Here is a 49,575-nt window from a genome sequence, read left to right as displayed (position 1 = left end):
CTGTCGATACAAAACATTTCCATTTGATTTCGTTCCGCTCTGTTTTCGCTCACCATTCTACTCAGCTCCCTTCTCCTATATTATACCACATAAATGCGAAAAAGACCAGCTTTCGCTGGACTTTTTCGACAGGCTGAAAGGACCGCCTGTTACAGGCGATCCTTTAATTATATTATTCTTCATTGTTTGCAAAAAATATTGGAAATAGCGCAGCTTAATTCGTGGTAGATCTGGTCAAGCTCGAATGTCTCCAAATACTCATTGATATCATCTCTGAGATCAGTAGGCTGTTCATCTGTGTCGATGATAACGCTGTCTACTGAGTAATTGAAGTTGTTGTCCATGGTGAAGATAAGAACACCGCAATCGTTACACTTCTTTTCTAATATGTGTGTAACGAAATCGCTGCTTACTGGAAGGTATAAGCAATCGTAATCTTCGTCATAGACATAAGCGTTTGCACCTGTGGAAATCTCATCAAAAATTGCTCCTAACATTGAAAATAACTTCATGTAAAAGCCCCCCTAAAAATTAATTTATGTATATATAATACTATGAAAACGGTCTTTTGTAAATAGGAATTTGGGGAATGTTACAATTCATTAATTTTATTCGTGACACCTTATTAAAATTACACATAGTATCTTGGTGAAATTGACTATCGAAAAAGCGATGTTCAACACGGATTTGTGGACTTTTGAAATAAATCAGGGGAAGAAATTTTGTTAAAAAAACAGTTTTACGGTGCTAATGGTCCGACCTTTTTCAGTATGATTTTGCTTGATGAAGGAGTGATATATTCCATTATCAGAAGGCCATCTTTGCCTTCGGCGGTGTGGATATTTCCCACAATACTGCACAGATAAAGGATAAGACTGTCCTTATAGTCTCTGATTATCTCGGCGAGACCGTTCATGTCGCCTTCGTCGCGGAAACGGCGGTAGCTGCCTGCACCGTTGTCCATTGGTCATCTCCTTTCCGAAGAGGCATTTGCTCTTCATATATTACACGGAAAAAAGCACAGAAACCTCACACATATCATGATATATATTTGGTGTAAAAAAAGCAATATAGTCAACATGACTATTGAAAAAGCAAATAATAAATGATATAATGTATTGAGCGATATGTATTTATAAAAGAGGGGTAAATATGAGAAAAAGAAAAACAAAAAAAATCATTTTGATCGCAGTGTTGGTATTTCTGCTGATATCTTTCATAGTAGGGTATATGATAACTTCATGGCATATGAACAGGAGCTTCGGACGAGCTGATTATCCCGAGGCTGGCGAATCGGCAACATGGTTTTACGATCACTATGAAAAGGACTATCCGCGAGAAGCTGTTGATTTCAAGTCAGGTGAGAATACTCTCAAAGGCTTTATATATGGTATGGACAACGACAGGGGAGTGATCGTATTTGCTCATGGCATCGGCATGGGACACGAGAGATATCTTAGCTTGATAACGCGGCTTGTAGATCGTGGCTGACGAGTATTTTCGTATGATGCAACAGGCTGCGGATATAGTGAAGGCAGCGGCTCGGTCGGACTTGCGCAGTCGGTGATCGACCTTGACAACGCCCTTGACGTTGCCGAGAGTGACCCGCGCATGAAGGATATGGACAAATATGTTCTCGGTCACAGCTGGGGCGGCTATGCAGCAGCAGCGGTACTTAATTTCGATCATGACATAAAGGCTTGCGTCACCATGTCCGGCTATAATTCGCCGTACGAGAAGCTTACAGAGTTCTGCGACGAGCAGTACGGCATTTTAGGAAAGCCGATTTATCCTATCATATGGTTATACAACAAGGCGACATTCGGCAAGGATTCGTCATGGAAGGCAGTTGACGGCATAAACAAGTCAGGAATACCTGTTGAGATCATGCACGGTACAGCTGATGATGTTATACAATACAATGGAGCAGCTATAATAGCTCACAAGGACGAGATAACGAACCCGAATGTGAAGTACGTAACATTTTCTGACGACGGCAGGAACGGACACAGTTCATACTTTACAACTGCCGAATATGCAAAGTATGAGGCTGAAGAAAGAATAGACGAAAGGTACGAAGAGCTTGAGGAGAAGTACGACGGAGAGATCCCGCATGATGTGCTTGTGGAGTTTTGTTCGGGGATAGATCAGGAACTCTACAATACTTGCGATGAGGACTTTGTGGAGATGATAGACAGTTTCTTTAAAGAGAATACTAACTGAACGACGGACTGCGGAACACTGCTTAAATGTTCCGCAGTTTTTTGTTATTTAAGTGAAATTATAGTGAAAAGACGGGAGCGCACTTGACAAGCAGGCAAAACGTGGTATAATATTATGTGTAAAAATGAAATTGATTCTCAATTTTAGCGAATGAAAGGAGCATTTACATGGCAGGCAAAAGAACACGGCTTACAGCAGCTTTGACGGCTTTGATCGTTATGCTTGTCATATTCTGTTCCTCTGTATTTATTATAGAGCATATTGACCACGAGTGTACAGGAAGCGACTGTGCGGTATGTATGGAGCTTACACAGTTCCGTTCCAATCTTCACATACTGGGCACAGCCGTAACGCCTTTCTCGGTTGCAGCTGCACTCATCATCATGGTGGCGGAGCTCACATTGTTGGTCAGAACAGCCTTGTGCAGCAGTACGCTTATTACTCTGAAGGTAGAGCTTCTCAATTGAATATACGGCAAAAAACGGCTGTGCCGGAGCACAGCTGCACGACCGCAGAACACGGGGGTATAATACCCTTTATTGTTCTGCCCTGAAAAGCATATATTCAAATTGGAGGTTCATTTTTTATGTTCAGAAAGAAAAGCTTGACAGCATTAAGTCTTATTACAGCAGCTCTTACTCTTACAAGCTGCGGAGCAAATTCATCGGCAAGTACAAAGGAGAATTCATCAAAAAGCGGCAGCAGTAAGCGATTAAGCATCGTATGCACGATTTTTCCTGAGTATGACTGGGTAAAGGAGATAATGGGCGATCATGCCGCTGATGCAGATATAACCTATCTTCTCGACAGCGGAACAGATCTGCATAACTATCAGCCAACAGCCGAGGATATAATGAAGATATCCACCTGTGACCTGTTTATCCATGTAGGAGGCGAGTCAGACAAATGGGTGGAAGATGCTCTCAGCGGATCGGTAAACAAGGATATGAAGATCATTGATCTCATGGAGACTCTCGGCGACAAGAAAAAGGTCGAGGAGCTTAAAGAGGGAATGCAGGAAGAAGAACACGATCATGAGCATGAGCACAGCCATGAACACAACGGCGACTTTGAGGATTCAGACGTAAAGGACAGAACACTTTCCGAGTTTGACGGCAGCTGGCAGTCAACATATCCTCTTTTGCTGGACGGCTCTCTTGATGAGGTATGGGAGTATAAGGCAGAGAATGACGACACTATGACAGAGGAGGATTACAAGAAGAAGTACATCACTGCATATGATACAGATGTTGTTACAATAAATATCAAGGCTCCGACCATAGAGTATGTTACAGCCGACAAGACGATAAAGGCTGATTATGACTACAGCGGCTACTATATCAGGACAAAGGACGACGGTTCGAGACAGGTTCGCTATAAGTTCGAGAAGACAACAGGAGATGACGAAGCCGCAAAGTATATCGTATTTTCCGACCATAATATCGAGCCTTCCGAGCCTGAGCGTTTCCACCTTTACAGCGGAAACGAGGGCTTTGATACGCTTGTTGAGGAGGGAACACACTTCCCGACATATTATCCGTCCGCTTTAAGTGCAGAGGATATTGTTGACGAGATGACAGGCGGACATGAGGAAAAGCATGACAAGGATCATGAAGGTCATGATGAGGACGAAGAAGAGGAAGAGTATGACGAGCACGTATGGCTCTCACTCAGAAATGCAAAGCTCATCTGCACAGAGATAGCAAATACACTTGCAGAGGTTGATGCTGCAAATGCAGAAGATTACAAGACCAACCTTAATAATTATACTTCAGAGCTTGACGCACTTGACAAGGAGTTCAGTGATATTTCTGATACAGCAAAGAACAAGACACTGATATTCGGTGATCGTTTCCCGTTCCGTTATCTTGTTGACGATTACGGTATCGACTACTACGCAGCATTTATCGGCTGCTCGGCAGAAAGCGAAGCAAGCTTTGAGACAATAAGCTTCCTTGCAGGAAAGCTTGATGAGCTCGGCTGTGACACTATCTTCACCATAGAGAATTCGGATAAATCCATTGCGGAGTCTATTATCAGGAACTCAAAGAATAAGGACTGCGAGATAGCCGAACTTAATTCAGTCCAGTCCGTATCAGCAAACGAGATAAGCAGCGGAGTTACATATCTTTCATTGATGAAACAGAACTATGAAGTCCTGAAAAAATACTTTGCATAAAGCAAAAAACGTCATTAACGGAGGAATAAACATGAGAGCATTAAAAATTGCGGCATTGATATCAGCAGCGGCAATAAGTCTTTGTTCATGCGGTTCAGAAGCTGCGGCAAAGAGCGGACAGGAGGTGACTTCTGCCGCATCTGAGGCTGTCGCTCCATCTTCCAAAGAGAAAACGACAATAGGCAGTATAACTCCGAAGGAGGAAGCTTTTGAAACGAACAGCGGATATGACGTTGATCTTACCGAGCTCAACTCGTCGATGGTATATGCTCAGGTCTACGATATGGTGAACCGACCTGATGATTACAAGGGAAAGACAGTCAGAGCTAAGGGCAATTTCTCATATTTCAAGGACGCAGCGACAGGCAAAGAGTATTTTGCAGTTCTTATCAGTGATGCAACAGCCTGCTGCAAGCAGGGGATAGAATTCGTACTTGACGGTGATTACACCTATCCTGACGATTATCCTGCACTGGACACCGAGATAACGGTATCGGGAAACTTTAATTTCTACAAAGACGGTGATTATACATACTGTCAACTTCTCAATGCCAAGATCGAAGATCAGAAGCTCTCATGGTAAGCTATAAACAATTTAAATACCCTGATTTAAAAATACAATACAAGCTCCGAAGACGACCGTTCTTCGGAGCTTTTCCGTTTGCGGAGAAATATGGTCATATTGACAAAAAGGCTATATAATGGTATAATCAGCCTATGGGAAAACATACTGATGGGTATGAAAGCTGATCGAAATGAGGAACTTGAATGAAAACTGCTGTAATGACTGACACCAATAGTGGTATAACACTGGAGGAGGGCAGGAGAAATGGTATATACGTGCTGCCGATGCCTGTGATTATTGACGGAAAGGATCACCTTGAGGAGCTGACGCTGAGCAATGATGAACTGTACAAGGCTTTGAACGAGAACAAGGATATCGTATCATCACAGCCTTCTCCGGGAGCATTGACAGAGATGTGGGACAGCGTACTTTCCGACGGGTATGACGAGCTGGTATATATACCGATGTCCAGTGGGCTCAGCGGCTCGTGCAGCACAGCGAAGGCTTTGTCTGCCGAGTATGACGGAAAGGTAGTGGTTGTGGACAATCATCGCATATCGGTAACGCTTCTGGACGCGGTATATGACGCAAAGTATTACGCAGACAAAGGCATGACAGCTGCTGAGATAGATGCAGAGCTTGAAGCCGATGCATACAGAAACGATATATATATCACGCTGAACTGCATGAAACGGATAAAAAAGACAGGCAGAGTCACCGCAGCAGGAGCTGCGATAGCAACGGTACTAAATCTCAAGCCCATACTGAAGATACAGGGCGGAAAGCTTGATGCATATTCAAAGGCGAGAGGAATGGCAGCGGCGGAGGAGAAGATTCTGGAAGCCGTACATAAGGATCTTGAAGAGAAGTATGCCGATGTACCTGTTGAGCATATAAGCATCGGAGCATCAGGCACACATGAGACCGAAGAAGAAGCGCAGAAATGGGTCGAGAGGATAAAGTCCGAATTCAAGGGCTATCATGTTATATACAGACCCTTGTCGTGCAGTATAGCATCTCATGTGGGAACAGGAACGCAAGGAGCTGCAATAGGTGTCACAGCCCGTTCGCTTAGCGGAGAATGATATGTTGAGCAGAAAGGCGCTATTAGCGGAGATGCTCAGGCATGATGTACCGAACAGGATTAAAACTGGTGCTGTCGGAATTTTTCATGCAGAAGGCGAAAAAAACGTGATCTATACATTCAGTCGATTTAGCGGCAGGATAATAGCAAGATACGGCAAACTGAAACTGCCTGTATATATTTATTCTGACAGGGAGATTATGAAGTAAACAAGCCCTCACCGTAAGGTGAGGGCTATTATGTATTGAAGCGGAATTATTTAAGGTAGCCTAAGGTTATACCTGTTCTGGAGAATACTTCATTGGAAAGGAGAGCGATATCGCAGCTGTCGATAACGCCGTTCTGGTCGATGTCGGCAGCAAGGAACTTGTAATGAGCAGCGATACTGCCGTCGTCGAAGCTGTTGTTTGCCAGATCGCGCAAAGCGCTTACATCGGAGCTGTTGACATACGAGTCGCCGTTTACGTCGCCGACCATGAGCGGACGCTCAACCCATTCAAAGTTGTATGTTCTTCCGTTGGCAAGCTCAAAGCGTGAACCTTTGATCTTTCCTGTGTTGTTCCATGTTATAGTATTATTGCCGTCATTGTTGCAGTCAGCATAAGTGAAGGTATCTCCGTCAATGCCTGTAATGAAGATGCTGTGCGGGAATTTGCCGAGGAATGAAAGGCGGAGATGATCGCCTATGCGAGGGATATAATTATTGCTGTTTTTGAGCTGTAAATACTTGGTAGTGCCGAAGTACTCATACTGGAGCTTCTTTGCGAATCCTGCACAGTCGTAGTAGGGTTCTTCCTTTTCGTATCTGAATGAGGAGTCATAGCCTTCAAAGAATGTAGTATTAAGTGTAACATAATTTCCGTATGTACGCGAATCAAGAAATCTATCGCAGTTTTTGAGGTCTTTTATACATTCTTTTGTTGTACCGTCAGAATCCATTACAGATGTTAAATAGGTACACCAATGTGAACCGTCAGTGAATTTTACTGATTCTGCCTTTTTAAAATTCTTCATAGCTTTGTTTGAGCCGAGATATTTCTGTGAGGCGTATACAGTAAGGTCTCTTTTGACAGATTCGATATCATTTTGTGTGATAGCCGAATCGTTATCTGCATCAGCTGATCTGAAACTGCGATCGTTTCCGAGAGCAGAATAGTTACCGCTGAGGTAGCTTTCGATCACAGCGATATCCTTTGTATCAACGATACCGTCGTTGTTGGCATCGCCCTTGATATAAACGTGAGCCGCATCGAAAGCATTATTGATGATATCAAGGTACTGTTCTCTCTTATACTCCTCAACAGCTGAGACAGCAGCAGTAACAGCTCTGCGGCAGTCCGAGAAGGAGGCGAAACGAGTTTCCTTAGTAATGTCCTTCATTTTCTCCATTGAATCGAACCATATTTTTGTCAGGTCATCTCTTGAGATACCATTTTCAGACATGAGGTATGCGGCGTGGGAGATTATCATGGCACCGTCTGCATTTGAAGGGGTATAGTTCGGATCCTTCAGGGCGCTGAGAAATTCGTCATAATCCGTGAAGAAAGTATTTTCCTTGATGTTATAGTTTGAGTCGGGATTAAGAGTTGCATCAGGGTCAGCGATATCTCTTAAAGAGTAGGGTCTGTCCTGTCTTACAAAAATGTCGGTCGCAATTTTCCAGTCAGGAGTCTTGTCGCATAATTCTCCCATTATATCGCTGTAAGCTTCCATAAGGCAAGTAGTTTCGAGATTATCTGTGGCACACCATTCAAGCTTTGAACCTGTTACCATGTGTGTGAACTCATGTGCCAGAGCATCAATATCAGATGCCATATTTTTCATCAGATAACCATCGCCCTCGCCGACGTTGATATAGAACGGCATTGCTCTCAGGTCTGTTTTAAAGCGTGGTTTTGCATAGTATACACTGGGGATCCTTCCCTTGTAGCCCTGACCGTCATAATTGTACCAGCCGAGGTCTTCATAGAAACTGAGTACCTCCTGTAAACGCTCTTCCACGAGGCTTGAGTAATCATCAGCGGGAGTTGATGATTGATTATCAGCAGGTTCAAATCTATCGCTGAATGGACGCAGTTTTTTTCCTGTTTGATATCCCGTATCAACATCATCGGAAGCATTTGCCGCAGGTATCTGAATGGCTGAAAAAGCGCATGATAGTGCTAAAATTGAGGGTATAAGCTTATTGTGTTTTTTCATTTTTAAAACTCCTTTTTATGAATAAAGATGTGATGAATTGTTTGAAGTGACAGCTGCATTGAAGCGTTCATATTAAGAATACTCGGCGTAGGAGTAAGTAATCGGACGAATATTTACCATAAAAATATGATTTAGTGCAGTATTGTGCGATTTTTATTGGAGAAAGACAAGCTGCGACGAGAAGAAAACAGAACATGGAGAATGAAAAAGGCAGCCATTCGGCTGCCTTGGGTATGTTTGCGATGATATCAGACCTTTTCAAAGAACGTATCGGGACGTTTCGGGTCGAACTGCTCATTTGCCCACATAACGGTCACAAGTTTCTCGGTATCGGAGAGATTAATGATATTATGGGTATAACCTGGGAGCATATGAACAGCCTGGATCCTGTCGCCTGAGACCTCGAATTCCAAGATCTCATCTGAACCGATCCTGCGTTCCTGAATAAGAGCGTGACCGCTTACGACGATAAAGAATTCCCACTTGCTGTTATGCCAGTGCTGACCCTTTGTGATGCCAGGTTCGGAGATATTCACGCTGAACTGACCATGGTCGGCGGTTTTCAGGAGCTCTGTAAAGCTTCCGCGGTCATCGCAGTTCATTTTCAGGTCGAAAGCGACCTTTTCTTTTGGAAGATATGAGAGGTACATGGAGTAAAGCTTTTTTGCGAAGCTTCCGTCGGGGATAGACGGCATTACCAGAGATTTCGGCTGATCGCGGAAAGTATGCAGTAGCTCGACTATTTCACCGAGGGAAGCCTTATATGTCACAGGAGCATAGCAATAGCGTCCGTTTTCACAGGGCAGCGGAGTAAGTCCGTCGAAGCCGTTTTCACCGGCGGCAGGGTAGTCTGCACGGTGGGGGTGACCTTCTGCAGCGTCATACATCTCCTCGATAAGATCGTCGATGAACAGCATTTCCAGCACAACGCTCGGATCATTTACGGTTATCGGCAGATCATTGGCGATGTTATTGCAGAACGTTCCGACTGCTGAGTTATAGTTTGGGCGTATCCATTTTCCGACCAGATTCGGGAAGCGATAAACGTAGACCTTTGCACCGGTTTCCTCGGCATATCGGAAAAAAAGCTCCTCGCCGTCACGTTTTGAGAGCCCGTATTCCGAGGTCCCGAAGCGTCCTGCGAGAGTTGCCTGAATAGACGAGCTCAGCATTACGGGGCAGGTATTTCCGTGTTTTTTCAGTGTATCGAGAAGTATTTCTGCGAAGCCGAAATTCACTTCGCGGAACTCTTTTGTATCTTTTGGTCTGTTCACACCTGCGAGGTTGAAAACGAGATCGCAGTTTCTGCAAAATCCGTCCAGTTCCTCTAAGGTATTATTTTTGTCATATTCGTATATATTGTCAATGCTTATCGCAGGTCTTGTTTTGTTTTTGCCGTCGCGGATATTTTTTAGGTTTTCCACGAGATTTCTGCCTGCAAAGCCTGCTGAACCGGTAACTAAAATATTCATAATAACGTCCTTTACTTGGAAAGAATTATTTTGCGCGAGTATTACTCGGCGGTATTTCGGGAGATCGTCCGCATTTTTTTCATTTTCGACGACCAGCTTCCCACAGTCCTGAATGAGATATAGGAGCAGATAATAGTCAGAACAGCAACTGCCATACCATAACCCCAGCTGCCCGTCCAGCCCTTGGTGATGAAGATGTTCACGATTATCATATGCCACAAGAAAATACCATATGATATATCATTTCGGAGAGCGAGTTTCGGGAATCTGTAGGCAAATCCGATAAGTCCTGTTACCAAAAGCAGAGACCAGAGTACGTTATATCCTGCGTAGATATCGACTCGTGTAACGAATGGGATAATGGCTGCAACAAGGAAAACATAGAAGTATTTAGAGATGAACGGCAGCGCCTTATCCTTGAATTCAGCGAGGAAACAGCCGAAGAAAAACAGCCAGCAATACCTGATTATCGTTTGTCCGTACAGCTTTAGGAGTATCTCCGAGCCAAGCTTTTCTGCCGCGAAATGTCCGATGATGCTTGCGAGGATCAGACAGGCGTTGACTGCTGCCAAGATATACCATTTTCTCTTGTTCATGAACTTTCTGATGAGCCATGCGATGATGTAGAACTGTATCATCACGCATATAGTCCAGAGAGCTCCGTTTGGAGTTCCGCAGCCGTAGCCTCTCAGGGAATTCGGTGTCCAGAATTGAAAGAAAGTTGCCTGAGTAAATGTGAATACGGCAAGATGTTTTGCATTGAAGCTTCGGTAAAAAATAACTATTGATATGATCTCAAAGGCTACAGCGAGCCATAATTCGGGGTATATTCTCCAGAAGCGTTTTTTCAGATATTCCTTGTATGAAGCCGAAGTCTTCACCGAAAATGATATCAGGAAGCCGCTTATGACAAAAAATATGGGGACTCCGTTGAAATAGGAGATAAGATAGCGCGGTATCTTCGGCAGTTGCAGATGAAGCTGCAAATGACCGAGCATTACCTGCAATGCGGCTATGAGCTTTACCAGAGAAAGGCAGTTGTCACGGTATGATCGGTCGGTGTTTTGGGCTGTGGTACGGGTCATATATCCTTCCTCCAGACCATTTTATCAATAACACCCGTATAACTCTGTATGATCTTCACCACCTTGTCGGAAACATTGATATCCGTGTAATCGGGCACGGGGACAGCTCCGCCGTTTTTCTCGCTGCGCACCATTTCTACGGCGGTATCAACAGCCTGTAAAAGCCCCTTTGTATCTATGCCCGAAAGTATAAAGCAGGCTTTGTCGAGAGCTTCGGGACGCTCTGTGGAAGTTCTTATGCAGACCGCAGGTATGGGCTTTCCGACAGATGTGAAGAAGCTGCTCTCCTCGGGGAGAGTACCGCTGTCGGAAACTACGGCAAATGCATTCATCTGAAGGCAGTTGTAATCGTGGAAGCCGAGCGGTTCGTGCTGTATGACTCTCGGATCAAGCTTGAAGCCCGATGCTTCGAGCCGCTTTTTTGAACGGGGGTGGCAGCTGTAAAGTATGGGCATATCGTACTTTTCAGCCATTTTGTTTATCGCCGTGAACAGGCTGGTGAAGTTCTTTTCAGTGTCGATATTTTCTTCGCGGTGAGCTGAGAGCAGGATATATCTGCCCTTTTCCAGACCTAAGCGGCTGTGGATATCCGAGGCTTTGATCGCTTCAAGATTCTCCGTGAGTACCTCTGCCATAGGTGATCCCGTGACGTATGTCCTCTCTTTTGGAAGTCCGCAGTCCGCAAGATAACGCCTTGCGTGTTCTGAGTAGGCAAGGTTCACGTCGCTTATGATATCGACTATGCGGCGGTTAGTCTCCTCTGGGAGACACTCGTCCTTGCAGCGGTTTCCTGCTTCCATGTGGAAAATTGGTATATGCAGGCGCTTTGCACCGATAACGGAAAGGCAGGAATTGGTATCGCCCAGAACAAGGACGGCATCAGGTTTGAGTTCCGCCATAGCCTTGTAGCTTGAAGAGATGATATTTCCCATAGTTTCTCCGAGATCACTGCCGACTGCATCGAGGTACAGTTCCGGATCATCAAGACCCAGATCCCTGAAAAAAACGCCGTTCAGATTGTAGTCGTAGTTCTGACCTGTGTGGACAAGGAGGGTATCGAAATACTTCCTGCATTTTTTTATTACAGCGGCAAGACGGATTATCTCGGGTCTTGTGCCGACAATTATCATCAGTTTTATTTTGCCGTTTTCTTTCCATGAAGCCATTTTCACACATCTCCCAACTGTTCTTTAACATAGTCTGTTGTAAGTATCTTTTTCACGACACCGTCCACATCGAGGAGAGTAGTATTATGGGAAGTATAGCTGTCCTCGGCTTCTGTCATGACCTGTCCCTGAACGAAGAATTTATCATAGTTCAGGTCGCGGTTGTCGGCGGATACGCGGAAATACTGTCCCATATCCTCGGAACGCAGCCGCTCCTCGCGTGTCATAAGGGTCTCGTACAGCTTCTCGCCGTGTCGTGTACCGATGATGTTCGTGCCCGTATCGCCGAATAATCGCTGTACTCCTTTGGCAAGATCACCGATGGTGCTGGCATCTGCTTTCTGTATGAAAAGATCTCCGGGTGAAGCGTGGTTGAAAGCAAAGCGTACAAGCTCGACAGCTTCATCGAGGTTCATGAGGAATCGCGTCATTGCAGGATTGGTTATGGTTATAGGCTGTCCTGATTTGATCTGGTCGATAAACAGGGGAATGACAGAGCCGCGGCTGCACATTACATTTCCGTAGCGTGTGCAGCATATGACAGTGCCGCCTCTTTCGGCAGCAACTCGTGCATTGGCGTATATTACGTGTTCCATCATTGCCTTGGAGATGCCCATTGCATTTATAGGATATGCTGCTTTGTCTGTGCTGAGGCATACTACCTTTTTAACTCCTGCGTCTATGGCAGCGTGAAGGACGTTGTCTGTTCCCTCGATGTTGGTCTTTACTGCCTGCATGGGGAAAAATTCGCAGGATGGTACCTGTTTCAGGGCGGCAGCATGGAATATATAGTCCACTCCGGGCATTGCATCGGCTACAGACCGAGGATCGCGGACATCGCCTATGTAAAACTTGACTTTGCCTGCATATTCGGGATATTTAGCCTGTATATCATGCCTCATGTCGTCCTGTTTTTTTTCATCGCGTGAGAATATCCTTATCTGACCGATATCTGTGGTCAGAAAATGTTTTAGTACGGTAGAACCGAATGAACCCGTTCCACCTGTTATCATTATAGTTGCGCCGTTAAATTCACTCATACTTCCGCAGCTCCTATTTTTATCGTTATTTTGATTATATCAATTAAGCTGATAAAAGTCAAGGTCATGACTTTATAGTGCGGAGCAGCGTCTGTATACCCATGGGAAGGTTTTACCGCGGTCAGGCAACTGTCGCATATCTGTGGAATGCTGCCTTTGTCGTATCAACTCCTTTCACTAACGGTGCATAATAGGGGAATATTCAAGGTAAATGCTTTGTATTTCAGAAAAATATTTTTCAGCTTTGTATAACTGCACAAAAGTGACATAGCTGTTTTGTGCAATACTGAGATATTTTTTGGACTGATGTCGATGTTGCTGCCGATCATTGTTTTGACTCGGAAATAATGCTATAATAATGTTATAATATGCGGAAAAGGAGATATGAAAATGCCGGGAAATGAAAAATTATACTATGAAGACATAGATGAATTTATAAAAAATTACGTTGAAGAAGATAAGTCGGGCAGGGCAATAATGCTCACAAGCGGCTGGGGTACGGGAAAAAGTTACTACATAAAGCACGAACTGAAGGATTATCTCGAAAGTCATGGATATAAATGTGTTATTGTTTCACTTTACGGTCTGACTGATATTTCTGAGATCAGCAAGGCTATTTATGTCGAGCTGCGGTCACTTATAAAGCCTTCCGGTTCGGAAGCAGTGAATTCCTTTATGGTCTTCGGAAAGACTTTCGTAAACGGTCTTATAAGCAAGGTCGGTATTGATTTTAATAAGGCTGATAAAGAGCTTCTGAAGGTGTACAGATCGGTAAAGCTCGACAAGAAATTCGTTATATTTGAAGATGTTGAGCGAACAAAGATCGACCTTGTTGAGCTTTTGGGCTATGTCAACGGACTGTGCGAGGGCGATAACTATAAAGTCATGCTTGTGGCAAATGAGAATGTCATCGGTAAAAGGTATGAATACGCTCATGAAAAAAGAAAAATAATCGGAATACTTGACGAGAAGTATGCTCAGTATCAAAAGGCTAAAGAAAAAACCATCGGTGATACTATAAGATTCAATTGTAACCTTGAATACACAGTAAAACAGATTTTGGCTGATTTTGGCATTCCTTCCGATGAAAAATACATAAAAGAAATTGTTAATGTTATGACGGATATGAAAAGCTACAATATGCGCTCGTTCCAATATGCCTGTCAGAAATACAGCGATATTAAAAAGAAGTTAAAGCCTGTATATGACCTTGATGCTCAAATAGATAAGACGCTTTTCCACAGTATCATTGCGTATATACAGCTCATAGACAGCGGCGAGAAAGCCGTTTTTAAGAAAGATTCGCCAATGTCTAATGCACTGGGAGAAAATGACAAGTATCATATTTTCAGATTTGCGTATGACTACATAAACAGACAGAGATTCGATGAAAATGAGGCGAAAAGACAACTCGAAAATTACAGCGAATATTGCAGAAGCAGTGCGTGGAACAAGGGTACAGATGAAGACCTGAAAGTTATCAAGGATTTTACGGTGGCAGAGGAGAAACATCTAAGAGATGCAATAAAAAATATTCCTGCTAAGATCGAAAATGGTGAAATAACTTATTGGGACTACTGCGATCTTATTGCTTCGCTTTTGAATATTGAGGTGGAATATGAAGGAAAGATAGATTCAAATTATAGTGCTATTTTTGATCTTATGATAGAAAAACTGAAAGAAACAGATAAAAAAGATGAGATTAAAGCACAGGGGCTTTATAAGTCTGTCACAGTTTATTCGCCATTGCAAGAAATCTATGATGATAAAATATTTGAAATGGAAGAAGCTCTTGATTATCACGGCGTATTAGATGCTAAAAGTGACCCTGCCATGCTTGAAAAGCTTGGTGGAATGAAAATTGTTGAGTTAAAGAAAAGAATCGGAGAAGAGGGCTTTTCAAATGTTTTTGATGTTGATGATTTCTGTTTCATGTTGGAAAATAGCTCGGCAAAACAGCTTTCCATAATATTTAATATCTTGGACGGGTCATATTCATACTATGATCAAGACAGAATACTTGAAGATAATGAAGAACTTATAACAATAAGAGATAAAGCCAGAACCTTGAAAGACAGTAAAGAGCATGATATCATAAAGAAAAAGTGGTTTGAGCATATCGCTAATAATTTAGAACAAGTGCTAAGTATTGAGGATTCATGGAATAAAATTATGAGAGAAAAGAAAGACTCGCAGGATAAGGTTGAGACTGAGATAAAAATGTTGGCAAAAGAAGAAAAGCCTGTTAATAATGAGGTAGATGCTGAAATAAAAAAACTGGCGGAAAGCGAAACACCTGTATGTTAATAATTACGATTTTTATTGAATTTTTACAGAGGAAATGATATAATATAACTATAGTGTTGGCGAATTTTTAATTATATCCGACAAATGTATTAAACAATTATATTGACGAAAGGGTGGGAATTATGAAAAAAACGATAAACAGATTTTTTGCGGCGCTGATCGCTTGCCTTGTGGCTTCGATGATGTTCGTACCAATGGGCGTTGTTGCGGAGGATATGCAGAATGATACGGAAATGAGTGAGAGTGACAGAGAATATCAGGAATATCTGGAAAATTACAGCGGCTTGAGAGTAATATGCAGCGGAAAATGCGGTGATAATATAACATGGTATAGAGATTTTGACGATTTTTTGAGAGTAAGTGGTACAGGAGAACTGAAACGCGATGAGTATGGAAAGTTACCATGGGATTACGGAGCAAGAGAAGTATATATTGAAGATGGTATTACAAGTATAGAGGGTGATTTTAGCAATAATGAATATCTATATCTTGTCACCATACCTGAAACAGTTACCAGAATTAATAATCTTACATTTGAAAATTCTGAAAATATATATAGAGTGGCGATTCTTAATCCTGAATGTGAGATAGATACATCGCATTTGGTTTTGCCTGATAATCCTATTTGGGAATATAGGGGCGCGGATTCAGAATATTTAGTTGACTTTCCCAGACCTTTTATTTATGGTAAAGAAAATTCAGCAGCAAGTGAATTAGCAGATGAATATGATCGTTACTTTATTGATATATATGGAGAAAGAAGTCTGGATGTAATTAAATGGTCAATAGATGGTAATACACTTACAATAAAAGGAAATACTTTAATGAACCATCAATTTTTTGATTGGTTTTTTGCTAAAGGATATATTGAAAAAATTATATTGAAAGATGGTGTACGTCAAATTGGGCCGAATGCATTTATGTATTTTGAAAAGCTTAAAGAAATTGATGTTCCAAGTAGTATTGAAAGTATAGGCTACTTTTCTATGACTGGATGTACGAACCTTGAAAAAATAAATATATCGAAAAAATTTTCTGATTTGATTATATCAAATGATGCTTTTTTAGGTACAAAATGGCTGAGAAATATCGAGGGACCGTTAAGAATTGTTGATAACGTACTTATTGACGGCCATAGCTGCACAGGAGATGTGGTGATCCCTGATAATGTTGAAAAGATTGTTCCTTGTGCAATGAATAGATGTAAAAAAATCAAATCCGTATATATCGGAGATAATGTAAAGGAAATAGGCGGATATGCATTTCACGAATGTCCATTACTTGAAAAAGTAATCATCATGAATAAAGACTGTAAAATGCCTGGAGGTGATCAACCGATTTCTAATGCAACTATATATGGATTTACAGGTTCTACAGCTGATATATTTGCTAAGGAAAACGATTACAAATTCGTAGCGTTAGATGAGCCGCCGACTACAACGGCTGTTACATCTGTAACAACTAATACAACAATGACAGAATCAACGTCAGCTTTTACAAGCGTGACCACTTCAACAGAAACGGTCACAAGCAAGTCAACGACCGAATCAACGTCAGCTTCGACACGTAAGACCACTTCACAGACAACTGCTTCGACGAGCAAGACAACATCGGCTACTACAAAGCCGCGCGTAAGAACTACGCTGCCCTATACTGAAACCTATCAGTATTCATATACTGTTACAATGCCTATTATGTACGAACTTGAAAAGATAAATTCTTATCCGACTAAGACTGTTTACTATGAAGGTGAAGATCTCGATCTTTCAGGTATTTCATATACTGTATCAAGTTTTTACTATTGGTTCGATGACAGAAACGGCGGAGGCAAACATACATTTGGTGGATATACTGAAAAAGATCCTGAAGTCGATCCGAACCGTGCGATTATCAAGGATGAAAACAACAATAAATACAGCGGAGCTGATTTCAGCAAACTGCAAGCTGGTAAATATAAAGTTGGTTATGGCTTTGCGTTTCCTGAATCACCGGGGACGAATAGGTCAGGTTTTGAGTTGTCTTATGATGTGGTCATTAAACCTTTCCAAAGTTCTACGACCTCAAATACCACGGTAACAACTAATACAACAACTACCGAATCAACGTCAGCTTCTACAAGCAAGACCACTTCGCAGACAACTGTGTCAAGCAGTTCCGTAACAATTACGGAAACTACCAAGCAGGGAACTTTGCCTTCGACGGGCTATTCGTCGGTATATATGGTGATAGCGGGCTTTGCTGTTGTATTGATGATAACAGGCGGCGCACTTGCTGTTTCAAAACGTAAAGAAGAATAAGATCAAAGTTGGTTGCATAGTATCTTTTACAGACTTATACTGAAAGGGGGAGCGCTGCCGGACAGCGGCGCTCTCATTACAACGTGAATAATATATGAATAATAAACTAAAACGCAATATTGGTATAATAATGATAGCCTGCGGAGTATCGGTCCTCTCACTGATGGCATATCGCAAGATCAGCAGAGAGATCTACCTCCGCAGACTGCTGAAGGACAACATTGTATTTGAAGTGCCGCGGCTCGATATCAGAGTCCCCGTGCTGGAGGGAACTGACAGCAAATCGCTTCAGGTCTCGGCAGGTCACTTCGAGGGCACAGGCGCTCTCGGACACGGGAATTACTGCATTGCAGGTCATAACAGTACGATTTATGCAGAAATATTCAATGACCTTGATAATATCAGAACGGGAGATGAAATGTATCTCGTGGATATTGACGACAAAAGAACCAAATATGAGTATATCGTTGACGAATACAAGGTCGTAGAGCCGAATGAGGTCGAAGTGCTGAAGGACTTCGGCGATGACAGGCTCACTGTTATTTCTTGTACCGATGACGGAAAACAGAGACAGGTAGTCGTGGGTAAACTGAAAAAATAATATATAAATAAACCATGGTTTTAAGTTGGTATTTGTTGATGGTGGCTAATATTGGGCTTGCATTATTGACACAAAGTATAATATTGTGATATAATGTGACAGATAAAAACACATTGTTCAACTTCATGACATCGGTCGTTTTTTATAGAAATGTGCAGTATTGCCATTTACAAATATTTGATAATTGCGCTTTTATGTCAGAAGATCATTCTGTATCCCAGGCATAGTGTAAATGCAGGTACAGTGTGCCTGCATTTGTTTTTATGTTGGGCATTGTCAGGAGCAGATCACTTTTGATGTGAGTATAATCGGGGAAAGTGCGTTCTCGGAATGGATAAGCGGCATATTCCGTGAACATTATCGCGTGTGATAGAAAGAAGGATGTTATATGAAAATAGCATTGCCTGCAAATATAATGGGATCTTTGGGGGAGTTTCAGTCCGATTCGCTGGTAAACGGCAACCTTGTCAGAGATATCAAAGAGCTGAACTGCAATGACGGCGAGGTCTCAAAAATAGATTTTAAAACATCTCCGAGATTTGCGGGGATAAAGCCTTTGGAGAAAAAGGTATGGCTCGCTTCACCTACCATGCACAAGGAAGAAAGAGAGTGGGTGGACGAGGCAATACGCACAAACTGGGTATCCACTGTTGGTGCGAATATAAACGAAGTGGAAAAACAGGTGGCTGAATACGTGGGCTGCAATTACAGCGTGGGTCTTTCATGCGGTACTACTGCTCTTCACCTCGCAGTCAGACTTGCAGGCGAAAAAATATACGGCGTTCCGAAGGTGGGACACGGCAGCCTTGAAGGCAGGCGCGTTTTCGCTGCCGATATGACCTTCTTTGCTACTGTCAACCCTATTACATATGAGGGCGGTGAACCTGTTTTCATTGATACCGAAAGAGAAACATGGAATATGGATCCTGCTGCTCTGGAAAAAGCTTTTGAGCTGTATCCTGATGTTAAGCTCATCGTTATCGCTCACCTTTACGGCACTCCCAGCAAAATTGACGAGATAAGAAGTATTGCCGACGCTCACGGCGCTCTGATAGTGGAGGACGCTGCGGAGTCTCTGGGAGCTTCCTATAAAGGAAAACAAACAGGAACTTTCGGCGATTTTTCTATAATTTCATTCAACGGAAACAAGATAATCACAGGCAGTGCAGGAGGTATGTTCCTGTGCTCGGATAAGTCCGATGCGGATAAGATACGCAAATGGTCTACTCAGAGCCGTGAAGCTGCTCCGTGGTATCAGCATGAGGAGCTTGGCTATAACTATCGCATGAGCAATATCATCGCAGGTGTTATACGCGGTCAGCTGCCCCACCTTGAAGAACATATCGCTCAGAAAAAAGCTGTATTTGAACGCTACAGGGACGGACTTGCAGATCTGCCGATAAAAATGAATCCCTTCGATGCCGAGAACAGCGTTCCGAATTACTGGCTGAGCTGCATGATAATCGACGAAGATGCTATGACTCCGCAGGTGCGCGGCGATATGGACTTTATGTATCGCAGCGAGCATGGCAAGAGCTGTCCGCAGGAGATACTCGAAGCACTGTCAGCTTTCAACGCCGAGGGCAGACCTGTCTGGAAACCTATGCATATGCAGCCGATCTACGAAAATCATGGCTTTGTGAAGGCTTCCGATGACGGTATTGATGTGGGTGCAGATATCTTCAGACGCGGCGTTTGCCTGCCGTCTGATAACAAGATGACAGCGGAAGAACAGAACGTTCTCATCGAGATCATTCACAGATGTTTTAAGTAAAGGGATCATTTATGAAAAAACATAAGCCTTACGGTCTTTACGAGAGATTTTTCAAGCGCCCGCAAGACCTTTGCTGTGCTTTGCTGGCGCTTATCATTCTTTCGCCTGTTATGCTGGTAACGGCTGTGCTTGTGCGGATAAAGCTGGGCTCGCCCGTGCTCTTTATCCAGAAAAGACCCGGCAAAGACGGAAAAATATTCAAGATGTACAAGTTCAGGACTATGCTGCCGCCGAAAAACGGAGTGATAGACCCCGCAAAGGACGGGGAAAGAATGACCTCATTCGGAAAAAAACTGCGGGCATTGAGCCTCGATGAGCTGCCTGAGCTTTTTAATATTATCAAAGGCGATATGTCCGTTGTAGGGCCGCGCCCCCTGCTTGTTCAGTACCTTGACAGATATAACGAGCATCAGGCGCGAAGACATGAAGTGCGCCCCGGCTTTACGGGACTGGCTCAGATACACGGCAGAAATTCTATTTCATGGGAAGAAAAGTTCGATTGGGACGTAAAGTATGTGGATCATATCACTTTCACAGGCGATTGCAGGATAGTCATGGATACTGTAAGAAAAGTCCTGAAACGTGAGGGCATAAATGCTGTCGGTGAGGCTACAATGAGCGAATTTATGGGAACAGAGGAAAGATAATGCGGATTTTATTTACAGGTGTGGGAAGAAGGATCGAGCTTTTGCAGGCTTTTCGCAGCGCTGCATTGGTGCTTGGGAAGGAACTGTTCATATACGGCGCAGACATGGCGGGAACAGCTCCTGCGCTGGCGTACTGCGACTTTACAAGAAAAGTTGCTGCAATGAAGGATCCTGCGTACATAGACGACCTGCTCGGGATATGCAGGGCGGACAGCATTGACCTCGTTATCCCTACCATAGATACCGATCTTATCGTCCTGAGCGAGAATAAGGAGCGCTTTGAAAGCATCGGCACAAAGGTGCTTATCAGCTCCCCTGAGATGATACGCATATGCCGCGATAAGAATTATACCTCAAAGTTCTTTGAAGACTGCGGGCTTCATTCGCCTGCACCTGTCAATAACCTGCGTGATTACAACGCAGGATATCCTGCGTTTATCAAGCCCAAGGACGGAAGCAGCTCCATAAATGCTTTCAGGGTCGGCAATGAGACTGAGCTTGAAGCATATGCGGAAAAGATCGGGGACTACATAGTCCAGCCTTTTATAAGCGGCCGTGAATATTCGGTCGATATCTTCTGCGATATGAACGGAGAGCCTGTATCCATTGTCCCAAGGGAAAGACTCCAGATCAGGGCAGGAGAAGTCCTGAAAACACAGATATTTATGGACCCTAAGATGATCGCGGACGCTGAACACATTTGCAAAGCTTTCAAGCCGCGCGGTCCGCTGACTGTGCAGATTATACGCGATGAAAGCGGTACAGACTGGTATATCGAGATAAATCCGCGGTTCGGCGGAGGTTCTCCGCTCTCAATGAAGGCGGGGGCGGGAAGCGCAGAAGCAATACTCAGGCTGCTCGACGGTGAAAAGGCAGGTCGTATCGACAAAATAAACGATGGCGCAGTGTACAGCCGCTTTGACCAGTCTGTGTGCATAAGCGGTAATATTAACGGCATTAAGGGCGTTATATTCGATCTCGACGATACCCTGTATCCCGAAAAAGAATACGTCAGATCAGGATATAAGGCGGTCTCTGAGTATCTTGGCGGCGGCTTTGAGGAGAAGCTGCGGCAGTATTTCCTGTGCGGAAAGCTTGCTGTTGACGAGGTGCTGAAGGAGACAGGACGCGAAGCTCAGAAGGCAGAGGTGCTTGAAGTATACCGCTCCCATGAACCTGATATACAGCTGTACAGCGGTGTGAAGGAGCTGCTTATATATCTGAGGAGCAGAGGCATCAGGACAGGCATAATCACAGACGGTCGTCCCGAGGGTCAGCGAAATAAGCTGAAAGCGCTCGGACTTGAAGATCTTGTCGATGATGTCATTATCACAGACGAGCTCGGCGGTGTGCAGTTCCGCAAACCCTGCGATATCGCCTTCAGGATCATGCAGACACGGTGGAGACTTTCTGCGTCGGATATAGTCTACGTCGGCGATAACTCCGTCAAGGACTTTCAGGCTCCGCAGCAGCTGGGCATGAAGCATATTTGGTTCAGAAATGCGGACGGATTGTATAACAGCAGAGAATGTCCGTCTGTGAACGATAAGACTGCGGCAGACAGTATGCAGGAGCTTATCGAGCTGATAAAGGAGTGTCTGTAATGGACTTTGAAAATAAGTACGGTATGCTTGAAACGCAGAAGTACTTTCTGCCGATAATGGATCATATTGACGGGATATGCAGAAAGCACGGTATTAGGTATACTCTCAGTGACGGCACTCTTTTAGGCGCTGTCAGACATAAAGGATTTATACCCTGGGACGACGATATAGATATCGCACTCGATCGCAAAAACTATAAAAAGCTGCTCGCTGTACTGAAAAGTGAACTCGGCAGTGAGTATACTATCGTAAGAGATATTTGGCTGGTCAGGGTGACCCGAAAGGATAACAGCAGGAAAAATTCTATCCCTCCCGAAAGATGCCTCGATCTGTTCGTTTTCGACAATGCTCCCGATAATGCTGCTGCAAACAGGATCAAAGACACCCTTATCAAGATATTGCAGGGAATGCTGAAAAAAGATGTAAGATATAAAGGCTTTTCCTCGATAGCTAAGGCGGAGCTGTTTATTACTCATATGATCGGTCTGCCTTTCAGTCAGAAAACTAAGCAGAAATGGTTCGATAAGGTCTCTCAGTGGGGGAACGGCAGACAGTGTGCGAAAAAAGCCCGCTATGGCTGTATGTTCAAAAATATAAGCAGGGTGAGATTCCCTTCGGATATCACGTCTGAATATACAGAGCTTGAATTTGAGGGCAGAAAATATATGGCAATAAAGCAATGGGATACTTTTTTATCGGTAGTTTACGGGAATTATATGGAGCTGCCTGCGGAGGAGGAAAGAGTTCCGCAGCATATAAAGGATTAGTTCTGCCTGAGTTTCCCGTTTGGAAAAGGACGATGTGAAAGGCGTATGAATATACTTTTTTTGACTTACGGAAATATTTCTGATATAAATGAACATTCAATATACTGCGACCTTTTACGCGAGTTTATCAGAAACGGACATAAGGTGCATACTGTCAGTGCAGGCGATCACAAGAATGTAAAAAGCGAAAAGTATATGCAGGTCTTCGTTGATATGAATATCGCTCGGTGCAGCAGCAACCTTTTTAAAAAAGGCTTGTCTGCACTTAGTACGGAGAGTAGGTTCGCAAATGCAGTGAAAAAGTATTATCACGATGTTGAATTTGATCTTGTGCTATATACTACGCCGCCTATTACACTGTTCAGTGCGGTCAGATACGTTAAAAAGCGCGATAATGCCTTTTCTTACCTTATGCTGAAAGACATATTCCCTCAGAATGCTGTCGATATCGGCATGATGAGCACTACAGGTGCAAAGGGATTTATTTACAGGCTTTTCAAGGATAAAGAGAAGAAGCTGTATGAAGTTTCGGATATTATCGGCTGTATGTCTCGGGCAAATGCCGAATATATCATTGAACATGAGCCTAAGGTCAGTCCGCAGAAGGTCGAGATCTGCCCTAACAGTATCGAGATAGCCGATAAGAGTATCGGCTATGATAAAAGATGTGCTGTAAGAAATAAATACGGTATCCCTTCCGACAAGACTGTTTTTGTGTACGGCGGAAATCTCGGAAAACCTCAGGGGATACCCTTTATTATAGAATGTCTTGAAAAATGCAGTGATATCAGTGATGCTTTTTTCCTCATCGTCGGCGGCGGAACAGAGTACCATCTGCTCGATGAGTATGCCGAAAAAAGCAGACAGGCAAATTTCAGGCTTATGAAAAGTCTGCCGAAAGAGGACTATGACACTATGGTGGCGGCTTGCGACGTGGGACTCATATTCCTTGACCACAGATTCACTATACCTAATTTCCCGTCGCGCCTTCTGAGCTATATGCAGGCAAAACTGCCTGTTTTAGCAGCGACCGACCCGAACACGGATATCGGAATCGTGATCTTCGATGGGGGATTCGGACGCTGGTGCGAAAGCAATGATGCGGACAGATTCGCGGATATAGTCAGGGAATTCCTGCAATGTGATATATCCTCTTTAAATACAATGAAAGAAAATGGCTTCAAATATCTGGAAGATCATTACAGCTCTGAACAGGTGTATAAGACCATTGTATCGCATATGCAGTGATGCATTCTTTCGGAAAGGACGGTCAAATGAAAAAAGTTGTGCTTCTTGCTCCTACGCCTCCGCCTGTCGGAGGCATTGCTGCATGGACAATGAGAATGCTGGCGGCAAAGCTGCCCGATGACTGGCAGGTCGAAGTCGTTGACGAAAAGATCATTGGCAAAAGAGAATTCTTCGGCAGCAAGACCAGACTCAACGTTCCGTCGGAGATCAAGCGCTGTCTCGGTATATGGGGCGGACTGAGAAAAAAGCTCAGAGACCGCGACGCTAAAGTGGTACACGCCTGTATACCTGCAAATACCATGCCTGTTCTGAGAGAGCTCGTAAGTGCAGTGATAACAAAAATGAAAAGACGAAAATTTGTCATTCATTTCAGATGTACTGTGCCTAATCAGGTCAAAACCGGATCAAACAGGTTCGCAGTCAAAATGCTGTGCAAAAAAGCTGACTGCGTAATGGTGCTTAACAGACAAAGCGAAGAGTTTATAAAAACTCTTGTGGATACCCCTGTCAGAGTGATACCAAACTTCGTTGACGCAAAAGAGATAGCGGCTGAGCACAATATCTCCGATGAGATACGCCGTATCCTCTATGTGGGAGGTGTGGTCGAGACAAAGGGCTGCCTTGATATCATTGAAACTGCAAAGTGCTTCCCCGATATCGAGTTCGTCATGGTCGGAAATCCTGATGATGTATGCGCGAAGGCTGCTGAAGGGGTTCAAAATGTAAGACTGACAGGCGTGAAGTCACATGACGAGATAGCAGATGAAATGGCGGCGGCTGATGTTTTTTTCTTCCTGACATATTTCAGCGCAGAGGGATTTTCAAATGCTCTGGCTGAAGCTATGGCGGCAGGACTTCCGTGTGTGGCGACCGATTGGGCTGCTAATAAGGACATGATCGAGGACAAGGGCGGTGTCGTTGTTCCGATAAAAGATGCCGATGCAGTGAAAAAAGCTGTTGAATACCTCAAAGATCCGATGATAAGAAGAAAATGCAGCAGCTTCAATATTACCAAGGTGCGCGAAGTGTACAGAGACAAAGTTGTGCAGATGCAGTACGTGGATTGCTATGAGGAGCTGACGGACAGGAGGAGAAATAAGTGAAGACTGTATTCCTGTGTACACCTACCTTGCTGAATGCGGGAGCTCAAAGATTCGTGACCGAGCTTGCCTGCAATCTGGACAGGTCAAAATTCCGCCCTGTAGTTGTCATCAACAATTACCTCGACAAGGAGGCAGCTTTCTATAAAAAGCTCGTCCGCGAGGGGATAACGGTCATAGATGTCAGCGGCAGGACTGAGGTGTTCAAAGCCGTAAAAGCTATCAAAAAGGAAAAGCCTGCTGTGATACATACAAATGTGGGCTCGGGACTGCATATGCTGCTGCCGATAATGCTGTCGGGTACAAAGGCAAAGCACCTGTTTACCACGCACAGTATGGCGTACAGGCTGTTTCACGGCATGAAACGAAGGATAATGGAGTATGCTTTCAGCCGTAAAAAGGTCATCCCGGTTGCTATCTGCGATACCGTAAGGGATTCTGTTGCCGAGGAGTATAAGCTAAGCAAAAATGATATCGAAATGGTATATAACGGTGTCGATACAAAACTGTTCGTGCCGAATAATGCCGAGAAAAACAGCGGCACATTCACTTTTATCACCACGGGAAGAGTCGAAGCAGTGAAAAACCATGCGCTGCTTATCGAAGCCTTTGAACTGTTCAGCAAAAAGTTCCCCGAGCCGTGCCTGAGAATACTCGGCGGCGGTGAGCTAATGTGTGAAATGAAGACTAAAGCCGCTGACGCAGGCTTGGCGGAAAAGGTGATATTTGAAGGCGATCAGAGCAATGTTGCCGAGTTTCTGGAGAAGTCTGACGTTTATTGCTGCACATCTAAGGTGGAAGGACTTCCCATCGCTGTCCTCGAAGCTATGGCTTGCGGACTTCCTGTGGTAACTACTGCTGCCGGCGGTGTGGCCGATATCGTCAGAAACGGCAGGAACGGCTTCGTAACCGAATCTGACCCGCAGGCGATAGCCGATAAAATGGAAAAGCTGTACAAAGACGAGATGCTCAGACGTGCAATGTCTTCCGAGTCAAGAAAAATGGCTGTGGAACTGGACATCAGAAAGTGCGCAGAGGGCTATGAAAAGCTGTATGAAAAGTATTCAAAATAAATATCAGAGTATAAACACGCTTCATGTTTATGATGCGTGTCAGTTAGTCAAAAAATATCTTTATATAAAGGAACGCCTTCACTTACAAGGCGTTCCCTCTTAAAAAACAGTCCACTGGACTGTTTTTTAATTCACTCTTTGCGAAGCGCCTTCGTAATATTTCGCTGTTCTCTGAAAACTGTGAACAGTGACCAGAGGCGCTGCCTCTGGACTCTGCCAAAGGAACTCAGTCCCTTTGGAATCCCGTTATTAGTTAAACCCGACTTTTTAACAAGCAGACACGCTTCATGTTTATGATGCGTGTTTTTTTGTATGTGTGGTATTGCGGTATTTGGTTATTGATATCAGTCTCAGAATGTGGTATAATTTTATGTGAAAATATATGGAACGGTGAGTGTTATGGATAGAACTTCAAAGGTAGAACTGACTAATATGTGCCTTATCTACGATGATAAAAGAGTGCTCGTGCAGGAAAAGAAGGGACTGAAAGAAAAGTACAGGGGAGGTCTTGTGTTCCCCGGGGGACATATCGAGCCTGATGAATCCATTCTGGATTCAGTTGTCCGTGAGATGAAGGAAGAAACAGGTCTTACCATATTCAATCCTAAGCCGTGCGGCTTCAAGGACTGGATACTTGAGGACGGTACAAGATATATCGTTCTGCTTTATAAGACGGATAAGTTTGAAGGCGAACTGAAAAGCTCCGATGAGGGAAGAGTTTTCTGGCTGGACAGAAGCGATATCGACAGTGCGGAGCTTATCTGGAACATGAGGGAGCTGATGCAGATCTTCGAGACGGAAAGCTTCAGCGAGTTCTTTTTCAAAATAGAAAACGGAAAATATGACGGAAAGCTTCTCGGTTAATGCGGGAAAGCTGCACTGATATAAAGGAGTTGCCGATATGAAAGCATTGATACTTAATTCGGGGCTGGGAAGCCGTATGGGCGCGATGACAAGTGTGCACCCGAAATGTATGACGGAGATCGCAGTGGGGAAAACAATACTCAGCCGTCAGCTGAAAATGATCTCTGATGCAGGTATTACAGAGACAGTAATGACTACAGGAGCTTTTGATGATGTTCTCATGAGCTATTGCAGAAGCCTCGATCTTCCGCTTAATATCACCTTTGTGAAGAACCCTGTTTATGACAGGACAAACTATATTTATTCTATCTACTGCGCAAGAGAGCGACTGAAAGATGAGGATATCGTTCTTATGCACGGTGATCTTGTGTTTGAGGAGTCTGTATTCGATGATGTTATAGCTTCTTATGTGAGCTGCATGACTGTCAGTTCAGTGCTGCCTTTGCCTGAAAAGGACTTCAAGGCGGTCATCTCCGACGGGAGAGTGCAGAAGGTCGGCATTGAGTTCTTCGATGACGCTGTTGCAGCTCAGCCGCTGTACAAGCTCTTGAAAGAGGACTGGAACAAGTGGCTCGGCGGTATCGTTTCGTTCTGCGAATCAGGCGAAGAAGCAAAGAGAAAATGCTATGCGGAAAATGCTCTCAATGAGATCGCGGATAAGAATATTTTTGCACTCGATTTTGAAAACAGACTTTGCGCGGAAATCGACACGCCCGAAGATCTTGCAGATGTTTCGGCAAAGCTTGCGAAAAAGAATAATATTGTAAATTGAAATAGAGATCAAAGAACCCGTTAGCCGTTAACTAATGTGTTGACTTCAGCGAATAATTATAATGAGTGCCGTAAGCGAAAGCAGATCAACGATTTCGTACAGAGGGGCGCGTGAAACAAGCAGCAACGTGGCAGGGGGCAGCGTCACGCGGCGGCTAAGGGCTTTATTATACACTAACGGAGGATATTTGATATGCAGGAAATTATGAAAGCAAGCGAAAACTATTCGGAGCTTGATGAGTACTTTTCAAAGTCGGGGGCTGAGCGCATCATGCTCGTATGCGGTGCATCTATTGAAAAACTGCGCATAAATGAGTATTTTGAAACTCTTGAAAAACGTTCGGGGATAAAAGTAGTGAGATTCTCGGATTTTCAGCCAAATCCACGTTACGAGTCCGTAGTTGAGGGCGTCAGAGCCTTTCGTGAGCATAAATGCGAGCTTATTGCTGCTGTGGGCGGCGGAAGTGCCCTCGATACTGCAAAGTGCATAAAGCTGTACAGCAATATGGACGACAGCTCCGAGTATATAAAACAGACGATCATACCTAATGATGTGCCGTTTATTGCGGTACCTACCACGGCAGGCACGGGAAGTGAGGCGAACCACTTCGCAGTGATATACCTCAATGGCGAAAAGCAGTCCGTGGCTGATGACAGCTGCATACCTTCAGCAGTGCTTTTCGATGCAAGTGCTCTCAGGTCACTTCCTGTCTATCAGAAAAAAGCAACTATGATGGACGCACTCTGCCATGCGGTAGAGGCGTACTGGTCGGTTAATTCCACTGACGAGAGCATGGAGTACTCGCGTTCGGCTATAAAAATGATAATCGCTAATAAAGACAGATATCTCGTCAACGACGATGACGGAAACACAAATATGCTCAAGGCTGCTAATATCGCGGGTAAGGCAATAAATATAACCCGTACCACGGCGGGTCATGCCATGTGCTATAAGCTTACTACATTGTACGGGATATCCCACGGCCATGCTGCGGCTCTGTGCAATATGGTGCTGATACCGCATATGCTTGCAAATATCAGCAAATGCAGCGATATGCGCGGAACGGAACATCTCGGTGAAGTCCTCTCAGGCATTGCTGAGGCTTTGGGCTGCGGCATGGAAAGCCTCCCGCAGTTCTTTTCAGGGCTTGTCAGTGAGCTGGGACTCGCTGCACCGAAGATGAAGTCCGATAGCGATATTGACATACTAAAAAAATCTGTTGATCCTGTGCGCCTGAGAAATCACCCCGTCTCACTGAGTGCGGAGGATATAGAAAAGCTTTACAGGCAAATATTGATGCAGGAGCAGTAAAGCTGATGAGGTCATAAGTACTGCGGATATAATGTCTTTCTAAGGTAGCCGAAAGGCTGCCTTTTGAAATCTTAAGAAAATCATAAGAAATTCATCAGCCTGATAATAAGATTTGTTATTTATAATATTGACAGAAGAACGGCAGAGAGGTAAACTTGATGAGTATGGTCACCATTTGCCGATGAAAGGATTTTATCATGATAAATATTGAAAACTCTTCTATACTCGTGGTCGATGATGACCACGATATCGTTAACGCTATTGCTGCCCTGCTCTCGCGGGAGGGCTATAAGATATATAAGGCGTATAACGGTCTTGAAGCTATTGATTCACTGATGCAGAACGATATACAGCTCATACTCATTGATGTTATGATGCCGAAGCTGGACGGTCTGTCCGCTATGATGAAGATAAGGACTACAAGGAATATCCCCATCATCGTGCTGTCGGCTAAATCCGAAGACAGCGATAAGATACTGGGCCTTTCAATGGGCGCAGATGACTACATAACCAAGCCGTATAATCCTATGGAACTCGTGGCTCGTGTGCAGTCTAATCTTCGGCGATATCTGACCCTCGGTGCTGCGGAAGGCCTCAAAAATGACAATGTGCTGCGTCTGGGAGGCCTTTCTCTGGACAGGGACGGAAAACAGGTGTCTGTGGACGGTTTGCCCGTAAAGCTTACCGCTACTGAGTACAGGATCACCGAACTGCTCATGGAAAATGCAGGCCGTATATTCTCTGCCGAGGAGATATACTCCAGAGTGTGGAACGATGAGTCCTATTCCGTTGAAAATACCGTTATGGTACACATTCGTCACATCAGAGAAAAAATAGAGATAAACCCCAGCGATCCGCGATACCTGAAAGTGGTCTGGGGAATAGGATACAAAATGGAGAAACAATAGGAGTGATCTTTTATGATCTTGAAAAAAAGAATATCAAGAGTCATAGCATTTATAATTTCCTGCGTTATCACAGGTGTATGTTTGTTTCAGTTCTTTCATATTGTCAATGATAATGTTCGTGAGATAGGTGATCGCAACGAGCGCACCGATGTTCTGGACTCGGATAAGTATACAGACGATATGAACTATCTTTTCGATCAGCTTTGGGCTCTGAGCAACATATACCTTCGCAATACCGATAAAACCGGTAAATACACTTGTTCAAAGGATTATGAAAAGTCGCTGCGTGATACGCTAAGTGATCTTGAACTTATTACAGATGACGGCAAGGTAGATATCAAGAACCCGACAGGATTTGAATACTATGCAAGCTGTGGCGACAGAGTTCTCACAAACACTAAAATGACCACTGATGAGCTGAAAACAGATTATTCTATGCAGTATGTCAAGGGCTGGAACAGCGTAATACCAAAGGGGATGCATTGGCTTCATGGTTCGGAAAAGTACTGGTATACCACAAATTACGGTATGACTTATTACGGATTGGGCGGAAATCTTCCACTAAGAGCTGTTGCCATTTTTGATTTTGATACTACAGGTCTTGACAGCTACAGAGATTATAACGGAGCTGAAATATTCTATAAGACAGACGGCAGCACACCTGTTCCAGGTATCAAAGGAAGCAATGCTACAGTGGCTGACAGAGAAGCTTATAATGCTTTTAATCCCGATTCTGAGAAAAAAGTCATTCTCCCAAGCGAGAGGTATGATGAAAACGGGAATTATATAGGTGCATCCAATAACGATGGCGAAGAAACATATACTGAAATAAATGATATGGCAGATGTGACAGATACGGATGTTTATATGTTTTATGATAAGAGCAGCCGCGAGTGGTTCAAGGTAAATAAAAATGTATTCACTCAGAATGAACAGAATGACAGGGACATTACTATCTACATCAAGCCAACAAATAGTATGATCGCCGAGTATGAACAGTACTCAAAGCAACGTGAAGATACAGAGCAGCATAGTGTTCACTCTTTAATGATGCTCATACCGTTTGCAGTCATTGCGGGTGTGATAGCTCTTATATTGCTGGTTTGCTGTGGATATAACGAAAAAGAAAAGAAGTTCACTATATCCATGATGGATAAGATATTTGCAGAACTGCCTGTGCTTCTTATAATTGGTGCTATTGCAGGTGTGGTTCTGACATTAGAGCATTTTGAACGTTTCATGGATATGTTTGATAAATATTATCCTAACTTCGATATGAGCGCATTTATTTTAAGCGTTATACTCACCTCCGGATATGCTGTTGGTCTTGGATGTATCATAACACTTGTTACACGCATTAAATGCCGAGAATTCTGGAAGAACTCGCTGACAGGAAGAATAATTTTGTACTGTTGTCGCAAGATAAAAAAAGTAATTTCGGCTTTTGATAAAAAACATCTTGAAAAAAACATTTTCACACGCAGATTCATTATCCGCACAGCAATAGCTGTAGTAATTGAATTGTTTATCGCTGCTATAACACTTTCGTCAAGGAATGAGAATGGATTTTTACTCTTATCTTTCATTGCATTAGTGGGATATGTCTTTTTAAGTATCCGCGATCATGAAGCAGTCGCAAGTGTTGCACAGCAGATATCGGATATGAACGGCGGTGACTATTCTCCGAGGACAGTTGCCGATAATTCTCCTGCTTATAGTATGACAAACAACCTCAACAATATATCCGACGGCATAAAAACAGCAGTCGATAAGCAGGTGCAGTCCGAGCGAATGAAGATAGAACTGGTAACAAATGTGTCCCATGACCTCAAAACGCCGCTGACCTCCATAATAAGCTATATAGACCTGCTTTCTGCTGAGGACATGAGCCCTGCCGCAAAAGACTATGTAGCTGTTATCAGTCAGAAGTCCGACCGCCTTAAATCAATGGTCTCCGACCTTTTTGATCTGGCAAAGGCTGCGAGCCGAACAGATGTGAACAGTGAACAAATTGATGCAGTTATACTTACTCAGCAGGTGCTGGGAGATATGGCTGATAAGATAAATAGCTCGGGCAGAGATGTCCGCACAGATATAAGTAATCAGTCGGCACCTGTTGTGGCTGAGGGAAAGAAGCTTTACCGCGTTTTACAGAATCTTATCGACAATGCACTGAAATACTCTATGGACGGTACAAGGATATATGTCACTCTTGTCAATGACAGTGCTTATACAAATATTTCAGTGAAGAATATATCCGCTGAGGAAATGAACTTCACTCCCGAGGAGATAACAGAACGCTTTACAAGAGGTGATAAGTCCCGTACCACCGAGGGAAACGGTCTGGGACTGTCTATCGCTAAAAGCTTTACAGAAGCCTGCGGCGGTATATTTGAGATAGTCATCGACGGCGATATGTTTACGGCAAATGTTAAGCTCCCTCTTATATAAAGCAGAAAAGAAAGATGATAATAAAAAGTCCGCTCTATGAGTGGACTTTTTTACTTTATCTGCCGTTTTCGACGTTTTATTCATCATATGAAGGGTTGGTGAAAAGGTAGTATTCGTTTGTATCAAACAGCCTTACCGCTACAGCTTCATTCCTGTCGGTGTCTGTAAGGTCATACACTTCCATAGTATAGCACTGGATTTGGGAATCGGTTACTTTTATCTTAACTGTGGACATATATATTCTTCGGCGGTCTATCCTTTCAGGGGAAACGCGCGCTCCCTGCTTTACATAATAATTCAGTTTGTCCGTTTTTACCTCAACAGTTGCTGCTGATGAACGGAAGATCTCTTTTATATCAAATGATTCGGTATTATTTATGGTTGTGACCGACATATCATGCGGTCCTGTTGTGCATACGACAACACCCGTCCTTGTGGTATGTTCCGAACTTATTTCTGTTGGATTTTCAGGGTGCGTATGTGTTTCAGCTCCCTCACCTTTTGAGAGAGTTACTTTCGTGGTAGTCTTGGGGAGAGCAGTTGACGAAACATTGGCATTTGAACTTGATGACACCGTAACAGCCGATGAAGATGTTGCGGTGACTGCCGTTCTTGCAGTGGTCGTAAGTCTTGTATGGGACGCTGTGAAGGCAGTTGATGCTGAGGATGATGTAATGACAGCAGTTTTTGTGGCAGTGCTGCTTTTCACGGGAGCAGTTGTTGTCTTTGTCACTGATGTGCTTGTTTCAGATGTGGTGATAACTGTGCTCTGAGCAGTGGTAGTCTCGGTGGAGGCTATGATATCACTGTCATAGGGTACTTTTACAGATGATGAGAAACGCCATACGCCGATCCCGACGATGACAGCTGCACACATACCGGAAAATGCATATGTGATATGACGTATCTTAGCGGCTCTTTTCCTGCGCTGTGCAAGTATCTCGTCGCCCTTTTCAAATACTCTCTTTGCGACTTTCAACGTAGTTTCGTCATATTCCCTCATATCTGAAGCCCTCCTTTTCCAGAATATTACGCAAAGACTCCTTTGAACGATAGAGAAGATTCCTTACCTGTCTTTCTGATCTGCCCATGATCTTAGCCGTTTCTGTGTTGCTGAAATTCTCGAAGTATACCAGATACAGTACCTGCCTGTAATCATCTTTCAGCTTTTCCAATGCCCTGAGAAGCTGTATCTTTTCTTCATTACGGATATAATCCCGCTCTATATTCTCTTTATCGGCAGCATCATAGAAATTGTCAAGCGGTATCGACGGGTGCTTTGCGAGCTGCTTTAGCTTGTCCAGCGCAGCATTCTTTCCGATCGTGAAAAGCCAAGTTTTAAAGGAGCATCTTCCTGCAAACCGCGGCTTGTCTACATAGAGCTTTACGAAAGTCTCCTCTGCGGTTCCCTCAGCAAGACCGAAATCGGTTATGTAATTGCTGAGAAACAGCACGAGGCTTTCTCTGTAATCGCTGATTATATCAATAAGAGCATCTTTATCACCATCAAGGAAACGGCGGTAGCTACTTGCACCGTTATCCATATAATACTCCTTTCAAAAGGGAGATGATCTTGTCTCTTTAATTATTAGACGACAAAAAGCGTGAAATGTCTCACTTTAATTATATTTTTGCATATGTAATGTGGAATGTCAATGGAATTTTTTAGTTTTCGGAAAACTGTGTGCGGCAAAATTATTGCTATTTTTTTAATTATATGCTATAATGATTGCAAAAGCATTCATTTTATTTTGTCTTAATGCCCTTGCAGATAAACAAATCAGGCAATTTTTGCATATAAGGAGAGGAATATTATGTTCGGAAAGATCACAGCATTTATAAGTGCAGCAATACTGTCAGCTTCGCTTGTATCATGTTCTATGACGGAATCATCTCAGAAAGAAGTAAAGCATAATACAGAAGTTCCGCCCAAGATGCTGTTCCTCGGCGATTCTATCGCGGCAGGATACGGGCTGGACGGGTATACGTCTTCCGATAACTACCACTGCCGTTCCTACTCAAATATACTTAAAGAAAAATATGAGACCGAGCTTAAAGGCAAATGCGAACACGTAATGGTGAATAAAGCCGTTTCGGGAGCAACTTCGTCTGACCTTGTCGAGCTTATACAGAGCGGTGAACTGGACAGCGACCTGAAAGACAGCGACGCTATCGTTATTTCTATCGGCGGCAATGACCTGCTGGGCATTGTTCTGAAAGCTATGGCAAGTATGGGCATAACAGATGCAAGCTCATTTGATTATGAGAATTTCGACTTTTTGGGTGCGGCTTCATCTTTGCTCAGCATGGGCGGAGATGTTGATAATGCTCTTACAAAGTTCGACAGCAATCTCAAGATCATAGCTGTTGAGCTCTGCAAAAGAACAAAGGGAACTGTCTTTATACAGACTCTTTACGACCCGCTGGAATACTTCAGCAGCGTCAAAATGGTAACGGATTTCTCCACCGATAAGATCGGCAAGCTCAACTCTATCATTTCTGACAATTCTTCAAGCGGGTATACCGTGATAAATGTTGCAGCTGATTTCAAGGGGAGAGCAGGCGAGCTTACCAATATGAGCTCGTTTGATATACACCCGAATGAAAGCGGCCATGTTGTTATAGCCGAAGACGTTGACGCAGCTTTCCGTGCAGCAGGTTTCAGCTATACTACCACGGAAGACGGAGGTCTCGTGCTCACAGATCAGGCGGAACTGGCTATTGGTATAGGTGTACTTGGATCGGTTCTGGTGCTGTGTGGTATCATCGTTTTGACAAAACGCGGAAAAAAGAATAAGAATAAGTAAAGATAAAGCCCGAAACAGTCCATATCCGACTGTTTCGGGCTGATCTTATGTGCGTTCCTCTGAAGACATGGCGCTTTTGTTGAAATGGCGGTATGCTGCAAAGCACATGATTATCTGCAATGCGGTCGAGCAGGGTATGGCGAGTCCGATGAGGAACAGCGAATCTCCGCCTATCTGCTGCATGAGAAATGCTACGGGTATCCTTACGAGAAATGCTCCGCACAGACCTTGCAGCATTACAAATTTTGTCTTTTCGATGCCGTTGTAGTATCCGATAAAACAGAACAGGAAACAGGTCTGCAAGCAGTCTATCGCATAGGCTTTAAGGTAATCCCACGCTGCCCTGACCGTGTCGGCTTTTCCTGAGAATATTGATGCAAGAAGATCGCCGCGGAAAAATGTGAGCAGAAACATTGCAATGCCGAATGCAAAGGATACGATGATACCCGTTTTCAGAGCCTTCTGCGCTCTCGGGAGCAGTCCCGCACCGTAATTCTGCGCCACGAACGCTGTCATGGACTGCATAAAAGCAAGAGGTACGAGCATAATGAACACGCATACCTTCTCCGCAACTCCCACACCTGCCGAGGCTGTAACGCCAAGACGATTGACTATGGCGAGCATTACCAGAAAGGATATGCCTACAAGAAAATCCTGCAATGCAATGGGACTTCCGATGCGGAATATAACAGATGCATAGCTCTTGTTAAGCTTTATATCCGACTTGTGGAACTCAAACGGAAGCTTCGCGCGGCGTATCATTATAAGCGACACAAGAACGCTGATAAGCTGTGCGGCTACGGTCGCAAGTGCAGCTCCCGATGCTCCGAGCTTGAAGACTGCCACAAATAAAAGGTCGCCGATTATATTGAATACACAGGCTATGCCGACCGCTATGAGCGGCGTTTTTGAATCCCCGAGACCGCGGAAAATACTGCCGAGGAGATTGTATGCGGTTATTATTACAAATCCGCCGCCGCATATCCTTATATAGTTTACGGTTACTTCAAAGGCTTCCTTTGGTGCCTGCATGACAGCGGCAAGCCCTGATGCACCGATAAAGCTTATCACTGTTAAGATAAGTCCTGTAAGTGCGAAAATAACAAGTCCTGTTCCGATAGTCCGCGCTGCTTCCTCGGGACGCTTCTGTCCGATACGCTGGCCTACGGCTACTGTGATGCCCATTGAAAAGCTGACTATGAGATTTGTCAGCGTCGTGATTATCTGCGAGCCCGTTGATACTGCCGAAACATCTGCTGTTGTGCCGAATTGTCCGACTACGAGCAGATCTACAGCTCCGTACATCGCTTGCAGGAACATGGCGAAAAGTACAGGCAGCATGAATTTAAGCAGCTTTGATAAGATCGCACCACTTGTGAAATCATTGTTTTTCATTTTGACCTCCATAAAAAAACGGATAAAACAGCAGATTGAGCATCTGCGGTCTTATCCGTCGTTGTGAGTTTGACGAATGCCGTTCTGAATCGGCTTTCACATTATATCACAATCTTTTTCATGTGTCAATTGTCAATTGCTCTGTTGTCTGAGCAGCTCGCGCTTCATAGCACAAAGGTCGAAAACATCAAGTCTGTTATCGTCGATGAAGTTGGCTGCCTTCCAGTCTTTCAGGTCGGTGCTGCTGTTGAGCAACCATTTCTGAACGGCTGTAACATCTGCGATATTGAATACACCGTCACAGTTGACATCGCCCATAACAGGTTCGGCTTTACTTTCGGGAACTATCCAGCCTCCGTCATCGACTATCAGGCAAAGCATAGTGATAGTATCGCCGTAATAAGCGTCGTCCTCATATTCAAGACACATTTTTCGCACCTCGTTATGCCATGTTTTGTCTTCGCTGCAGGCTGCTGCTATAATAAAAGGTGCATCAAAGCAAAGGTCGTTCCAGTCGGAAATCGCTTCTCCTTTGGGTGTGTAGCCAGCCATTATCTCCCATGGGTCGCCGCCTGTCTTATTTATTATGAAGGAGTTGAGCGCGTCGGCAAACTTCTTTGCGTCTGCATTTTTGTTTATAAGGCAGTCCATACTTATTCGCCACGGAGTTCGGCAGGAATTGTAATAGTAGTTGCCGTCGTTTTCGCTTTCAAGGAAGTTTGCAGGGGCTGGTACAAAGCTGCCGTTTTTGTCCTTGATGATGAAATCAGGCAGTATACCTGTTCCGTATGCGTCTGTGATGCTGTTTATGATACTGTATGTGCCGCTGTAGAGCTTCAGCCAGCGGTCGTCGCCTGTGGCTTCGGCAAATACAGGCATATACTGCACGATGAAGTCCGAAGAACGGGTGGCTGAATAGTATTTGTCGCCCTTTTCTACATCATACGCCCAGTCGCCAAGACGCAGCAGCCATTCCTCCTGATTCACGTCGTATTTCATGATGTCGTTGATAGCGTCTATTGCTGCCTTTTTGTAGTTTATCACGCCGCTGCTGCCCCATATCTTGTCTGCCATGAGCAGAGAGTAGGCGATGTCAAGGTCGCCGTCGGTCGCGGAGTCGGCTCCGTTGGAGTTGACAAGTGCGGAACCGTTGTCGGATTGCTGCCATGCCATAAGATTATGCCCGATGCTGCTGGGATATGCCTTGTAATAGCGGTACATACCGTCAAAGATTTCCTTCGCTTCGCTGTCGTAGTCTGCCATTGAAGCTGCTATGAGCATTCCGTAGCCGTGCGCTTCGGAAACAGTCACAGGTACTTCGTGACCCGCTTTGGCATAGGTTTCATCACCGTAAAATACATAGTACTGGGTTTCATCGTGGGAGTATGGGTTCTTCACAAGGTATTTGCTCTTCCAGTAATCGTAGAAGCGGAGTGTCTCGTCGGAAAGCCTGCTTATCTCCGTGGGAGCGGCTGCAAGAACAGTTGCAGATGCTGAAGCAGAATTGACTATGACGAGCGCTGAGATGACTGTAGAAGTGATGGTCCTGAAAAGTTTCATATTATTCCTCCGATCTGTAGTGCGTTACGTTTTTAGCAGTTTAAGTTCGTTTGGGGTAAGCTGACGGTATTCTCCTTCTTTCAGGGAAGGGTCAAGGGAGAGGGCTCCGATCCTGTCGCGGCGAAGATAGAATATCTTGCAGCCGACAGCCTCAAGCATCCTTTTGATCTCATGCTTTTTTCCTTCGCAGATAGTAAGAGTTGCGGAAAAGGCAGGTCCCTCAGGATTTTTCATGTATTTCTCATGCTTTTCATCAGGTATGAACTCTTCAAGGCTGCGTATGCGGTATTCTTTCCCGAAGCAGAAAACAGCGTTTTTTGTTGTGAAATTAGCCATAGGTATGCCGTTTTCAAGAAGCTGTATCTTTTCGTCGCTGATACTTCCTACAGCATAGAAAAAATACGTCTTGCTGATATGCTTTTCAGGCTGCATTATCTTCATGTCGAGGTCGCCGTCGTCGGTGATTATCAGCAGTCCGCAGGTGTCCTTGTCAAGTCTGCCCACAGGGTGGAGCCTGTCCGTCAGCTCGGCAGGAAAGTAGTCCATTACAGTTCTGTGTACCGCGTCACGCCGCGCAGTTACACAGCCCTGCGGTTTGTTGAACATATAATACAGCATATTCGCTGCCTCCTGTTCTTCATTCTGTATCCTAAAGTATATCATTGTTAGTGCAAAAAGTCAAACATGATCTTCCGTTCATGCGGAAAGCGCCCTCATATCATGAGGGCGCTCGTTTTTTATATTCAGTTCTGTGAAGCAAGCAGCGCTTTTTTCATGAGTACAAGATCGAACACATCAACAACTCCGTCTTGGCAGATATCAGCTGCCCGCCAGTTCGTAAGCTCGTATATACGGTTGCCGAGAAGCTGCTTTTGCAGCATGACCACATCGGCTACGTTGAATTCTCTATCGAGATTCAGATCGAAGTCCGTACCTTTTGTGATCTTCAGAGTTGTCGGCTGTATCATACCATTCTGTATTGTATAGCTGATATAGCTTTTATCATAGCCATTTGTCCTGATAATGTCAACGTATACGGATTCAGGAATGGTCACGCCCGTCATAGGATACCAAATGCTGCTTTCAACCGAGTAGATCTTCTGTGGAACAGGTGCGTTTTCCGAAAGGAGTTCACCTTGTGCGTATTTGATGCAAGCCGTGTCTATAAATGTTGAATCGGTTATTTTAACAATATCGTCATTATTATATAGCGGCATATACAATGATTGGCAAAAAGCTCCGTCGCCTCGTTCAATGGAATACTCAAACCAGTAGTCTTCATCAAAGAATAGGTGCATATCATAATATACTACAGGAACGATATCCGATAACGTTTTTATTTCATATGTAGCTGTTTTGCTGTCGGAAGTTGTTATGCTCATGCTTCTTGAATCTGCTTCTCTGTCGAATGTCATAAGGCTGTTTAAGCGGATATCTACAGTATTATCGTGACATTCGATCAGGTAACTGATGGCTTGGATATGAGCAAGTGTACCGCCGTATGGGAAAAATATCTGATACTTCCCGTCAGGGACAGGAGTGAAATAATAGCCGTCTTCATTTTTCCAGCTGCATGAGAATTCATCGCAGGTAGTTACGTACAGTTCTTCGTCATACATACCGATATATATGCAGTCATCACGGAGCTCTATCTTTGTAGGGCAGAGGTCTGAAAGCCCGATATTTCCTGCGGTAAGAATGCGGGCTTCGTCGGCTGAGTGTGCAATGGAAGCAGTGAAGAAATTAGACATGATACAGAGAGAAAATACGAATGATGTAAGTAAAGATATCATTTTTTTCATAAATACCACCCTTTCAGTGTGAATATATTATCAGGAATCCAAGGCGATAAGAGCTTTTTTTAGTTGTATCAGGTCAAAAACATCAAGAACTCCGTTGTTGTTCATATCAGCTGCTCTCCAGTTGAATACGTAAGAATCGTCATTTCCAAGAAGGTATTTCTGAAACTGCAAAACGTCCGCTATGTTAAAGTTTCCGTCTGCATTTATATCGTTTTCAGGACATTCGGTTTTTTTCAGAGTTGAAGGGACAGGATCGTAGCCTTTATAGTCGATCTCATATACTTTTGTTTTTTTATCCTCGCAAAGAATTATCTTTAATGATCCGTCAGGCGGAGATTCGCTGTATATAACGGGGGAGATATCGAACTCCTTTGTCGGCAGACCCTTTTTGCCGATAGAAGGAAATTCATTGTTCGACATATTGTTGCCATAGCTCCTTTCATACTTGTCACCAACTAAGTACCACGCTTCGGCGTTCGGTTCGTTTGAGGTTATCATGGATTCTTCGGCGACATTTGCTGCGGTGCTGCCTTCTCTGATATAGTACAGAAATATCGGGTCAAGACCGTTGGAAAGGCAGACATTGAGATAGAAAGCTCCGAATATTGAGCCGAAATCTCCATAGTTCGTAAAGGAGATATCGTTAGGCAGGAAGCTTTCGATCACTGTGCTGTAGTTTTCGCCTTTCGATTCGTATAATTTGTGCATTCCCTCGATGTTTACGATGCTGTTGTTTATAAGTATCTCATACGCGAATGCCTCAACGGGCGGGAACCATATAGAATTTGGCTTCGGCGGTTCACAGGGAATATCGCGGACTATTGCGACAACATACCTTCCGTCGTTCAGAGGTCTGAAAATAAATGCGTCAGATGATCTGCTGAGGTGTATCTCTGACTGCGTACTGACAAGTATTTCTGTATTTTCAAATTCTGTCGTGAATAATATGGCATCTCCGTCAAGCTCAACGGTGATACCGTCAAAACTGACAGCACCCATATTTCCTGCGGTCAGGACAGGCTTGTCATCGGCTGAGTCTGCAATGGGTACGGCTGCGGAGAGCATAATGGATACAATGCAGAGCGTCATTGCCATTGAAGTGATAAAAGACATCAGTTTTTTCATAAATACCACCCTTTCTGTAAGCTTTTTTGCGGATATACCTATCCACTTTAAATTTAACATTTCACTTTGCATATGTCAATATTTATGAGTAGGAATTAACATAAAATTTATAATATTATCCGCTGTATACCAAAATTACGGTGATTATCTCTTGAAAAAAGCCTGTATTCATGATATAATATAAAAAATTATACAAGGAAAGGTGTAGTATCATGTCAAATTCGCAAAACAATGACATAAGAAGCTTCAGTTTGCTATCTCCTGACGAAAACAGCATCTATTTCAAAATCGGAAAAAATGCAGAAAATGACCTTTCTATCGGTTTTATCGCAGAGAATATCACCGGAAATTCAACTGAATATTCCGTTATAAAGCGTATACTCCTTGAAATGCCTGTGGACGAGCGTACAATAAACTACCGCAGGGAGGTATATTCCGAGCTTAAAGATGACGAGGAACTCTGTGAAGAGCTTTATCATATATTCGATGCAATGCGCTTCTATTCAGCGGACAGTGCTCCGAAAATTGACAGCGGTTCAACCATGATGGAGCTGCTGACCAGACTGAAAGCACTTGAAGGCTATATAAACTCTGTTCTGAAAATAAAAGAAGTTATTGCGGGACGTGAATTCAGATCAGAGGGTATGAAAAGGTTCGCAGGCTATATCAGTGAGCTTTATGACAATAGCGGCTTTGACGAGCTTGCAGAGGATATTTCGGCAGTATGCGATGATATAAACAATATAAAGAGTATCACCATAGGTGTTAATCTCGATAATGAGTTCTATCCTAAGGAAACAGGAATATTGACACTTAACAGCTTTTATTTCGAGCGTCACGGCGTTCTGAAACGCTTCATTAACTTCCATAAAGACAGGATAAACGATAAGGAGCTTCTGCCGTTCAGCATGGAAATGCACAAAGATGGACTTGACTGGATGGAGCAGAAATACCGCGGTATACCTTCACCAACGAATCGCCCAACGGACAGTCCGCTTATGAATAATCTCAATACCATTATCGAACGTATGCTGCCTTCAATGTCAGGAAAGCTGAAAAAGGTACTGAACAGGTATGTCGATGTCAGTGGAAAGGCGCTTTCTTCTCTTGCTGACGAGCTGCTGTTCTATCTGCGTTTTATCGAACTGGAAAAGGAACTTATCAAACTTGGCGTACCGTGCTGCGGCGGCAGTGTATCGGCTGACGACACGGTACTGAAGGATTTCTATAATGTTAAACTAGCTATATGCCGCATGAAAGGCACTGTCGAAGAGGATATCGTCTGCAATGATATGGAGTTTACAAAAGAAAGGACAGTGCATATACTTACAGGTCCTAACCGCGGAGGCAAGACTATTCTCACTCAGGGAATAGGACTGCTTTTCCTGTTGTATCAGAGCGGAGTATTCGTTCCTGCCGCATCTGCCGTGATACGTCCATGCAGCGGTATATATACGCATTTTCCTGTAGATGAGGCGCAAACAGTCTCGCTCGGACGCCTTGGCGAGGAAGCGGAGAGATTCAACGAGATATGCAGGACTGCCGACAGTGAGAGCCTGCTGCTGTTTAATGAGTCATTTGCAACTACGAGTCATACAGAGTCACTGTATATTGCGGAGGACGTTATAAAGTACCTTTGCTGTCTGGGCACGAGAACTTGTTTCAACACCCATATGCATGAGCTTGCAGAAAATGCTGCTTTACTCAGTAGTGCGGAAAAGGCGGTGTGTAAGGCGGTAAGTGTCGTCATGGAAAACAACAACGGCGAGCGTTCGTATAAGATAAGCTATAAAAAGCCCGACGGTAAGAGCTATGCACATGAGATAGCCTATAAATACGGCATTACTTTTGAACAGCTCAGCCATAATCTGTAAACATAAAAAGACCGTATCATATGATACGGTCTTGTCTTTATATTCAGATGCCTTTGAATGTGATCTTTGTGTATTTCGGAAGCCGTTCCTCAACTGCTTTTCTCTTTTCGGGATCGGCAAAGAATCCGCCCTGAACATCGGCTATCTCATCACAGTGTACGCCTCTGCCTTCTTCGGTAGTACGGTCACGCTCAAGTCCGTTGGCAGCAATGACGAATTTCCACTTTCCGTCCTCTGTCTTTTCAAGATCACCGCCTGCGCCGCATACAGCACATTCTATCGGATACTGCAAGCCGCCCCACTGCTTTTCACCTAAGCATAAGCAGTTGCTGTGGCAGTTCGGACACCAGCCTGCTTCGGGATCGCCTAACCATTTGCGCTCCGCAGCAGGTGTATTAAGAGCCTTCATGACATTTCTTCCTATCTCATTGGCACGGGCAAGCATTTCGTCGTGCAGAAGCACCTGCGCGGGAGCAGGTACCTGTGTTGCCATGAACATATCCACAACTTTGAAGCTGTTTGTCACTGTTGTGACCTGCATACACTCCAGAGCCATCGACTGCCATGAACGGGTAGAACCTCCCACAGCTATAAGTGCGCCCACTCGGTCGCGGGGAGCTATTGCACCTATCTTTGTGAGAAATGCTGATTCATAAGCAAGATTACGATGCATAAACTTCAGGAATAAAGACGACGGCATCAGAGCATACGTCGGTGCTGAAAAGATAACTGCGTCCTGATCGAGCATTACCTTCATGATCTTGTCTTTGTCGTCCTTATCTTTCAAAGAACAACCGGTGTTCTTGCCTAATGACATTCCCATTGTACAAGAAGTACAGCCTGTACAGTCGAGCAAATTGTAATCCTTGAGATTTATCATTGTCACTTCTGCGCCTTGTTCCTGACAAGCGAGCAAAGCTTCTTTGAGCAAAATCTCACTGTTGCTGTTTTTTCTGCCTGCTGTTACGCCCATTACTTTAAATTTCATACTGTAATCACTCCTTTTGGTATGAGATCACTTTCCGTGAGGGTTGGTGACTTCGGTTGGTACGTTTTTGGTGTTTGTGAATAATTGTGCGATTATATTACTGTTTAATAAGGAGATAATTGCTATGATAATGCTTTTATGATATCATTTTACTTCATTTTATGAAAAAAATCAAGCGATAAATATTACAATTATATAAACAAAAAATTGTAATTATTAAGACTTGAAAAATACTCGAAAATATGGTAAAATATTTCTTATAGTTTGTTTGGACGTTCTTATACGGGAAATGAAATATAGTGCTTTTTAACTGCCTTTTTGCACTTGTTGATTTATTTATGTTGAATATGTTCCTGTATCTCGAATGTAGGAGGTATGCATATGAAGTTGTATGACGAAAACAAAAAAATATCTGAATTGGATATTTTTAAGTGGCTTCATTTGTATTGGGAAGGGATCAGGGAAAACTCTTTCCTGTGGAAGATCATTGTGGTCGTTCTGGCTATAGCTTCATCTGCGGCGGCAATAATGCCGTTTAGTGACGTAATGGCGGCTTCAAAAGCTGTTATGTGTGCGGGTTTCCTTGCGCTTTGCACGATCGTGCTTTTCCTTCCGTTTCGTTCGCCTGTCAGGTCGTTCCACTGGGATTACCGCTGCGTATTCATTTCGATCTATGGGTACATGATCTATCGTACTGTAAATACCCTCTTGTATATGATAGAGGGCGATTCGGCTGAATTCCAAAATTACTGGTCTATGTACTGGTTCATCAATTTCCTTGCATTCGGTGCTGTATTGCAGTTGAATCTTCTTATACATAAGCTCTACGCTAAGAAAGACAGGAGAGTATTGAAATTATACGAGATGATGATAAAATATTCTCTCTTTTCAAGAATAAAGGTCAAGAACGAGCGTAAAGCAAAGAAGTATACTATAATCAATACTTCCTTATTTATGATCGGTATAACACTGTTTACAGCGTCAAAATATCTGGACAGAAATTTTAGTGCCATGGATATGGATACCATTTTTTTCACGATACGCTTTGCGAACGGCAGCTACAGCTCCGATGTCAGAAATGCGATCATTTTGATGGCGGCTGCTGTGATACTTGTCGCTTTACTGTTTATGATAATGGTCTACCGCAGGGAAAAGGCTGATGTACTTTTGTCCAGAAGTCCTGACAGGAAACAGTCGTTAGAGATGAAGATATCATATTCTCCTAAATGGATCGTATACCTTTTATCTTGCGGTGTGTTTGTGTGCGGAATGTCGAGGATATGCGATTCTTTGGATCTGCTTACTTTTATAAAGCGTAACTTGACTGTGTCTTCGATATATGAGGAGCATTATGCAGCTCCGACGCAGGATATTATCCATTTCCCGGATAAGAAAAAGAATCTGGTGTATATCTATATGGAATCCTTCGAGAATACATATACATCTTTTGAACACGGCGGCAATCAGCCTAAAGACCTTATACCTGAAGTATATGAGCTTGAGAAGGAAAATATCAACTTTTCAAATGGTTCGGGAGTCGGCGGTCAGTCTGTATTCTTTCCGTTAATTATGTATACTATGGGTTCTACAGTTGCTCAGACCAGCGGCGTTCCGCTGACATCTGTCCTGAAGCTGGAGCATAATAATATGGCGGCTAAGATGTCCTCGATGCTCGGTTCGCTGAGAAGACTGGAAGATGTCCTGCACGATGAGGGCTATAATCAGCTGTTTATACGAGGCGAAAATACTAATTTTGCCGGATATAATACTTATGTCGGACGTTATGACAACAGTAAAGTGTATGATGTTAAAAATGCAATGGCTGACGGTAAAGTTCCCGAGAATTATATCCATCCGTGGGGATTACAGGACAGCCTGCTGTTCCCACTGGTAAAAGAACATATTGATGAGCTTGCAGCACAAGATGCTCCTTTCTGTGTATCAATGTATACCGTTGATACGCACTCGGTCGAAAAGGGTATGCGCTGTGAGCTGTGTGACCCGAAAATAAAGAATGATTTTGCTGCGGCTATAAATTGTTCGTCCCGTCAGACGGCAGACCTTATCAAATGGCTGTCCGAAAAGCCTTATTGGGAAGATACGGTCGTTATCATTGTCGGAGATCACCTCTCGGAACTGTGCATTGACGGGGTGAGATTTGACGATGACGGATACCTCAGAACTACCTGCAACTGCATAATCAATTCTCAAAAGGTGCCTGTTTATGAGAAAAACAGAACGTTCTGTGCAATGGATATGTTCCCGACTACTCTTTCGGCTATAGGCTGTACAATTGACGGGGACAGGCTTGGACTCGGTACAGACCTGTTTTCGGATACTCCGACACTGTGCGAGGAGATGGGCGCCGATATTTTTGTAGAGGAAATACAGAAAAAATCCGAGTTTTACGACGAAAACTTCATAGGCAAAAAATAACGAATGATATGATAAAAGCTCCATGCCTTTATTAGCGGCATCGGAGCTTTTTGAATTATATGCGGTCGGTAATACGACACTGTGCAGGAGGTCCTTTAATGAGAAAAGATATCATAATTGATGACGGATTTGCATTCGGCGGTTTTACTGCCGGAAATTCAGGGGTGTGGACAAGAGAAAAAGCTGATGATCCTCCGTCGGAGGATTATATTTCCCTGAGCAAAGAGCTCGGCGTGTCTGTCGGCAGGATCGTGAGACCTTATCAGGCGGGCGGGGAAAAAGTTGCCGTCGCAGGCTTTGAGCACGGAGGCTGCGGAGTTGTCAGGGAAGACCCCTTTACCGTAACTGACGGCCTTGTGACAAATTGCAGGGGACTGGTGCTGAGTATTATCGCTGCGGACTGTGTACCAATATATCTTTATGATGAGTCGGTAGGTGTTATCGGGCTGCTTCACTGCGGCAGACAGGCTGCGGCCGGTGATCTCCTGCGAAACGCTGTTGAAACTATGACGAGACTTGGCGCTGCTGCGGAGCGGTGTCTTTCAGCGAAAATGAACTGAAAAGTATATTCAGTATGAACAACGATCGCTTATACCTCAGTCTTGGACGCGCTATATCGCTTAAAGCCGGGCAAGATGGTATTTGCTGCAACAATATTCGCATGACAGGCATATGTACCTGCTGCGGAAACTCATATTATTCCTATCGACGCGGAGATCGCGGCAGACAGAATCTGGCTTTTTTTATGATGAAAGACGAGAAATAAGTCATTCGTTCCATTCTATAGCTTCGCCTTTGCGGATATTGTGCTGAGTAAGATAATTATCCGATATTTTCAGCCATTTCTCAATGCCGTTTTCATTACGTACAAGAACACTGCACATGGGTTCTTCGTTTTCGGGAACTCCCTCACAGCCGTAGTCTTCTTCAAATATTTCAAGTACTGTGTATTTCATAATATTTCCTCTCTAAGGTAGTCAAGAAGTCCTTTGCAGCCTTCCTCGATATCGGCGTAAGCAGTGGCAAAATCTCGGCTGTACCATGGGTCTGAAACATCATTGCTGCGTCCTGCAAAGGTAAGGAGCTTGTATATTTTTCCGTCTTTGTCATTGTCGAAAATTCGGTTCATGTTGCGGATATTTGCCGTATCCATGCCAATGAATAGGTCGTACTTTTCGTAATCGCTCTTCCTCAGCTGCACCGCTGTCTTGCCCGAGCAGCCGATACCATGTACGGAAAGTTCCGAACGTGCAGGCGGATAGACGGGATTGCCGAGCTCCTCAGTGCTGGTCGCGCTTGATGCAATGAATATGTCATCGCTGAGACCTGCGTCTGTTACAATTTTTTTCATTATAAACTCTGCCATAGGCGAGCGGCAGATGTTGCCGTGGCATACGAACATAACTTTTATCATACGTTTTTTCCTCTCTGATTTGCTCTGTATTGCCGTATTTTGCGCGGTATATCGAAGCTTTTCTTTCCTACTACCAATTTGGCAGAACAAGGCGATAACTACAAAACGCGGCAAGTTTTTGCAAACTGCGGACATCGTTAGTAGTAAAATAGTAGTAGAAATCGGGGTGTTTTACTACTAAGGATTTTTGCGGAGTGTCCGCACTTATCGCAAGTAGTAGGAGTTTTTTACTACCAATTTTACTACTAAGGTGTATGTGTCTTACTACTAAGCTTCTATATGTACCCTACTATTATACTTCATATGCTCTGAAAAAGCAAGCCGTTTTCCACATATACAAAAAATCCCCCTTACCAAAGGAACTGTTACATTCCAATGATGAGGGGGATCGTGCTGTTATTCAGGGCGTTGCTGATTCCGTTTCAAGATTGATCCTTTGCTCCTGATACAACTCATTATCAAACAATTCAGGCTTATCACCGATAAACGCCTTTGCCGCTTCTTCATCACCCTGCAACTGCCACATGAGCCACGCTGTCACATATCCGTCAGCAGAATACAGCATATGGCTGTGTTCGCAGTCATTCTTCCTTGCCATTGCTTTCGGTGCGGTGATCTGCTCATACATCTCAGGCATCTTTTCAGTCGGAATGACCGTTTTCATCTCAAAATCGCCCTTTGTGCCTGCGACCATGAAAATGGGAATATTCACCTTTGATATATCGTAATCCCATTCAAGACTTACCGACAGCTCCGGATTTGTGGGACTTTCCGCAACAACAGTCTTATACAGATCACTGTGCTTGGTATCTGTCACGGTATTGATCGCACCCACACCGCCCTGAGAATGACCAAGAGAACCGATGTTGTCGGTATCTATCTTCTGATAGAAAATGCTCTCTCTGTCATTATTGCATTTGAGCAGAAAACTCAGGCTCATATCCGATGCAAAACCGTTCCACGAATATGCCTCATCGTTGCCGATAACGATAAAGCCCCAGCTTGCAAAATGCTCAAATACAGCCTTTGCCTGAGAGCCTTTCACACCCGTTCCGTTGCTTACTACAATAACAGGATATTTCCTTTCCGCAGAGGTCAGTTCTTCGGGGTAGTATATCTCATATTTATCATAGTTCTCAAGCACCTTGTATTCGATGTATGCGGTTTTATAGGCGCCGTTTTTGAGATACTTCGCTTCGATCTCACCGCCTGTTTTTACAGTCTCGGTGTAATTCTTCGGAACAGCAAGCGAAAATACACTTTTTATCAGCAGCAGCACAACAAGCACGATGATGACTATGTATGCTAAAATAAAACTGAGCCAGTTAGCCTCAAAATGATAATAAAAAAATGAGCCACTAAAATAAAAATCCTGTATAATAAGAGAAAGAGCTTGTGTACAGGAGGAACAAGGAGTGGCAATAGCAATGGAGATCT

45 protein-coding genes are annotated in these 49,575 nt (G+C 43.8%); 27 read left to right on the top strand and 18 right to left on the bottom strand.

Annotated features, from left to right (window positions below):
• Positions 1–179: 179 nt before the first annotated feature.
• Together K6G33_RS05330 and K6G33_RS15250 are read right to left on the bottom strand one after the other, a co-directional pair.
• Complete coding sequence (locus K6G33_RS05330; RefSeq protein WP_296777067.1) at positions 180–512, bottom strand: hypothetical protein; 333 nt, start codon at positions 510–512, stop codon at positions 180–182.
• 227 nt (positions 513–739) lie between these two features.
• Positions 740–964, bottom strand: a complete 225-nt coding sequence (locus K6G33_RS15250) for a hypothetical protein (RefSeq protein ID WP_367270479.1) — start codon at positions 962–964, stop codon at positions 740–742.
• Between the two features lie 188 nt (positions 965–1,152).
• On the opposite strand from K6G33_RS15250, the gene K6G33_RS05320 reads away from it, so the two are divergent.
• From K6G33_RS05320 to K6G33_RS05290, 7 genes are all read left to right on the top strand, one after another.
• Positions 1,153–1,491 (top strand): hypothetical protein, encoded by a 339-nt coding sequence (locus tag K6G33_RS05320; RefSeq protein WP_296777066.1) that lies wholly within the window; start codon positions 1,153–1,155, stop codon positions 1,489–1,491.
• A 72-nt stretch (positions 1,492–1,563) separates the two neighbouring features.
• Entirely contained in the window at positions 1,564–2,223 is a 660-nt protein-coding gene (locus K6G33_RS05315) for a prolyl oligopeptidase family serine peptidase (protein WP_296777065.1), read from the top strand.
• 167 nt (positions 2,224–2,390) lie between these two features.
• A complete protein-coding gene (locus tag K6G33_RS05310) occupies positions 2,391–2,690 on the top strand; it encodes a hypothetical protein (protein WP_296777063.1) in 300 nt (99 codons plus the stop codon).
• A 119-nt stretch (positions 2,691–2,809) separates the two neighbouring features.
• Entirely contained in the window at positions 2,810–4,402 is a 1,593-nt protein-coding gene (locus tag K6G33_RS05305; RefSeq protein WP_296777061.1) for a ZinT/AdcA family metal-binding protein, read from the top strand.
• 31 nt (positions 4,403–4,433) lie between these two features.
• Positions 4,434–4,985, top strand: a complete 552-nt coding sequence (locus tag K6G33_RS05300; RefSeq protein WP_296777059.1) for a hypothetical protein — start codon at positions 4,434–4,436, stop codon at positions 4,983–4,985.
• A 185-nt stretch (positions 4,986–5,170) separates the two neighbouring features.
• On the top strand, positions 5,171–6,052 hold the full coding sequence (locus K6G33_RS05295; protein WP_296777057.1) for a DegV family protein: 882 nt from the start codon (positions 5,171–5,173) through the stop codon (positions 6,050–6,052).
• A gap of 1 nt (position 6,053) precedes the next feature.
• Positions 6,054–6,260: a hypothetical protein gene (locus K6G33_RS05290; protein ID WP_296777055.1), complete on the top strand. Its 207-nt coding sequence runs from the start codon at positions 6,054–6,056 to the stop codon at positions 6,258–6,260.
• Between the two features lie 46 nt (positions 6,261–6,306).
• Here K6G33_RS05290 and K6G33_RS05285 read toward each other — a convergent pair whose 3' ends face one another.
• The 5 genes from K6G33_RS05285 to K6G33_RS05265 all read right to left on the bottom strand — a co-directional run bounded on the left by K6G33_RS05285 (position 6,307) and on the right by K6G33_RS05265 (position 13,013).
• On the bottom strand, positions 6,307–8,250 hold the full coding sequence (locus K6G33_RS05285; protein ID WP_296777053.1) for a dockerin type I domain-containing protein: 1,944 nt from the start codon (positions 8,248–8,250) through the stop codon (positions 6,307–6,309).
• A 248-nt stretch (positions 8,251–8,498) separates the two neighbouring features.
• The gene (locus tag K6G33_RS05280; RefSeq protein ID WP_296777051.1) at positions 8,499–9,722 is read right to left on the bottom strand and encodes an NAD-dependent epimerase/dehydratase family protein; all 1,224 of its coding nucleotides are present in this window, start codon (positions 9,720–9,722) and stop codon (positions 8,499–8,501) included.
• 41 nt (positions 9,723–9,763) lie between these two features.
• Positions 9,764–10,807 (bottom strand): acyltransferase, encoded by a 1,044-nt coding sequence (locus K6G33_RS05275; RefSeq protein WP_296777049.1) that lies wholly within the window; start codon positions 10,805–10,807, stop codon positions 9,764–9,766.
• On the bottom strand, positions 10,804–11,973 hold the full coding sequence (gene wecB / locus K6G33_RS05270) for a non-hydrolyzing UDP-N-acetylglucosamine 2-epimerase (RefSeq protein ID WP_296777046.1): 1,170 nt from the start codon (positions 11,971–11,973) through the stop codon (positions 10,804–10,806). The genes K6G33_RS05275 and wecB overlap by 4 nt, the downstream gene beginning before the upstream one ends.
• A 2-nt stretch (positions 11,974–11,975) precedes the next feature.
• Positions 11,976–13,013 carry a polysaccharide biosynthesis protein gene (locus K6G33_RS05265; RefSeq protein ID WP_296777044.1) on the bottom strand — a complete coding sequence of 346 codons (1,038 nt, stop codon included), beginning with the start codon at positions 13,011–13,013 and terminating at the stop codon, positions 11,976–11,978.
• A gap of 390 nt (positions 13,014–13,403) precedes the next feature.
• Here K6G33_RS05265 and K6G33_RS05260 point away from each other — a divergent pair, with 390 nt between their 5' ends.
• The 15 genes from K6G33_RS05260 to K6G33_RS05190 all read left to right on the top strand — a co-directional run bounded on the left by K6G33_RS05260 (position 13,404) and on the right by K6G33_RS05190 (position 32,737).
• A complete protein-coding gene (locus K6G33_RS05260; RefSeq protein ID WP_296777041.1) occupies positions 13,404–15,320 on the top strand; it encodes a hypothetical protein in 1,917 nt (638 codons plus the stop codon).
• A gap of 122 nt (positions 15,321–15,442) precedes the next feature.
• Positions 15,443–17,617 carry a leucine-rich repeat protein gene (locus K6G33_RS05255; RefSeq protein WP_296777038.1) on the top strand — a complete coding sequence of 725 codons (2,175 nt, stop codon included), beginning with the start codon at positions 15,443–15,445 and terminating at the stop codon, positions 17,615–17,617.
• Positions 17,618–17,711: 94 nt separating this feature from the next.
• Positions 17,712–18,218 carry a class D sortase gene (locus K6G33_RS05250; RefSeq protein ID WP_296777036.1) on the top strand — a complete coding sequence of 169 codons (507 nt, stop codon included), beginning with the start codon at positions 17,712–17,714 and terminating at the stop codon, positions 18,216–18,218.
• Between the two features lie 589 nt (positions 18,219–18,807).
• Positions 18,808–19,992, top strand: a complete 1,185-nt coding sequence (locus K6G33_RS05245; protein ID WP_296777068.1) for a DegT/DnrJ/EryC1/StrS aminotransferase family protein — start codon at positions 18,808–18,810, stop codon at positions 19,990–19,992.
• A gap of 11 nt (positions 19,993–20,003) precedes the next feature.
• Positions 20,004–20,639 carry a sugar transferase gene (locus K6G33_RS05240; RefSeq protein WP_296777032.1) on the top strand — a complete coding sequence of 212 codons (636 nt, stop codon included), beginning with the start codon at positions 20,004–20,006 and terminating at the stop codon, positions 20,637–20,639.
• Entirely contained in the window at positions 20,639–22,243 is a 1,605-nt protein-coding gene (locus tag K6G33_RS05235; RefSeq protein ID WP_296777029.1) for an HAD-IA family hydrolase, read from the top strand. Before K6G33_RS05240 ends, K6G33_RS05235 begins: the two co-directional genes overlap by 1 nt.
• Positions 22,243–23,010 (top strand): LicD family protein, encoded by a 768-nt coding sequence (locus K6G33_RS05230; RefSeq protein WP_296777028.1) that lies wholly within the window; start codon positions 22,243–22,245, stop codon positions 23,008–23,010. The genes K6G33_RS05235 and K6G33_RS05230 overlap by 1 nt, the downstream gene beginning before the upstream one ends.
• Positions 23,011–23,055: 45 nt before the next feature.
• Positions 23,056–24,258, top strand: a complete 1,203-nt coding sequence (locus tag K6G33_RS05225) for a glycosyltransferase family 4 protein (RefSeq protein WP_296777025.1) — start codon at positions 23,056–23,058, stop codon at positions 24,256–24,258.
• A gap of 26 nt (positions 24,259–24,284) precedes the next feature.
• Entirely contained in the window at positions 24,285–25,361 is a 1,077-nt protein-coding gene (locus K6G33_RS05220) for a glycosyltransferase family 4 protein (protein ID WP_296777024.1), read from the top strand.
• The gene (locus K6G33_RS05215; RefSeq protein WP_296777021.1) at positions 25,358–26,431 is read left to right on the top strand and encodes a glycosyltransferase family 4 protein; all 1,074 of its coding nucleotides are present in this window, start codon (positions 25,358–25,360) and stop codon (positions 26,429–26,431) included. Before K6G33_RS05220 ends, K6G33_RS05215 begins: the two co-directional genes overlap by 4 nt.
• Before the next feature lie 399 nt (positions 26,432–26,830).
• Positions 26,831–27,295 carry an 8-oxo-dGTP diphosphatase gene (locus tag K6G33_RS05210; RefSeq protein WP_296777018.1) on the top strand — a complete coding sequence of 155 codons (465 nt, stop codon included), beginning with the start codon at positions 26,831–26,833 and terminating at the stop codon, positions 27,293–27,295.
• A 37-nt stretch (positions 27,296–27,332) separates the two neighbouring features.
• The gene (locus K6G33_RS05205; protein ID WP_296777017.1) at positions 27,333–28,067 is read left to right on the top strand and encodes an NTP transferase domain-containing protein; all 735 of its coding nucleotides are present in this window, start codon (positions 27,333–27,335) and stop codon (positions 28,065–28,067) included.
• A gap of 192 nt (positions 28,068–28,259) precedes the next feature.
• On the top strand, positions 28,260–29,378 hold the full coding sequence (locus K6G33_RS05200; protein ID WP_296777014.1) for a phosphonoacetaldehyde reductase: 1,119 nt from the start codon (positions 28,260–28,262) through the stop codon (positions 29,376–29,378).
• 197 nt (positions 29,379–29,575) lie between these two features.
• A complete protein-coding gene (locus K6G33_RS05195) occupies positions 29,576–30,286 on the top strand; it encodes a response regulator transcription factor (protein WP_296777011.1) in 711 nt (236 codons plus the stop codon).
• A 12-nt stretch (positions 30,287–30,298) separates the two neighbouring features.
• A complete protein-coding gene (locus K6G33_RS05190; RefSeq protein WP_296777008.1) occupies positions 30,299–32,737 on the top strand; it encodes a sensor histidine kinase KdpD in 2,439 nt (812 codons plus the stop codon).
• Positions 32,738–32,813: 76 nt separating this feature from the next.
• On the opposite strand, the gene K6G33_RS05185 is transcribed toward K6G33_RS05190, so the two are convergent.
• On the bottom strand, positions 32,814–33,740 hold the full coding sequence (locus K6G33_RS05185; RefSeq protein ID WP_296777006.1) for a hypothetical protein: 927 nt from the start codon (positions 33,738–33,740) through the stop codon (positions 32,814–32,816).
• Complete coding sequence (locus K6G33_RS05180; RefSeq protein WP_296777003.1) at positions 33,727–34,281, bottom strand: RNA polymerase sigma factor; 555 nt, start codon at positions 34,279–34,281, stop codon at positions 33,727–33,729. Before K6G33_RS05180 ends, K6G33_RS05185 begins: the two co-directional genes overlap by 14 nt.
• Positions 34,282–34,551: 270 nt before the next feature.
• On the opposite strand from K6G33_RS05180, the gene K6G33_RS05175 reads away from it, so the two are divergent.
• Positions 34,552–35,544, top strand: a complete 993-nt coding sequence (locus K6G33_RS05175; protein ID WP_296777002.1) for an SGNH/GDSL hydrolase family protein — start codon at positions 34,552–34,554, stop codon at positions 35,542–35,544.
• A 45-nt stretch (positions 35,545–35,589) separates the two neighbouring features.
• Here the strand turns inward: K6G33_RS05175 and K6G33_RS05170 are convergent, their stop codons facing one another.
• From K6G33_RS05170 to K6G33_RS05150, 5 genes are all read right to left on the bottom strand, one after another.
• Positions 35,590–36,939 (bottom strand): MATE family efflux transporter, encoded by a 1,350-nt coding sequence (locus tag K6G33_RS05170; RefSeq protein ID WP_296776999.1) that lies wholly within the window; start codon positions 36,937–36,939, stop codon positions 35,590–35,592.
• A 132-nt stretch (positions 36,940–37,071) separates the two neighbouring features.
• The gene (locus K6G33_RS05165) at positions 37,072–38,499 is read right to left on the bottom strand and encodes a glycosyl hydrolase family 8 (RefSeq protein WP_296776997.1); all 1,428 of its coding nucleotides are present in this window, start codon (positions 38,497–38,499) and stop codon (positions 37,072–37,074) included.
• A 24-nt stretch (positions 38,500–38,523) separates the two neighbouring features.
• A complete protein-coding gene (locus K6G33_RS05160; RefSeq protein WP_296776995.1) occupies positions 38,524–39,117 on the bottom strand; it encodes a pseudouridine synthase in 594 nt (197 codons plus the stop codon).
• A gap of 125 nt (positions 39,118–39,242) precedes the next feature.
• Positions 39,243–40,301 carry a dockerin type I repeat-containing protein gene (locus K6G33_RS05155; RefSeq protein WP_296776993.1) on the bottom strand — a complete coding sequence of 353 codons (1,059 nt, stop codon included), beginning with the start codon at positions 40,299–40,301 and terminating at the stop codon, positions 39,243–39,245.
• Positions 40,302–40,331: 30 nt separating this feature from the next.
• Positions 40,332–41,426, bottom strand: a complete 1,095-nt coding sequence (locus K6G33_RS05150) for a dockerin type I repeat-containing protein (protein ID WP_296776991.1) — start codon at positions 41,424–41,426, stop codon at positions 40,332–40,334.
• Positions 41,427–41,638: 212 nt separating this feature from the next.
• Here K6G33_RS05150 and K6G33_RS05145 point away from each other — a divergent pair, with 212 nt between their 5' ends.
• On the top strand, positions 41,639–43,300 hold the full coding sequence (locus K6G33_RS05145; protein WP_296776989.1) for a hypothetical protein: 1,662 nt from the start codon (positions 41,639–41,641) through the stop codon (positions 43,298–43,300).
• 43 nt (positions 43,301–43,343) lie between these two features.
• Here K6G33_RS05145 and K6G33_RS05140 read toward each other — a convergent pair whose 3' ends face one another.
• Positions 43,344–44,288 carry a flavodoxin family protein gene (locus K6G33_RS05140; protein WP_296776988.1) on the bottom strand — a complete coding sequence of 315 codons (945 nt, stop codon included), beginning with the start codon at positions 44,286–44,288 and terminating at the stop codon, positions 43,344–43,346.
• 381 nt (positions 44,289–44,669) lie between these two features.
• Here K6G33_RS05140 and K6G33_RS05135 point away from each other — a divergent pair, with 381 nt between their 5' ends.
• The 3 genes from K6G33_RS05135 to K6G33_RS15245 all read left to right on the top strand — a co-directional run bounded on the left by K6G33_RS05135 (position 44,670) and on the right by K6G33_RS15245 (position 47,490).
• Positions 44,670–46,724, top strand: a complete 2,055-nt coding sequence (locus tag K6G33_RS05135; RefSeq protein ID WP_296776986.1) for an LTA synthase family protein — start codon at positions 44,670–44,672, stop codon at positions 46,722–46,724.
• A 98-nt stretch (positions 46,725–46,822) separates the two neighbouring features.
• Positions 46,823–47,284 (top strand): laccase domain-containing protein, encoded by a 462-nt coding sequence (locus K6G33_RS05130; RefSeq protein WP_296776983.1) that lies wholly within the window; start codon positions 46,823–46,825, stop codon positions 47,282–47,284.
• A 14-nt stretch (positions 47,285–47,298) separates the two neighbouring features.
• Complete coding sequence (locus K6G33_RS15245; RefSeq protein ID WP_367270477.1) at positions 47,299–47,490, top strand: laccase domain-containing protein; 192 nt, start codon at positions 47,299–47,301, stop codon at positions 47,488–47,490.
• A 1-nt stretch (position 47,491) separates the two neighbouring features.
• Here the strand turns inward: K6G33_RS15245 and K6G33_RS05125 are convergent, their stop codons facing one another.
• From K6G33_RS05125 to K6G33_RS05115, 3 genes are all read right to left on the bottom strand, one after another.
• Positions 47,492–47,680 carry a hypothetical protein gene (locus K6G33_RS05125; protein ID WP_296776981.1) on the bottom strand — a complete coding sequence of 63 codons (189 nt, stop codon included), beginning with the start codon at positions 47,678–47,680 and terminating at the stop codon, positions 47,492–47,494.
• Positions 47,677–48,138: a low molecular weight protein-tyrosine-phosphatase gene (locus K6G33_RS05120; RefSeq protein WP_296776979.1), complete on the bottom strand. Its 462-nt coding sequence runs from the start codon at positions 48,136–48,138 to the stop codon at positions 47,677–47,679. The genes K6G33_RS05125 and K6G33_RS05120 overlap by 4 nt, the downstream gene beginning before the upstream one ends.
• A 400-nt stretch (positions 48,139–48,538) precedes the next feature.
• A partial coding sequence (locus tag K6G33_RS05115) for a hypothetical protein (RefSeq protein WP_296776977.1) occupies positions 48,539–49,575 on the bottom strand: 1,037 nt, incomplete at its 5' end.

This window comes from Ruminococcus sp., assembly GCF_024691275.1.
Taxonomy (GTDB): Bacteria; Bacillota; Clostridia; order Oscillospirales; family Ruminococcaceae; genus Ruminococcus.
Note: the sequence above shows the minus strand (reverse complement) of the source record. Positions and strands in the feature narration are given on the sequence as shown.

Coding starts and splice junctions, on each gene's coding strand:
- K6G33_RS05330 (WP_296777067.1), bottom strand. CDS start 512: ATGAAGTTATTTTCAATGTTAGGAGCAATTTTTGATGAGATTTCCACA.
- K6G33_RS15250 (WP_367270479.1), bottom strand. CDS start 964: ATGGACAACGGTGCAGGCAGCTACCGCCGTTTCCGCGACGAAGGCGAC.
- K6G33_RS05320 (WP_296777066.1), top strand. CDS start 1,153: ATGAGAAAAAGAAAAACAAAAAAAATCATTTTGATCGCAGTGTTGGTA.
- K6G33_RS05310 (WP_296777063.1), top strand. CDS start 2,391: ATGGCAGGCAAAAGAACACGGCTTACAGCAGCTTTGACGGCTTTGATC.
- K6G33_RS05305 (WP_296777061.1), top strand. CDS start 2,810: ATGTTCAGAAAGAAAAGCTTGACAGCATTAAGTCTTATTACAGCAGCT.
- K6G33_RS05300 (WP_296777059.1), top strand. CDS start 4,434: ATGAGAGCATTAAAAATTGCGGCATTGATATCAGCAGCGGCAATAAGT.
- K6G33_RS05295 (WP_296777057.1), top strand. CDS start 5,171: ATGAAAACTGCTGTAATGACTGACACCAATAGTGGTATAACACTGGAG.
- K6G33_RS05290 (WP_296777055.1), top strand. CDS start 6,054: ATGTTGAGCAGAAAGGCGCTATTAGCGGAGATGCTCAGGCATGATGTA.
- K6G33_RS05285 (WP_296777053.1), bottom strand. CDS start 8,250: ATGAAAAAACACAATAAGCTTATACCCTCAATTTTAGCACTATCATGC.
- K6G33_RS05280 (WP_296777051.1), bottom strand. CDS start 9,722: ATGAATATTTTAGTTACCGGTTCAGCAGGCTTTGCAGGCAGAAATCTC.
- K6G33_RS05275 (WP_296777049.1), bottom strand. CDS start 10,807: ATGACCCGTACCACAGCCCAAAACACCGACCGATCATACCGTGACAAC.
- wecB (WP_296777046.1), bottom strand. CDS start 11,973: ATGGCTTCATGGAAAGAAAACGGCAAAATAAAACTGATGATAATTGTC.
- K6G33_RS05265 (WP_296777044.1), bottom strand. CDS start 13,013: ATGAGTGAATTTAACGGCGCAACTATAATGATAACAGGTGGAACGGGT.
- K6G33_RS05260 (WP_296777041.1), top strand. CDS start 13,404: ATGCCGGGAAATGAAAAATTATACTATGAAGACATAGATGAATTTATA.
- K6G33_RS05255 (WP_296777038.1), top strand. CDS start 15,443: ATGAAAAAAACGATAAACAGATTTTTTGCGGCGCTGATCGCTTGCCTT.
- K6G33_RS05250 (WP_296777036.1), top strand. CDS start 17,712: ATGAATAATAAACTAAAACGCAATATTGGTATAATAATGATAGCCTGC.
- K6G33_RS05245 (WP_296777068.1), top strand. CDS start 18,808: ATGCACAAGGAAGAAAGAGAGTGGGTGGACGAGGCAATACGCACAAAC.
- K6G33_RS05240 (WP_296777032.1), top strand. CDS start 20,004: ATGAAAAAACATAAGCCTTACGGTCTTTACGAGAGATTTTTCAAGCGC.
- K6G33_RS05235 (WP_296777029.1), top strand. CDS start 20,639: ATGCGGATTTTATTTACAGGTGTGGGAAGAAGGATCGAGCTTTTGCAG.
- K6G33_RS05230 (WP_296777028.1), top strand. CDS start 22,243: ATGGACTTTGAAAATAAGTACGGTATGCTTGAAACGCAGAAGTACTTT.
- K6G33_RS05225 (WP_296777025.1), top strand. CDS start 23,056: ATGAATATACTTTTTTTGACTTACGGAAATATTTCTGATATAAATGAA.
- K6G33_RS05220 (WP_296777024.1), top strand. CDS start 24,285: ATGAAAAAAGTTGTGCTTCTTGCTCCTACGCCTCCGCCTGTCGGAGGC.
- K6G33_RS05210 (WP_296777018.1), top strand. CDS start 26,831: ATGGATAGAACTTCAAAGGTAGAACTGACTAATATGTGCCTTATCTAC.
- K6G33_RS05205 (WP_296777017.1), top strand. CDS start 27,333: ATGAAAGCATTGATACTTAATTCGGGGCTGGGAAGCCGTATGGGCGCG.
- K6G33_RS05200 (WP_296777014.1), top strand. CDS start 28,260: ATGCAGGAAATTATGAAAGCAAGCGAAAACTATTCGGAGCTTGATGAG.
- K6G33_RS05195 (WP_296777011.1), top strand. CDS start 29,576: ATGATAAATATTGAAAACTCTTCTATACTCGTGGTCGATGATGACCAC.
- K6G33_RS05190 (WP_296777008.1), top strand. CDS start 30,299: ATGATCTTGAAAAAAAGAATATCAAGAGTCATAGCATTTATAATTTCC.
- K6G33_RS05185 (WP_296777006.1), bottom strand. CDS start 33,740: ATGAGGGAATATGACGAAACTACGTTGAAAGTCGCAAAGAGAGTATTT.
- K6G33_RS05180 (WP_296777003.1), bottom strand. CDS start 34,281: ATGGATAACGGTGCAAGTAGCTACCGCCGTTTCCTTGATGGTGATAAA.
- K6G33_RS05175 (WP_296777002.1), top strand. CDS start 34,552: ATGTTCGGAAAGATCACAGCATTTATAAGTGCAGCAATACTGTCAGCT.
- K6G33_RS05170 (WP_296776999.1), bottom strand. CDS start 36,939: ATGAAAAACAATGATTTCACAAGTGGTGCGATCTTATCAAAGCTGCTT.
- K6G33_RS05165 (WP_296776997.1), bottom strand. CDS start 38,499: ATGAAACTTTTCAGGACCATCACTTCTACAGTCATCTCAGCGCTCGTC.
- K6G33_RS05160 (WP_296776995.1), bottom strand. CDS start 39,117: ATGCTGTATTATATGTTCAACAAACCGCAGGGCTGTGTAACTGCGCGG.
- K6G33_RS05155 (WP_296776993.1), bottom strand. CDS start 40,301: ATGAAAAAAATGATATCTTTACTTACATCATTCGTATTTTCTCTCTGT.
- K6G33_RS05150 (WP_296776991.1), bottom strand. CDS start 41,426: ATGAAAAAACTGATGTCTTTTATCACTTCAATGGCAATGACGCTCTGC.
- K6G33_RS05145 (WP_296776989.1), top strand. CDS start 41,639: ATGTCAAATTCGCAAAACAATGACATAAGAAGCTTCAGTTTGCTATCT.
- K6G33_RS05140 (WP_296776988.1), bottom strand. CDS start 44,288: ATGAAATTTAAAGTAATGGGCGTAACAGCAGGCAGAAAAAACAGCAAC.
- K6G33_RS05135 (WP_296776986.1), top strand. CDS start 44,670: ATGAAGTTGTATGACGAAAACAAAAAAATATCTGAATTGGATATTTTT.
- K6G33_RS05130 (WP_296776983.1), top strand. CDS start 46,823: ATGAGAAAAGATATCATAATTGATGACGGATTTGCATTCGGCGGTTTT.
- K6G33_RS15245 (WP_367270477.1), top strand. CDS start 47,299: ATGAACAACGATCGCTTATACCTCAGTCTTGGACGCGCTATATCGCTT.
- K6G33_RS05125 (WP_296776981.1), bottom strand. CDS start 47,680: ATGAAATACACAGTACTTGAAATATTTGAAGAAGACTACGGCTGTGAG.
- K6G33_RS05120 (WP_296776979.1), bottom strand. CDS start 48,138: ATGATAAAAGTTATGTTCGTATGCCACGGCAACATCTGCCGCTCGCCT.